At 39.9% G+C, this 57,671-nt stretch carries 48 protein-coding genes (2 of these 48 cut by a window edge); 30 read left to right on the forward strand and 18 right to left on the reverse strand.

What is annotated here, in order from left to right; all coding sequences use genetic code 11:
• The 5 genes from NXS00_RS21370 to NXS00_RS21390 all read left to right on the forward strand — a co-directional run.
• A protein-coding gene (locus tag NXS00_RS21370) for a tetratricopeptide repeat-containing sensor histidine kinase (protein WP_258101313.1) crosses the window boundary here: on the forward strand, nt 1-987 show its 3' portion. Its footprint begins 906 nt before the window's first position; only the last 987 of its 1,893 coding nucleotides appear in the window; its start codon lies beyond the left edge, outside the window; it ends in the stop codon at nt 985-987.
• On the forward strand, nt 980-1,621 hold the full coding sequence (locus tag NXS00_RS21375; RefSeq protein WP_258101314.1) for a response regulator transcription factor: 642 nt from the start codon (nt 980-982) through the stop codon (nt 1,619-1,621). Before NXS00_RS21370 ends, NXS00_RS21375 begins: the two co-directional genes overlap by 8 nt.
• Before the next feature lie 135 nt (nt 1,622-1,756).
• Nucleotides 1,757-9,727 carry an MBG domain-containing protein gene (locus tag NXS00_RS21380; protein WP_258101315.1) on the forward strand — a complete coding sequence of 2,657 codons (7,971 nt, stop codon included), beginning with the start codon at nt 1,757-1,759 and terminating at the stop codon, nt 9,725-9,727.
• A 128-nt stretch (nt 9,728-9,855) separates the two neighbouring features.
• Nucleotides 9,856-11,190, forward strand: a complete 1,335-nt coding sequence (locus NXS00_RS21385; RefSeq protein WP_258101316.1) for a YeiH family protein — start codon at nt 9,856-9,858, stop codon at nt 11,188-11,190.
• A complete protein-coding gene (locus tag NXS00_RS21390; protein ID WP_258101317.1) occupies nt 11,187-11,408 on the forward strand; it encodes a hypothetical protein in 222 nt (73 codons plus the stop codon). Before NXS00_RS21385 ends, NXS00_RS21390 begins: the two co-directional genes overlap by 4 nt.
• Here the strand turns inward: NXS00_RS21390 and NXS00_RS21395 are convergent.
• Both NXS00_RS21395 and NXS00_RS21400 read right to left on the reverse strand, forming a co-directional pair.
• Nucleotides 11,383-13,335, reverse strand: a complete 1,953-nt coding sequence (locus NXS00_RS21395; protein WP_258101318.1) for a glycoside hydrolase family 9 protein — start codon at nt 13,333-13,335, stop codon at nt 11,383-11,385. The genes NXS00_RS21390 and NXS00_RS21395 overlap by 26 nt on opposite strands.
• A gap of 152 nt (nt 13,336-13,487) precedes the next feature.
• Nucleotides 13,488-14,132, reverse strand: a complete 645-nt coding sequence (locus NXS00_RS21400) for a LuxR C-terminal-related transcriptional regulator (RefSeq protein WP_258101319.1) — start codon at nt 14,130-14,132, stop codon at nt 13,488-13,490.
• A 244-nt stretch (nt 14,133-14,376) separates the two neighbouring features.
• Here NXS00_RS21400 and NXS00_RS21405 point away from each other — a divergent pair, with 244 nt between their 5' ends.
• Genes NXS00_RS21405 through NXS00_RS21440 form a run of 8 tightly spaced genes read left to right on the forward strand, consistent with a single transcriptional unit; the run spans nt 14,377 to nt 22,732 of the window.
• Nucleotides 14,377-16,800, forward strand: coding sequence for a methyl-accepting chemotaxis protein (locus tag NXS00_RS21405; RefSeq protein WP_258101320.1), 2,424 nt, complete (start codon nt 14,377-14,379; stop codon nt 16,798-16,800).
• Nucleotides 16,801-16,808: 8 nt separating this feature from the next.
• On the forward strand, nt 16,809-17,339 hold the full coding sequence (locus NXS00_RS21410; protein ID WP_258101321.1) for a chemotaxis protein CheW: 531 nt from the start codon (nt 16,809-16,811) through the stop codon (nt 17,337-17,339).
• A 2-nt stretch (nt 17,340-17,341) separates the two neighbouring features.
• Entirely contained in the window at nt 17,342-18,379 is a 1,038-nt protein-coding gene (gene cheB, locus NXS00_RS21415) for a chemotaxis-specific protein-glutamate methyltransferase CheB (protein WP_258101322.1), read from the forward strand.
• Nucleotides 18,379-20,514 carry a chemotaxis protein CheA gene (locus NXS00_RS21420; RefSeq protein ID WP_258101323.1) on the forward strand — a complete coding sequence of 712 codons (2,136 nt, stop codon included), beginning with the start codon at nt 18,379-18,381 and terminating at the stop codon, nt 20,512-20,514. Before cheB ends, NXS00_RS21420 begins: the two co-directional genes overlap by 1 nt.
• Nucleotides 20,515-20,517: 3 nt before the next feature.
• A complete protein-coding gene (locus NXS00_RS21425) occupies nt 20,518-21,111 on the forward strand; it encodes a hypothetical protein (RefSeq protein ID WP_258101324.1) in 594 nt (197 codons plus the stop codon).
• Nucleotides 21,111-21,953 carry a CheR family methyltransferase gene (locus tag NXS00_RS21430; protein ID WP_258101325.1) on the forward strand — a complete coding sequence of 281 codons (843 nt, stop codon included), beginning with the start codon at nt 21,111-21,113 and terminating at the stop codon, nt 21,951-21,953. Before NXS00_RS21425 ends, NXS00_RS21430 begins: the two co-directional genes overlap by 1 nt.
• Nucleotides 21,950-22,339 carry a response regulator gene (locus NXS00_RS21435; RefSeq protein ID WP_258101326.1) on the forward strand — a complete coding sequence of 130 codons (390 nt, stop codon included), beginning with the start codon at nt 21,950-21,952 and terminating at the stop codon, nt 22,337-22,339. The genes NXS00_RS21430 and NXS00_RS21435 overlap by 4 nt, the downstream gene beginning before the upstream one ends.
• 15 nt (nt 22,340-22,354) lie before the next feature.
• Nucleotides 22,355-22,732, forward strand: a complete 378-nt coding sequence (locus NXS00_RS21440) for a response regulator (RefSeq protein WP_258101327.1) — start codon at nt 22,355-22,357, stop codon at nt 22,730-22,732.
• A 95-nt stretch (nt 22,733-22,827) separates the two neighbouring features.
• Here NXS00_RS21440 and NXS00_RS21445 read toward each other — a convergent pair whose 3' ends face one another.
• From NXS00_RS21445 to ruvB, 3 genes are all read right to left on the reverse strand, one after another.
• Complete coding sequence (locus NXS00_RS21445) at nt 22,828-23,895, reverse strand: T9SS type A sorting domain-containing protein (protein ID WP_258101328.1); 1,068 nt, start codon at nt 23,893-23,895, stop codon at nt 22,828-22,830.
• Between the two features lie 213 nt (nt 23,896-24,108).
• Entirely contained in the window at nt 24,109-25,203 is a 1,095-nt protein-coding gene (locus tag NXS00_RS21450) for a T9SS type A sorting domain-containing protein (protein WP_258101329.1), read from the reverse strand.
• A 132-nt stretch (nt 25,204-25,335) separates the two neighbouring features.
• A complete protein-coding gene (gene ruvB / locus NXS00_RS21455) occupies nt 25,336-26,361 on the reverse strand; it encodes a Holliday junction branch migration DNA helicase RuvB (RefSeq protein ID WP_258101330.1) in 1,026 nt (341 codons plus the stop codon).
• 84 nt (nt 26,362-26,445) lie between these two features.
• Between ruvB and NXS00_RS21460 the strand changes: the two genes are divergently transcribed.
• The 14 genes from NXS00_RS21460 (at nt 26,446) to NXS00_RS21525 (ending at nt 41,394) form a co-directional block, all read left to right on the forward strand.
• Nucleotides 26,446-27,477, forward strand: coding sequence for an FAD:protein FMN transferase (locus NXS00_RS21460; protein ID WP_258101331.1), 1,032 nt, complete (start codon nt 26,446-26,448; stop codon nt 27,475-27,477).
• An 83-nt stretch (nt 27,478-27,560) separates the two neighbouring features.
• Nucleotides 27,561-28,283, forward strand: coding sequence for a ZIP family metal transporter (locus NXS00_RS21465; RefSeq protein ID WP_258101332.1), 723 nt, complete (start codon nt 27,561-27,563; stop codon nt 28,281-28,283).
• A 125-nt stretch (nt 28,284-28,408) separates the two neighbouring features.
• Nucleotides 28,409-28,828, forward strand: a complete 420-nt coding sequence (locus NXS00_RS21470) for an IS1/IS1595 family N-terminal zinc-binding domain-containing protein (RefSeq protein WP_258101333.1) — start codon at nt 28,409-28,411, stop codon at nt 28,826-28,828.
• A 117-nt stretch (nt 28,829-28,945) separates the two neighbouring features.
• Nucleotides 28,946-30,229 (forward strand): hypothetical protein, encoded by a 1,284-nt coding sequence (locus tag NXS00_RS21475; RefSeq protein WP_258101334.1) that lies wholly within the window; start codon nt 28,946-28,948, stop codon nt 30,227-30,229.
• A gap of 18 nt (nt 30,230-30,247) precedes the next feature.
• Nucleotides 30,248-30,505, forward strand: coding sequence for a DUF4212 domain-containing protein (locus NXS00_RS21480; protein WP_258101335.1), 258 nt, complete (start codon nt 30,248-30,250; stop codon nt 30,503-30,505).
• A gap of 22 nt (nt 30,506-30,527) precedes the next feature.
• Nucleotides 30,528-32,216: a sodium:solute symporter family protein gene (locus NXS00_RS21485; RefSeq protein WP_258101336.1), complete on the forward strand. Its 1,689-nt coding sequence runs from the start codon at nt 30,528-30,530 to the stop codon at nt 32,214-32,216.
• A 58-nt stretch (nt 32,217-32,274) separates the two neighbouring features.
• A complete protein-coding gene (locus tag NXS00_RS21490; RefSeq protein ID WP_258101337.1) occupies nt 32,275-32,466 on the forward strand; it encodes a hypothetical protein in 192 nt (63 codons plus the stop codon).
• Nucleotides 32,463-35,144 carry a sensor histidine kinase gene (locus NXS00_RS21495; RefSeq protein ID WP_258101338.1) on the forward strand — a complete coding sequence of 894 codons (2,682 nt, stop codon included), beginning with the start codon at nt 32,463-32,465 and terminating at the stop codon, nt 35,142-35,144. Before NXS00_RS21490 ends, NXS00_RS21495 begins: the two co-directional genes overlap by 4 nt.
• Before the next feature lie 6 nt (nt 35,145-35,150).
• Nucleotides 35,151-35,519 (forward strand): response regulator, encoded by a 369-nt coding sequence (locus tag NXS00_RS21500; protein ID WP_258101339.1) that lies wholly within the window; start codon nt 35,151-35,153, stop codon nt 35,517-35,519.
• A gap of 97 nt (nt 35,520-35,616) precedes the next feature.
• A complete protein-coding gene (gene acs, locus NXS00_RS21505; RefSeq protein WP_258101340.1) occupies nt 35,617-37,515 on the forward strand; it encodes an acetate--CoA ligase in 1,899 nt (632 codons plus the stop codon).
• A 39-nt stretch (nt 37,516-37,554) separates the two neighbouring features.
• Complete coding sequence (locus NXS00_RS21510; RefSeq protein WP_258101341.1) at nt 37,555-39,429, forward strand: DUF294 nucleotidyltransferase-like domain-containing protein; 1,875 nt, start codon at nt 37,555-37,557, stop codon at nt 39,427-39,429.
• Complete coding sequence (locus NXS00_RS21515; RefSeq protein WP_258101342.1) at nt 39,426-40,073, forward strand: 3'-5' exonuclease; 648 nt, start codon at nt 39,426-39,428, stop codon at nt 40,071-40,073. The genes NXS00_RS21510 and NXS00_RS21515 overlap by 4 nt, the downstream gene beginning before the upstream one ends.
• 40 nt (nt 40,074-40,113) lie before the next feature.
• Nucleotides 40,114-40,605 carry a hypothetical protein gene (locus tag NXS00_RS21520; protein WP_258101343.1) on the forward strand — a complete coding sequence of 164 codons (492 nt, stop codon included), beginning with the start codon at nt 40,114-40,116 and terminating at the stop codon, nt 40,603-40,605.
• Nucleotides 40,606-40,722: 117 nt separating this feature from the next.
• Nucleotides 40,723-41,394, forward strand: a complete 672-nt coding sequence (locus NXS00_RS21525) for a hypothetical protein (protein ID WP_258101344.1) — start codon at nt 40,723-40,725, stop codon at nt 41,392-41,394.
• Between the two features lie 35 nt (nt 41,395-41,429).
• Here the strand turns inward: NXS00_RS21525 and NXS00_RS21530 are convergent, their stop codons facing one another.
• The 3 genes from NXS00_RS21530 to aceB all read right to left on the reverse strand — a co-directional run bounded on the left by NXS00_RS21530 (nt 41,430) and on the right by aceB (nt 45,205).
• Nucleotides 41,430-42,122, reverse strand: a complete 693-nt coding sequence (locus NXS00_RS21530; protein ID WP_258101345.1) for a TapB family protein — start codon at nt 42,120-42,122, stop codon at nt 41,430-41,432.
• A 184-nt stretch (nt 42,123-42,306) separates the two neighbouring features.
• Nucleotides 42,307-43,578 (reverse strand): isocitrate lyase, encoded by a 1,272-nt coding sequence (gene aceA, locus NXS00_RS21535; protein ID WP_258101346.1) that lies wholly within the window; start codon nt 43,576-43,578, stop codon nt 42,307-42,309.
• Between the two features lie 7 nt (nt 43,579-43,585).
• Nucleotides 43,586-45,205 carry a malate synthase A gene (gene aceB / locus NXS00_RS21540; protein ID WP_258101347.1) on the reverse strand — a complete coding sequence of 540 codons (1,620 nt, stop codon included), beginning with the start codon at nt 45,203-45,205 and terminating at the stop codon, nt 43,586-43,588.
• A gap of 106 nt (nt 45,206-45,311) precedes the next feature.
• On the opposite strand from aceB, the gene NXS00_RS21545 reads away from it, so the two are divergent.
• On the forward strand, nt 45,312-46,802 hold the full coding sequence (locus NXS00_RS21545) for an XRE family transcriptional regulator (protein WP_258101348.1): 1,491 nt from the start codon (nt 45,312-45,314) through the stop codon (nt 46,800-46,802).
• A 62-nt stretch (nt 46,803-46,864) separates the two neighbouring features.
• On the opposite strand, the gene NXS00_RS21550 is transcribed toward NXS00_RS21545, so the two are convergent.
• From NXS00_RS21550 to NXS00_RS21560, 3 genes are all read right to left on the reverse strand, one after another.
• Nucleotides 46,865-47,491: a hypothetical protein gene (locus tag NXS00_RS21550; RefSeq protein WP_258101349.1), complete on the reverse strand. Its 627-nt coding sequence runs from the start codon at nt 47,489-47,491 to the stop codon at nt 46,865-46,867.
• Between the two features lie 270 nt (nt 47,492-47,761).
• Entirely contained in the window at nt 47,762-50,158 is a 2,397-nt protein-coding gene (locus tag NXS00_RS21555) for a ribonucleoside-diphosphate reductase subunit alpha (protein WP_258101350.1), read from the reverse strand.
• A 49-nt stretch (nt 50,159-50,207) separates the two neighbouring features.
• Entirely contained in the window at nt 50,208-51,188 is a 981-nt protein-coding gene (locus tag NXS00_RS21560) for a ribonucleoside-diphosphate reductase small subunit (RefSeq protein ID WP_258101351.1), read from the reverse strand.
• A 484-nt stretch (nt 51,189-51,672) separates the two neighbouring features.
• On the opposite strand from NXS00_RS21560, the gene rplU reads away from it, so the two are divergent.
• Both rplU and rpmA read left to right on the forward strand, forming a co-directional pair.
• Nucleotides 51,673-51,984, forward strand: a complete 312-nt coding sequence (rplU, locus tag NXS00_RS21565; protein WP_258101352.1) for a 50S ribosomal protein L21 — start codon at nt 51,673-51,675, stop codon at nt 51,982-51,984.
• A gap of 4 nt (nt 51,985-51,988) precedes the next feature.
• Nucleotides 51,989-52,249, forward strand: a complete 261-nt coding sequence (gene rpmA, locus NXS00_RS21570) for a 50S ribosomal protein L27 (RefSeq protein ID WP_258101353.1) — start codon at nt 51,989-51,991, stop codon at nt 52,247-52,249.
• Nucleotides 52,250-52,313: 64 nt separating this feature from the next.
• Here rpmA and NXS00_RS21575 read toward each other — a convergent pair whose 3' ends face one another.
• The 7 genes from NXS00_RS21575 to NXS00_RS21605 form a co-directional block, all read right to left on the reverse strand.
• Complete coding sequence (locus tag NXS00_RS21575; protein ID WP_258101354.1) at nt 52,314-52,820, reverse strand: NUMOD4 domain-containing protein; 507 nt, start codon at nt 52,818-52,820, stop codon at nt 52,314-52,316.
• 193 nt (nt 52,821-53,013) lie between these two features.
• Nucleotides 53,014-53,481 carry a sterol desaturase family protein gene (locus NXS00_RS21580; protein ID WP_258101355.1) on the reverse strand — a complete coding sequence of 156 codons (468 nt, stop codon included), beginning with the start codon at nt 53,479-53,481 and terminating at the stop codon, nt 53,014-53,016.
• 1 nt (nt 53,482) lies between these two features.
• Nucleotides 53,483-54,328 carry a 4-hydroxy-3-methylbut-2-enyl diphosphate reductase gene (locus tag NXS00_RS21585; protein WP_258101356.1) on the reverse strand — a complete coding sequence of 282 codons (846 nt, stop codon included), beginning with the start codon at nt 54,326-54,328 and terminating at the stop codon, nt 53,483-53,485.
• A gap of 43 nt (nt 54,329-54,371) precedes the next feature.
• Nucleotides 54,372-55,064 carry a lycopene cyclase domain-containing protein gene (locus NXS00_RS21590; RefSeq protein ID WP_258101357.1) on the reverse strand — a complete coding sequence of 231 codons (693 nt, stop codon included), beginning with the start codon at nt 55,062-55,064 and terminating at the stop codon, nt 54,372-54,374.
• A complete protein-coding gene (locus tag NXS00_RS21595; RefSeq protein WP_258101358.1) occupies nt 55,061-55,897 on the reverse strand; it encodes a phytoene/squalene synthase family protein in 837 nt (278 codons plus the stop codon). Before NXS00_RS21595 ends, NXS00_RS21590 begins: the two co-directional genes overlap by 4 nt.
• An 8-nt stretch (nt 55,898-55,905) precedes the next feature.
• The gene (gene crtID / locus NXS00_RS21600) at nt 55,906-57,375 is read right to left on the reverse strand and encodes a bifunctional phytoene desaturase/3,4-desaturase (protein WP_258101359.1); all 1,470 of its coding nucleotides are present in this window, start codon (nt 57,373-57,375) and stop codon (nt 55,906-55,908) included.
• Nucleotides 57,375-57,671, reverse strand: the 3' portion of a protein-coding gene (locus NXS00_RS21605) for an RNA polymerase sigma factor (RefSeq protein WP_258101360.1). It continues 216 nt past the right edge of the window; only the last 297 of its 513 coding nucleotides appear in the window; the start codon falls outside the window, past its right edge; the stop codon is at nt 57,375-57,377. The genes crtID and NXS00_RS21605 overlap by 1 nt, the downstream gene beginning before the upstream one ends.

Genomic DNA, 57,671 nt, shown 5'->3' on the forward strand with positions numbered 1-57,671 from the left:
ATCTCCTATGTTGCAAAAGGTAGAGGTGATTATGAAGATGCGTATAATTACTTGTACAGACATCTGGAGATGAGAGATAGCCTTGATCAGCTGGAGGAAGATGAGAATTTTAAAGACCTATTGGTCAAATATGAAGCTGCGGAGCGAGAACAGCAGATTATTAAATTGAAGAATGAGAAGCTGATTCAACAGGTTATTGTAATTATCGCCGTGGTGGTTCTGATTGCATTGCTAATACTTCTAATTGTTTATAGGCAAAAAATGAAAGCCACTAAATTAGTTGTGGAGCAGAGTAAAGAATTGAATAAGGTAAAAACTCGCGAACTAAAGCAAGAGAATGAATTAAAGCAGATCAAAGCACGCATAGAAGGTCAGGAAAAAGAACGACTTAGAATTGCTAAAGAATTGCATGATAGTATTGCTGGCAATCTGGCAGGTATCAAGCTTGGCTTATCTCGAATATCAGAAAACTATTCTGATGATCAGGCAATTGCTCAAATTAAGAGCAATATTGATCAGACGTATAACGAAGTAAGGTCAATATCAACTAATTTATCTCCACTTAAAACGTCAGATTTTACCTTTCTAGAAATGGTGAAAAGGTATGTAGAAGGTATGAGTCATCTTCATGGGTTTGAGTTAGTATTTGATGATAATACCACTTCAGATTTACTGAGCTTGACAGATGAACTAAAACTGGAGTTGTATCGTGTTTTTCAGGAGTTGATCAATAATATTGTTAAACACTCCAATGCGACGCTGGTTGAAATCTCCATAAATGAATTGGAAGATCAATTGAACGTCATCATTGAAGATGATGGTTGTGGGTTTGATGAATCTCAAATCACTGAAGGAATGGGTTTGAAAAATATAGCTTCAAGAGTAGCTATTTTAAAGGGTGAGTTTCATATAGATTCTAAACCAGGCAGGGGAACCATTACGAATATTGATATTCCATTCTTGGAAAACAACATGCGGTATGCTTAAAGAAAAGATAAGAATCGTGCTGGTGGATGATCATCCAATGTTTCTCAATGGGCTTAGTGCCTTATTGAAATCAGATCCGCTCATCGAAGTGGTGGCTACAGCAGGTGGTGGTGAAGAGGCTTTGAATATATTGGCCACTCATACGGTGGATGTACTAGTTACTGATATTAGCATGCCTGAGATGGATGGAATAAAGTTGAACTCTGTTGTGAAAGCCAAATACCCTAATGTTAAAACTCTCGTTCTGAGTACCCACAATGACCCTGAGCGTATCTCTAAACTTATTCAAAAAGATGTAGATGGGTATTTGCTGAAAAACGCCGAAAAGGAAGAGTTTGTGGTTGCACTGGCTGAGCTGCAAAATGGCAAAAAATACTTCTCACCAGAAGTCAAAGAAAAGTATGTAAACAGCCTTTTTGAGTCCAAACCAGAACCTCAAGTTAAGCTTAGCAGACGAGAAAAAGAAATACTGAAATACCTGGTGAAAGAACTAACTGCCAAAGAGATTGGTGAAGCCTTATTTATTTCTGCTCATACAGTGAATACGCACAAAAAAAACCTTATGGCCAAGTTAAATGCCAAGAATTCTGCAGGTTTAATCACCTATGCCATGAAGCATGGGTTGGTTGATTAACTGCTTGTTATTTAGCTGATTAAGCTAAAAACTCATTATAATTAGTGATATAAATAAACCCTCATTTTTTGTGATTTTTTTTAGATGGCAGGAGTCTAGCTTTGTGTAAAAATAAAGCCTAAACACCAGCTTACTATGAAAAACTTGCTTCTCGTTTTTGCCGTTTTGGTAATTGCCAGCACTGCTACGGCTAATGATTATTATTGGGTCGGAGGTTCTGGAGATTGGTCCGACTATGAAAATCACTGGGCTACATCTAGTGGTGGCTCTTCATTTCACTCTTCAGTTCCTACCTCATCAGATAATGTGTATTTCGATGAGCAATCATTCACTACAGAATCAAATATCCTTACCATAGATGTGGATGCGACCTGTTTTCATCTAGATTGGTCTGATGTTAATACTCTTGCTCTAGTGAGGGGGAATATGGACATTGATGTATACGCTGATTTAACACTCAATAAATCAACCGATTATTCTGGCTTTTATGGGAATTTTAGGTTAAGAAGTAACGTGACTACCAACATTGATACAGATGCAAATGCTACATTGCTATCAACCTCATCATCATATGGGGGTTTAAGCTTTTTCGGGTCTGGAGTATTCATCCTGTCTGATAGTGTCAACTCTGGAAATATTAATGTTTACAACAATGCGGAATTAGATATTAATGGTCAATACCTGGATATACATCGATTTTATTCATCGAGTTCTTTTGTTGGGCACGTTGATTTTACTGATTCTAAAGTAAATGTTAACTTTTTAGACTTATATTCTGAGGGCGAAACGGCATTTAATTTTGATAATTCCACTCTTAATATTGCCTCTAGGCTCATTCTAGGTAATGGTACTTATGAGTTTGCTGGGGTAACATTATCGGGAGCTCAAATGACGATGAATGCAGGAACCAGTGCATTGATTGATTTTGCGCATTTGACTCTGAATCAAAATTTACAACTATCCATTACACCTGGATCAATCTTGAAGATTACTGAAGTGACTGCCAATGGTACGCCTATTGAGCCAATCATCTTAAGAACTACCAGCCCTGGTCAAGTTGCTAGTTTGTCTTCCGAAACTGGAGTTCATGAGTTTGACTATGTCATTCTGGAGGATATCCAGGCAGTGGGTGGAGCAACCTTTAATGCTACAAACTCTGTGGCGAATGACTTGAGCACAGGTTGGAATGTTACTGCTCCTGAATCTTTGGATTATTACTGGGTAGGAGGTACCGGTAATTGGGATGAATATGAAACTCACTGGGCAACATCTAGTGGTGGATCTACCTTTTATTCTCGTCCTCCTTCACGCTATGATAACGTACACTTTGATGCAAATTCTACTAGTTCCATTGGCACTGCTTATGTGTATTTGACATATGATAATAAGACATGTCAAAATTTTGATGCATCGGAGATCACAGAGAATTTAAGTTTGAGTTATTCTCGATTTATGGAGCCTTTAAGTGTTTATGGGGATGTTAGCCTCTCCAGTCAGATGAATACGAGTAACCTTATGGGCTTTTTTAACATGATGTCAAATGAAAATACTACTATCACCACAGATAATTTGCATTGGAATGGGGTAAATGGAGGATTTAAATTCTATGGAGACGGACCATTTGATATAGTTGATTCATTGATTGTACCGAATGTTCTCTTTTATAATCAAAGTGAAGTCGACCTAAGCGATAAGTATATTAGCGGTAATTCGTTTGCTTTATACAGTGGGTATAATGGGACTTTGGATCTCTCCAACAGTACGATAGATGTTGCAATATTTGAAGACAGAATAGCTAGCTCAGTTGGGGTGTTTTATGACATGTCACTTGACGGAACATCCATTGCGGTGAGTCAAGTGTTTCTATCATACAATGCATTTCAGAATTATGGCAAAGTCACAATCAATCCAGGAGGAGTCTCTGAAATGCGGTTTAGCAATTATACTAATGATGAAATCTTATTTGATACTTTGATAATTCAGCCTGGTGCGATAGTTAGGGTGCCAGACGGGCTTAATTTGAAAACCAGTAGTCTTAAAGCAGAAGGGAATCGCAAAGATTTTATTACAATCAGCTCTGATGAAGAAGGAAAGCAGTTTAGCTTCGAAATTTCCGAAGGTACAATAGACGGAAAGTATCTTGATTTAAGAGATTGTGAAGGAAAAGGTGGGGCTACTTTCAATGCGAATTATTCGATTGATAATGGTAATAACACTAATTGGACTTTCTCAGATATTCCACCGTTGGATTATTATTGGGTTGGCAATTCGGGTAATTGGTCAGATGTAAATCATTGGGCTACCACTAGTGGGGGTGATGTTATTCATGCGACACCTCCTAGCAGAATTGATAGAGTGTACTTTGACCAGAATTCCTTTACTGAAGCAGAACAGCTAGTCACTCTGGACAGTGATGTTGAATTTGGTGGTTTGAGTTTAGATGAGGTTGCAAATTCTCCGGGTTTTCAAGCAGAAGCAGGTATTGAAGTAAATGTTCATGGACATTTCGTTCTGAACTCATCCGTTGACTTCAGCAATTTCAAAGCATCCATTTATACCAAGAGTGATCTGGACTCCACCAGTATTGATTTTGATGGCAATAGCTCATTTTACAATACAAATCTATACTTTGAAGGTTCTGGAAACTACTATCTCAATGGAGATATTAATTTTTACTCAGTTACTGTAAATGATGATGTGAATATTGATTTCAATGGGTATCAGGTTGATTTAGGCTTTTTTGCCATTCATGGATCGGCTAAAGGATCTGTAGATTTTTCCACTTCTGAAATATATACAAATTACTTCTCTAATGGAATCGATTTTTTTGACCAAAGCGAATTTGAATTGGATGCTGATAGTTCCTCTATTTACGTTCGCTCTTCATTTTCATGGTATTCTGATCAGTATAATTATGGAGATCTGACCTTAACAAACGATAACCCTCAGGTTTTTCTCAACAACTATTACTACACCGATTTGAATCTGGCAAAACTTAATATAGAGCCTGGGGCTACTGTAAGTCTTCCTGATGGTCATAAAATCATATGTGAGGAATTAACAGCTATAGGGAACAAAAATCAAATCATTAATATTCACTCAGAAGATGAAAGGTTTCAAGCGATCATAGTTACGGATTCTGCACTTCTCAAAGCAGAATACTTAAACCTAAAAAATATTAAGTCTGAGAGTGAAAAAATCCTATTGGCGAGGTATTCAGAAGATCTTGGAAATAATACAGGTTGGCAGTTTACTAAGCCTCTAGATGCAACTTATTACTGGGTAGGTGGTAGTGGTGACTGGAGTGATGTGAATCATTGGGCGACCTCAAGTGGTGGTTCTTCTCTTCACCGATATTTACCATCAAAATATGATCAGGTCATTTTTGATGAGAACTCCTTCAGTGAAGTAGATCCGCAAATCAATCTGGATACCACAGGAAACATGAAAAACCTGGATATGAGTGGGATTTCTATGCCTGTGGAGCTGATAATGGAAAGCCAAAAGAATTTGAATGTATATGGAGATTTAAGGTTATCATCAGATTTGACAATAAACGGTGTCTACAATCAAGTGAATCTAACAAGCTCAGATTCTGCATTTATAGAAATGAATGGGTTTGAAAATGGAAATTACCTTTCGTTCAATATTGATGGAGAAGGAGCATACACGCTTCAGAGTGACTTTGTAGGTTATTCTCTGAATTTTAGACGAGGGAGGTTTTATATGAATGGCCATGATATAAATCTCAATTATCTAAATCTATATAGGGATTTTGAAGGCGTGATTGACTTTTCCGGATCTAACTTGACGATTTCCTATCTCAATTTGGAAGAGATTAAAAGCTCTGAAATCAATATCATTGAGGATGAACTAACTGTATTTAATATCATTCGCTCTTTTTCCTTCCGAAGTGGTTATTCATTCAATCATCTAGTCCTTGGGGGCGAAGCTTCATTCAGATTCGGAGGGTCTTACGCCTCCAGCATTACTGTTAATAAGCTTGGACTAAAGGCAGGGACGAGTTATACTTTTCGACGTAGTACGACTAATATTGACGAAATCTGGCTTCAAGGAACTTCTGAATCAATTACCAATATTACGTCCTATTACGATGATCAACCATTTACTTTTATTAAGACTAATGGTGAGGTGTCTCTAGGTCAGGTATACCTGAAGGATTGTCATGCTTCTGGTGGAGCTACATTCAGCGCAGTTAATAGTACTGATGGAGGGAATAATACAGGTTGGAATTTTATTTCAGACGATACTGGGCCTTCTTTCATCAGTGGTTACCCTCAAATAACTGACTTAACTGGGAATTCCCTTATTGCTTCTGTTGCGTTAAACGAAATAGGCAAGGTAGGTTACGTTGTACAGGAAACAGGCATGAGTGCACCCACGGTTGAGCAAATTCTTGCAGGTAGAAATGGAAGTAATAACCTTGCCAATATTTCAGGGGAAATAGCCGTTCCTTCTTCTAATACTTCTACCCAATCCGTCATTGGTTCACTAATGCCGGTAACCAGTTACACGATCTATTTTGCTGCGGAAGATGTGGGAGGTACAGCTCAGACATCAGCTTCCAGCATAGCTTTCACAACTAGCAAGGCTAATCAGGTGCTTAGCTTGAATCCTTTTGGTACCAAACGATATGGAAGTTCAGAGTTTGAGATTACTGCAGTTTCTAATTCAGGACTAACAGTTAATGTGTCAAGTAATAATCCTGAAATATTGAGTATTTCTGGCAACACTGCATCAGTACATGGCGCAGGAGAAGTAGTCTTAACACTGAGTCAGGCGGGAAATGCAGCATATGAAGACGCAACCAAACAAGTGACAATAAATATACAGAAAGCCACCTTAAGTATCAGTGTTGCTGATGCAAATAAGGTGTATGGGCAGGAAAACCCTTCATTTACTTTCGACTACCAAGGTTTTATAGGTACAGATGACGAGAGCATTCTCGATGAAACTCCAGAAGCAACTACTTCAGCCAATGAATTGAGTGTTGCAGGAACATATAATATAAACATACAAGAACTGATGGATGAGAATTATGAAATTGTACCATTACCAGGTATTCTAACAATTGCCAAAAAATCACTGACAGTTAGTACAGGGAATTATCAACGAGCATATGGTGGTGAAAATCCATCTTTCATTCTTGAGTATAGTGGGTTTATAAATGGTGATAATGCAGAAGGTTTGGAGTCAGTTCCTGTCGTAATCCCGAATGCAACTCGAAGTAGTAGTGTTGGAGTATATGCAATCACTATTTCTGGAGGCGAGGATAGTAGATATGACTTTGAAGCTTCTCCTGGCCAATTAACCGTAACGAAAGCAGAATTAACACCAACACTCAGCTCACTGACCAAGGTATATGGTGAAGATAACCCTGTGCTGGAGTTCGGTTTTAGCGGATTTGTAAACGGAGAATCTAGAGATGTGTTGGATGTTTTACCAACTGCCACTATCAGTACGACCTCAGCAAGTAATGCCGGTTCTTATCCAGTAACAGTTACCTCTGGGGCTGATAACAATTACGAGTGGACACTGGATGATTATAGCTTCGAGATCACCAAAGCTTCATTATCATTGGTTATGGATGATTACACCAAAGTGTATGGTGCAGCAAACCCAGGATTCTCTTTTTCATATGATGGTTTTGTCAATGGAGATGATGAATCTGACTTAGATGAATTGCCTTCTGTAACATCAGAAGCATCTTCCAGTAGTGATGTTGGAACCTATGCTTTATTGGTGTCAGGAGGTAGTGATAACAATTACAATTATTCCATTTCAGCGGATGCAGACCTTACCATTACTAAAGCACCATTAAGTGTGAGTGTTGGTGACTACACTAAGGTTTATGGAGAATCAAATCCGGTTTTTGAAATAGAGTTTGATGGCTTTGTCAATGAAGACGATGAGAGTGATCTCAGCGATGAATTTGGAGTATCTACAACCGCGGGTCAGTTCTCATCAGTGGGCACATATGATTTGACTTTTACAGGATTGACTCAAACCAATTATGAAGTTGAATCGACGGACGGAAGTCTGGAAATCGTCAAAGCAACATTGAACTTAGAAGTTATAGATAGTCAAAGTGCTTATGGTGAGGATATTGTGATTGATTTCACCTATTCTGGATTTGTCGGAAATGATAATGCTGCAAATCTAGATGAAGAACCTGTACTCGGAGTGGAGAATGCCGCTGATCCAGGCACTTATGAGGTCGTTTTCACTGAAGAAGGTGAGGATAACAATTATACATTTTCATTACCAGATGATGTTAGCCATGAGATCACAAAGGCTACTTTGGTAGCGACTGTGTCAAATTCCTCCAAAACGTATGGAGAATCAAATCCAGAGTTCGAAATTTCATTCTCAGGGTTTGTATTGGATGAATCTGTTGAAGATTTATTAGAAATCCCAACAATAGAGACGCTTGCTGATGAGACCAGCCCTGTTGGAGTATATCCGTTGACATTGTCAGAGGTTTCAGATCCACATTATATCGTTGAATTAATAGATGGAGAGTTTACAATCACCAAAGCATTGCTGAGTGTCATAGTGAACGATACATGGAAATACGCTGGAGAAGTAAGCCCAGAGTTGACATACGAAATTTCTGGTTTTGTGAATAACGAAAATGTAGATGTCATAACGCAATTGCCACTGATAACTACCGAGGTAACGATAGAATCAGCTCCTGGTGAATATGTGATTTCTGCTTCTAATGCTATGGCAACAAACTATGATTTTGACTATATCTCTGGAGTGTTTTATGTACTTAGCGAAGCTCAGCAAGTTATTTTGTTTCCATTAGTTGCCGATAAAAGGTATGGTGATGAAGCGTTCGAATTAAATGCCACAGCTAGTTCTGGTTTGGCTGTAGTTATGGAAAGCTCTGATGAATCCATTCTTTCTGTTAGTGAAGGTATCGCCACGATTCATGGCGTTGGTGAAGTGACAATCACTGTAAGTCAGTCTGGAGATGATGAGTTTGATCCATCAGCGTCAGTTTCCAGATCATTCGTCATTAACAAGGCTGAATTGAATGTGATAGCCGATGATCAGCAAATTACATACGGTGATGAGTTGCCAGAATTGACACTTACTTATCAGGGGTTTGTTTACTCTGAAAATGTTGAAAGTTTTATAGTTGCTCCAGTTGGAATGTTGTCCTCAGATACCATCTCTGAAGCAGGTGAATATGAAATTCTAATTAGCGAAGCATCTTCAGATAACTATGACATTAGCTATGAGTTGGGAACATTGAGCATTCTCAAGGCGTCACAAGTTATTTCTGTAGACTCCATAGAGAATAAGTTGATTACTGATGAGCCTTTTGAAATCACTGCAAGTGTTTCGTCAGACTTGTTATTGAGTTATCAGATATCAGGACCAGCCACAATTCAGGATGAGTTAATTACGCTCAATGGAGAGGAAGGACTAGTTGAAATCACTATTTCACAGTCGGGAAACAAGAATTTTGAGGCTGCTGAAAATGTTACTGTACAGTTCTTTGTGGATGATCCTACTTCCAATTTCGCTCCTGAGCTGGAAACTATAAATCCACTGTTAGTGACCGTTGGGGAGATTGTTTCATTCAATGTGATCGGTTCTGATGAGGATATTCATGATCAATTGCATTACACTCTGGATCAAATTTCTGTGGACAAGGGCATGGAAATTGGCGAATTGTCTGGTGCGTTCTTATGGAGGCCTGAATTGCAAGATGTCGGATCGCATACTTTGGTGGTCTCTGTGTCAGATACCAAAGAAACGGTGTCCATCACATTGGAGATAGAAGTTGTGAGTAATACGCTTAGCGCTGATGCGGACGGTATGTCAGTGGTGCTTTACCCTACAGAAATTGAAAATGATCTGACACTTTCGATTACGGATTCTCAAACGGGACAGGTTTCAGTTCAAATTCTCAACTTATTTGGACAGGTAATTCAGCAAGAGATTTATCAAAAAGATTTGTTGTCCAAGGAGGTTCTTATTGAGGTCAATCCTGACTTGACTTCCGGTGTGTATATCGCTTTGGTTCGCTTTGGAAATCGCACTCATACTCAAAGAATTATCAAGAAATAAAGACTCATATCTGGGGTTGACAGGAGTTATGGGTTGGTAACTCCTGTTCAAAGGCATCAAGCGATTGATGCCTTTTTTCATTATTTGATAGCCTAATTAATCAGTATCTTTTCGGGAAACTTACATCAATGCATTGGACAGAAGACAAACTGGCTATCCTTTCCGGGTTCATCATCTTATTAATTGGGTCTATTCCATTTTTGATCCTTCCCTTGGCGGATGTGTACATTCTGGAATTAATTGATCCTCTAAAGGCCATGTCTGTAAAACTTGACAAATGGCAGTACAATCCTTTGGATTCGTTTCATTTAAAGTGGTTCGGACTTTTTCTGTTGTTTACATTTTTATCCATTCTGCTTTCGTATGGAATAAAGAAGCAGGGAGGTCAATTTGGCTCATTTATCAAAGGTTTTGCCGTAGTGTTTTTAATAGCGGTTCTGGCCAATCTTTTAGGAAGTCAAACAGAGTTTAAAACGGCTGGATTGGGTTATACACTATGGGCTATTGTCCTTGGAATGGTCGTAAGCAATGTTTGGGGTATCCCAGAATGGTTGAAAGCGGGATTAAAACATGAATTTTTTATCAAAACCGGTCTTGTGCTATTGGGAGCTGAGGTGTTGTTTGGAAAAGTATTAGCCATTGGTTTGCCTGGGTTGTTTGTTGCCTGGGTTGTTACCCCAATTGTTTTAATAACCACTTTTTGGTTTGGGCAACGCATCTTGAAGATTGGATCAAAAAGTCTCAACATTACCATAAGTGCAGATATGTCGGTTTGTGGAGTTTCCGCAGCTATTGCCACAGCTGCCGCTTCCAAAGCTAAAAAGGAAGAGCTTACCACAGCTATTGGATTATCCATGGTATTTACATCAGTTATGATGGTTGCATTGCCGGCTTTGATCAAGGCGTTGGAAATGCCAGAAGTGTTGGGAGGCGCTTGGATCGGGGGAACGGTGGACGCGACTGGAGCTGTGGTTGCTGCCGGAGCATTTCTGGGAGATACTGCCCTTAATGTAGCAGCAACTATTAAGATGATTCAGAACATTTTAATAGGAGTGATAGCCTTTGGAGTGGCTGTTTATTGGGCTACGAAAGTTGAAAAGAAGGAAGGTCAAAAAGTGTCCAAATTGGAAATATGGAACAGGTTTCCAAAGTTCATTCTTGGTTTTATTGGAGCTTCCATTTTATTTTCTATTCTTCAGCAGGTACTTTCATCAGAAGACTCTGTGAGCATGATTGAAAAGGGAGTGTTTAGTTTCTCCAAATCAATGCGCGGATGGTTATTCGCTCTATCCTTTGTGAGTATTGGGCTTTCTACCAATTTCAAAGAACTAAAGTCACATTTCCATGGAGGTAAGCCTTTGATACTTTATGTCTGCGGACAATTATTGAATCTTGGTTTGACGTTATTGATGGCATGGATCATGTTTTATCAAGTATTTCCTGAAATCACCGAATCCTTATGAAGAAACTTTTCAAAGTGATAGGTTTTGTTGGAATGGTTATGCTTTTACAAGTGATGATTAATCAGTTGAATAAAAGTGCGTTTAAATCACAGAAACAAATCATTGAAAGTAAGGATATTGATCCCGCGGTGTTTTTTTATACAGAAAGTGAACAGGCACTAAAAGCTGAAAAAGTGATCAGAAAGCGTATTACTACTCGATCTGAATTTTTTGAGTAGTGACTTTTCCTCCTTGGTCAATTTTCAAGAGATAGGTTCCTCGTTTTATGTGAGAGATATCAACACTAGATGATTCAAACTCTTTTATGGATTGTCCAGCCAAATTCATAATCGTACCTGTAAAAGAGCTTTTGATGCCGGAAATGTGGAGTAGGTTAGATGTTGGGTTCGGGAAAATAATAATCTTCTGATCGTTTGTGCTCAATACCACTTCTTCCCCTTCGGTCCAAAAGTGCTTTTGATACAAATGGTCTAGTCCTGCTGAAAGATATACCAGCGGAGCATTCCAGTTGATGGTTATTTCATTTGTGGAATAGCTGCACCAGTCGTCCAGATAGCATTTGGCAGGAATCGAAGAAGGGTAGGCACTGGATCCACAGTCATCATTCGTGTTGTGTGGATTAGGGCCTCCAGCTAAAAAACCTGGAACAGGATCTGCAATCGCGTCAGCTTCTGATTGTCGATGGTGAATATTCATTGGAGTTTTATCACCAAATCCGGTTACATAACTATATCCAGTTGCGTTTCTTCCGATTAAATAATCAAGCGCTGAATTGGCGGCATCAAAATAGTCTCTGTCTAGCGTCAATGTGAAGGCTTTTAATAGAAGCATGCCCTGATTGGCAGGAACGGCATTACTGCCCCAGTAAAAATCACTGTTTGGAATGAGGTATGGTGATGTTGTACGCCCATTAAGAATACCGGATGAAAGATTGATGAGTTTGTTTTTTAGAGCTGTAGTGTCAAGTTGTTCAGCTACTTCTTTGCGGTTAGTCACAAGCGAGAGTAATCCTAAAGTTTCAACGTTAGGCCATCCTGGCCATCCGAAACTTATGCTGAGGTCTATAGCTGAAAAATAGGTGGATTCACCAGTAGAAATGGCTAGTTCACATGCAGCCCAAAAAAACTCATCCTGAAAATTATTATCTCCATATCCTCCAGTATTAACTGCTGGATATCCGCTTTCAGCAGCGGGATTTGTATAGGCTATATTTGGATGTTCCATGGCCCAAGTCCAGGCTAGTTGTGATTGTTCCAACCATTGTGTTGACTTCTCTGGAAGTATGTCTTTGTAGGTTCTGGATGCCATGGCCATTACAGCGGCAAAATCCAATGTAGCCGCGGTGCCTTTAGCTACTACATAGCGAGTAGCAGTGGCTTGATTAGGCATTACCGCCCCTTGAAAATTCGCATGAGTAGTTTTGTTGTATACTCCTCCATCTTCATCTTGCATGGTCGCCATCCAGTCCAGATTCCAGAGAATTTCATCCAATATATCAGGGATCTCATTATTTGATTCGGGAATGTTCAGGTTCAAAGAGTTGTAGAATTCTGGATAATCTTCATAGGCTGCCAAGAGTGTATAGGTGCTGATACCTGAGTTTACGATGTACTTGTTATAATCTCCAGCGTCATACCATCCTTTGGGTGTAGATATCACCGTTCCTGCTGGTCTTGTGGCTGTAGCGGCAGAAGGCAGCACGATCACCTGATCGTCTGCATGGCCTGCAGCTCTTTGGAATTCTCCTGCATAAGTTTCTTCCAGGGCAGTAGAGGCTCTATTGAAATAATAGGCCTTGATGGAGCCAGAAGCCAATGATCTGATGGACTCATCTGAAATTCTGAATGTATGAGATGTTTCTCCAGTTGGGAGTCTTAGTTGATAGCTTCCACGAATTTGCAATGCTGAAAAGTCTGCGATTTTCACATTTTCTTGTGATTGATTCCAATACTTAGCATCTAATAAGGTGCCTTCGTATACTACAGAACTATTCTGAATGATTTCGAAGGAAGCGGCATCAGAGTCTATAACAGCCGCTAATTTTTCGCCATTTGGGAAAAAACCTAATTGGTTAATTCGTATGCTTTCTTGAGCAGTTGCAAAGAATGATAAAAGGATGGCTGTAATACTGATCAGGGTTTTCATCACATTTAGAGTTAAGCTTAATTTAAATCTAAGGTGAATCACAGAGTTTTGAACCATCAGGTAGGTATGCAAAGACATAATATACCTCAAGCATTGACATTGAATGGCGGGTTCAATTGCTGGCTGTTCCCAGTTTTAGCCTAATAATAACTTTAAATTAAATTTTTTTCAATGCTCACGCGAATGAGCTGGGCAGTATTGCTTACAGATAGCTTCTCCATGATGTTTCTTCGATGTGCATCTACTGTTCGAGTACTCAAATTCAGATCGTAAGCAATTTCCTTGTTTGTAACGCCTTCAGCTAAAAGTTTCAAAATTTGTAGTTCTCTTCGAGTTAACTGGTAAGCTGTTGTGATAGATTGTGAGCTTTTTTTCTGATGTTGATTGCCCAGTATATTCATGACAAGTTGCGAGTAAAATGTTTCGTGCTGAGCTACTTTTCGGACTGCAGAAATGATAAGTGCTTCATTAGATCCTTTGAAAATATATCCCAAAGCGCCATTTTGATAAGCACTTATAACATTGTCCTCGTCATAGGAAGCAGAAATAATTAATACCGAGGTTGGTAGGCCTTCATTGATGATGTTTTGAGCTATCTCGATTCCACTCAGTTCTGGCATGAACAGGTCGGCAATGAGTACTTTGGGCTTCCATTTCCGCACCAGGGCGAGAGCGTCAGAACCATTTCCAGCTTCATCAATTACACGGAAATCCTCTACTTCGCTGAGTAGTTTAATCAGCCCATAACGGATCAGTCCATGATCATCTGCAATAACTATATCTATTTTTTCTTGCATTTACGTTGTTTGTAAATGATTGATAATCAGTTATTTAAATTTATGAAAAAACTTACATCAAACAAGGTGTTAATAATGTCGCCTATACCTAATAATACAATAACCTAATTTCTCGATTTAGGCAAATGACCTATCAAAATAGGCTCTTTTTGCTATTGTAGCGGCATAGTGAGAATTCTAATTTTGATTTAGTGTTCGTACCATAAGGTAAAACACTAATCATCAAAAATCAACTACGCTTTAAATGAGTACAGAAACCACTATCAAGCCATCTAAGAATGGCAAGGCAGAACACGCGCCTTCAATTCAAGAATTGAACGACAGGATCCGTTTGCTGCAACTGAAAAATGAGGAGTTGGAAAAGGAGCAACGAACGCATCAGCAAACACTGGAACAGGCGGTAGATAGCATCATCATTATCGATTCTGATAAGAAGATCACTTTTTATAATGAAGCAGCTGAGCAAATGTTTGGGTATACCCGATCTGAGGTTGTTGGACGAGAGGTGCATACCATTATTCCTTCAATGCATGGATTTTTTCAAGATTCATTCTCTGAAAATGGTAACGGTATAGTCGCTAATAAACCAATAAGAGTTGTCCATGAATTAGAAATGACCAGAAAGAGTGGTTCCAGGTTTTGGGGTCATTTGTCCTTGAGCAAAGTAGTTGATGATCGTGGTGAGGTGCAATATACTGCCTTCATTAAAGATATCACTCGCGAGCGTGCTTCTAGGGCTGAAGCTGAGGGTCTACTGACGGCAATGAATGCTAACTCCGCTTTGGTAGAGTATGATTTGGATGGTAATGTCAAAGCAGCAAACAAGACTTTTCTTGAGTCTATGGGGTATTCCCTGGATGAAATTATAGGTAAGAATGATCGTATCTTCATTAGACCGCAAGAGAGTACGCAACATGCGAATCTTTGGAGTGTTCTACGGAGCGGAGATGCTACAATGGATGAATTTAGGCGATTGACCAAAGATGGAGATGATGTATGGTTTATAGGTACTTATACTCCTGTGAAGGATACTTCAGGAGAGATTATCAAAGTAATCTGTTTGTTCAACGACATCACTGAGCAAAAGATGAAACTGAACGATTACATTGGTCAAATAGAGGCAATTAATAAGTCCAGTGCGGTCATAGAGTTCAATATGGACGGCACGATTATCAAAGCGAATGACAATTTTCTTGGCACTGTTGGGTATCGTTCCGATGAAGTGGAGGGAATGCATCATAGAATATTCTGTGATCCTATTTATGCCAAGTCAACAGAATATAAGAAGTTTTGGGAGCAATTGAATGAAGCGCAGTATGTCACAGGTGAGTTTGAAAGAACGACTAAATCAGGTGATAAAATTTGGCTTCAGGCTGCATACAATCCTATTTTGGATATTGACGGTAAACCTTATAAAGTGGTCAAATTCGCCACAGATGTGACTGCTCAAAAACGAGCCATGAAAGAGCTGAATAGAGTGGTGAACATTGTAATGGAAGATGGTGATCTCAATGTTAGAGCCAACTTTCAGGATGCTACAGGTATTGAGCTGGAACTACTTCAATCAATCAATAATCTTCTTGAAGGCATAGCTATTCCTGTTTTAGAAGTAAGCAAGGTGATTTCAAATCTTGCAGATGGGGATTTGACCACAGAAGTATCAGTAGAATGTCAGGGTGACATTAAGAAAATGGCTGATAGTCTTTCTGTTGCAATGAGTAATTTGAACGAGTTAATGAGTGATATCGAGAATAACAGCAATCTGATTGCAGCCAATTCTGACCAAATGCTCATTAAAAGTGATCAGATGCAGGGAACTACATCACAAGTAGCTACCGCTATTGGGCAAATGGCCGAAGGGGTTCATGATCAGGCATCACAAATTGATGAATCTTATAGACTTATTGAGCTCGTAAGAAATTCAGCAGAAAATGTCGGCACTCAAGCTGAGAGTATTAATAATGCCGCGTCCAAAGGTCAGGAGAACGCCAAGAAAGGTCTGGATACAGTTAGAAAGGTAGTTGAGAGTATGACCCAGATTCAAGGTTCTGCTGGGGTTACCTCGGAATCAATCGCCGTGTTGACCAAACGCTCTGAGGAGATCGCCAAAACATTGAATGTAATTACGGACATTGCCTGGCAGACCAACTTGTTGGCACTGAATGCTGCTATTGAAGCCGCGAGAGCTGGAGATGCAGGTAGAGGCTTTGCCGTGGTAGCAGAGGAAATCAGAAAGTTGGCAGAAGATTCCAGAACATCTGCGGGAGATATTGAAAGTGTGATCAAAGCAGTGGCTCAAGATATTTCTCAAGCGGGTAAAGCTATCAGTGAGATGAGTGATAGTGTGAAGACTGGAAATCAGGCAACAAAAGAAGCGGAATCAGTCTTCGTAGAAATTGACAATTCTGTGGTAGAAACTCTGGATTTCTCAAAAGAGGTACTCAAAGCCACCGAAATACAAAAGTCAAGCATTGACGAGACAGTGAGTAACATTGAAAAGATCGTTGTGGTAGCAGAACAAACATCTTCCGGAACAGAAGAGATAGCTACATCAGCTAAGGATTTGAGTAATGGCATGATGGAATTCAATTCATCTAGTAAAGGTCTAGCTGATATCGCAAATGATCTACGAGCAGGGGTTTCCAAGTTTAGATTGAAAACTAAATAATTCAGTTCATGGAAGCGAAAATGCAGGAAATGCTCGAAGAGAAAGAGCGTGTTGTAGAAGATACGGGTGAGAAGATCCAATTGATTGTGTTTAATCTCGCAGCGGAAGAATATGCAGTCCCTATTGAGCAGGTTAAGGAAATTGTTCCTACGCCAAAGATTTCTCCCGTGCCTCAAACTCCAGAGTACGTGGTGGGCATTGCCAATATTCGAGGGCAGGTTTTGTCGGTAATTAACCTCGAAAAGAAATTTGGTTTTCATCAAGAAACTCACGTTTTAACATCAGATAAACGAAACTCTAGTTTTGTTCTGGTTATAGAGCATGAGGATACAAGTATCGGTGTTGTGGTCAATCAAGTACCCACAACCTTCGCTGTGCCAGTTTCCAAGATTGATAGTTCGGATCAGATGATGCAGCATTCATCAATGGATGCAAGTGTGATAAAGGGAGTAGCTAATACTCAAGGTAGGTTGATCATTTTGATTGATATTCTTAGAATGTTAGAGCTTGGGGAGATTAAGACAAATCGAGATAGTTGAAAATGGCTGGTAAGTTAAAAGTGTTAATTGCTGAAGACTCTGGATTAATGCAGTTGCTTATTCAAAAAATATTGCGTTCTGATGAGGGCATCGAGGTGGTTGGCAAAGTAGCCAATGGCAAGGATGCTTATGAGTTTACTCTCAAAAACCAGCCTGATGTGGTTATCATGGATATTCAAATGCCCGAATACGATGGTCTCTATGGAGTGCGTGAAATTATGGCGCATTGTCCCACGCCAATTGTGGTGTTGAGTGCACTAGGGTACACCAACATCAATCCGATCATGGAGTCACTCAAGTTAGGAGCTTTCGATTATCTGAATAAACCTATTGGTGATATCAAGTTAAAAGTTATTGATTCTGAAATCATCCGTAAGGTGAAGCTTGCTGCGAAGGTAGGAGTACGGAAGAGCTTCGATATTCCAGAAAGACCGAGAGTCAAAACGTTCTTTGGTAAAAGTAACTATGAACTACTGATTATTGGTTCTTCTACGGGAGGGCCAACTGCAGTTGAGAAGTTGCTTTCGCGGTTACCAATGAATTTGCCATTAGCTGTATTGGTTGTTCAGCATATGCCGCCCAATTTCATCTATTCGTTTACACAAAGACTAGATTCCATGTTGCCTCATTCGGTGAAGGTAGGTTATGCAGGCACCGTGATTAAGCCAGGAGAAATCTATGTGGCTATGGGAGATCGGAATACTACATTGGTGAAGAATGAAGAAGGAGAAATAGTGATTGAAGAATCAGCGAAAAATTTTCCGGAGTACAATAATCCATCAATAAACTCTATGATGTATGCTGCAGCTGAGTTGTATGAGGGAAAAGCCATCGGGGTTATTTTAACAGGTATGGGCAGAGATGGAGCTAAAGGTCTGAAGGAGATTCGCAATCATGGTGGGTACGCAATTGCTCAGGATAAAGAAACCTCCGTTGTTTTTGGTATGCCTAAAGTAGCTATCGATAATGGAAGTGTCCATGAAGTGATTCCCATAGATACAATGGGTGAATATATTGTTGGCTTATTATCCAGGATTTGATGGAACTGAAACTGACACCTCAGGAAGAACAAGAAATTCTAGAAACGTTCATTGCGGAATCTTCTGACAAACATGAGCAGTTGGATACTTTTTTAACTGCTTTGGAAGCTGAGCCATCGAGCAAGTCAATTTTACATGACTTGAATCGTGTATTGCACACGCTAAAAGGTAATGCGATGAGCATGGGCTTTTCAGCCATCGGTGAGTTGTGTCATCTTATGGAGGAGATTTTCTCTTACTATAAAAAGGGAGTATTAGAACTTAATAAAGATGTTTTTGATGCTTTATTTAAATCCAGCGATAAGCTAGGCGAGTTAATTAGAGGCATCAATGAAGATAAAAGGATAACCCACAAAGGCATTAAGACACGGTTAGAGGTCTTAATTCGTGATGCTAAAGGTGAGGAGTTGGTAGTTGAGCATACTGAGCCTACCGATATTCAAATTACTCCGGAAGTAATCGCTCAAGACTGTGAGTATGTTCCTACTGATGAAGAGTTAGTAAGTCAGGAAAATGAAGAAAGTCAAGAGCCTCAAGAGCAAATAGTACAACCGCTTCCAGAGGAACCAAAAAAGGAAAAGGCTTCGTTTTTTGTTGATCTTGTAAGACGACTTTCGAGATATATTAAAGGATTATTTGGGCTGAAAAAAGATCACAACATAGAGGAGGAGCGCGGACACTCCTTTTTATCTAAGAAAGAAGAACGTCCAAGCCTTACTGTGGATAATGAGGCTTCATTTTATGCCTTATTTGAGGAGAATTCTGATGAAAATGCACCTCCGGAACAATCTGTAGAAGAAGCCATTTCTGACCCTGAAAATGTACTTATTGAGGAAGAGATTGTTGTTGAAAATGATATTGAGTCTACTGATCTTTTGGATAAGTTGTATGACAAGGTAGAGGTTTCAGATACTGTGCAGGTTCCTATTCGCAAGCTAGATGCCCTGATGAACCAAATGGGGCAATTGATTATCGAACGTGATCGTTTGGCATCAAAAGAAGATAGTCGAGCACACAAGGCGGAATTGGCTAGTTTGCATAGAATCACTTCTGATCTTCAGTACAGTGTTATGAATGTTCGCCTGGTACAGGTAGGAACTTTATTCAATAAATTTCATCGGGTCGTAAGAGACGTAGCAGAGGTAGAGAAGAAGATGGTTACGCTACAGATCAAAGGTTCGGATGTAGAAATCGATCGCACCGTATTAAAAACGATCAGTGATTCGTTAATTCACCTGGTTAGAAATGCCATCGGACATGGACTAGAAACCGCTGATGTTCGTAAAGAATTAAACAAACCTGTAACAGGAGTGGTCACTTTAAATGCTTACAGTGATAAAGATCATGTGATCATTGAAGTTACTGATGATGGAGCCGGGGTGGATCCTGAAGCAATACGAGAAAAACTGATCAGTAAAGGCATTGTGTCATCCCAGCAAGCCAAGTCAATGAGTGATGATGAGTTAATCATGCATATTTTTCATACTGGATTCTCTAGTGCCAATCAGGTAAGTGAAATTTCTGGTAGAGGTGTAGGCATGGATGTGGTGAAAAAGTCAGTGGAGACAATAGGCGGCCAGGTCAATGTTCAAACCAAAGTAGGGTTTGGCACTACTATCCGATTGAAATTACCAGCGTCATTAGTTGTAAAAGGAGTGCTGATGTTTACTATGCAAAGTCAGGAATATGCAGTGCCTTTGGCGTATACAGCGTCAGTAATTTCATTGACTAAAAAGGACATTCGCAAAGCTGGGTTAGGTCTGATGGCCACATTCCTGAATAAGCCTATTTCTATTGTGTTTTTAAGTGACTTGTTGCGCATGGACGATTTTTCTGAAATATATGACCATGGCAATCTCCACCGTTCATTTGATGAGAAGTCAAATTCCGAAAAGTTTGAAGTTGTGGTAGTGTCCAATTCGGGAAGAGAGTTTGGAGTGGTTGTGGATAAGTTGCTTCAGCAAAAAGAAGTGATTGAAAAACCGCTACCCTATCCACTTGAAGGTAATGTCTTATTGAGCGGAACAACAATTCTCGGTACAGGAAATATCTGCATGATATTAGATGCTGTGGCAATTACAGAAATGTTGTACTCCACCAAGTTTAAAGTGTATGAATCTCAAAAAGCATCCTAGTTTATGATGAGTGAAGAGTTAATCAATGCGAGAGCCATTTTAGAAGGGAGCATCATACGGTCAGCGCAGTGTTTTTCAGAGATGATCAATAGTCGCGTGCATATAGAAGATTTATCCATTGTTTTTGACTCAACTATGCTGAACCTCTCTAGTCAGAATCAAGGCGAAGGTTCTGTGTTATTGAAAACAGAAATAGTAGGTGCTATTGGGGGCATCAATTATGCCATTTATGGAAAAGAGGAGGTCAAATTACTTTGTGGGCAAGTGCTGGATGGTAATTTGGAAAAGACTCAATACTATGAGTTCATGATTGGTTTTCTAAAAGAGGTGGAGAATGTTCTGGCTGCTGCTATGGTTACCGAGATTGCCAACCATTTGGACGAGCCAATATTCGGAGATGTGCCAAAAATTGAGGCAGTCAGTGCAGATGGAGTCATGGAAATCATTGAAAGAGAGACAGGAACATTGAATCCAAATACGGTGATTTCTTGTGGGTTTAGTATTCCTTCTGTCAATATCTCTCCTAAAATTTTGTGGTTTTTCAATGATTCGCTGGTTGATGCAATAGTCAAAAAGAAAACTAAAAAAGTGGCCTGATGGGAAGTTTAGCCATTAGCGAGGAGGAAGTGAAGTCATTGATGACCGCAATGAAAAAGCGGTATGATCTGGATTTTACAAACTATGAGACAAGTTCGCTCTGTAGAGGAGTAACACGACTGATGGCGAAGCATAAGATTTCTGCACCATTAGACTTGTGGTCGAGAGTATTGAATGATGATGATTTCTTTCTCAATAGCATTGATGACCTTATGATCAACCTGACAGAATTGTTTCGGAATCCTGAAGCTTGGGTGGGTGTTCGTAAAAGTATACTCGAAAACCTAAAGTATAAGCAAAACTTGAAAGTGTGGCATGCAGGATGCTCTACAGGAGAAGAGGTTTATACCATGGCGATGATATTGGATGATTGTGGACTACTCGATAGGAGTGATATTTTGGCTACAGACCTAAGTAAGAAAGCTCTAGCACAAGCACAGAGTGGAGAGTATTCAATTCAATTAATGAATAAGTATGCAAAGTCCTTCAAGAAGTTCTTTCCGAAGAGGATTTTAGAGGATTTTTTTGATTTAGACACTGATATAGCGACCATCAAACCTAGATATAAGAGGAATGTCACATATCAGCAGCACAACCTGGTGAGTTGTGACATGACAGACAAATTCGACATTATTTTTTGCCGGAATGTACTGATCTATTTTGACGGGGTGTTAAAACAACGAATTATCAATTTTTTGGAAAGTTGTTTGACTGAAGACGGGTATTTAGTTCTTGGCTTTTACGATACCATCCCTCAGCGAGTTTTAGAGGTGTTTGATGTGAAGGATCAAAGCTCTAGAATCTATAAAAAGAAGGTTAAAGAAATAATTAAAGCAATATGAAAAAGTCTGCGCTTATCATCGATGACTCGGCCTACGCGCGTAAGGTCATTGGTATGGCTCTAAATAAAGCAGGATATGAGGATATCGTTTTCGCGGAAACAGGCGAAGAGGCGATTGATGCAGCTATTCGATTAAACCCTGATTTTATCACCTTGGATAATGTATTGCCCGACATGCTTGGTCTGGATATTTTGAAAGTAATCAAAGAAGAGGAGTTAAAGGCAGATGTTCTGATTATCAGCGCTATAGGCCAGCAGAGTGCTGTAGAAGATGGCTTGAAATTAGGGGCATTTAAATACATCGTTAAACCATTTACCCTGGATGATGTGATGGCGGCTCTTACTGAGCTGGCAACCAAAAAAGTACAACTATCTATTCAATCATAACTAAATATTAAGCAAATGGAAGTATTAATCGTAGAAGACTCGGTATACATGAGAGCAGTCATACGCACTGTAGTTACCAAATATGGTATGACCGTAGTGGGAGAAGCTAAAAACGGTGTTGAAGCTATTGATATGGCGTTGGAGCTTAATCCAGATTTAATAACCGTGGACAATGTGCTGCCAGATATGTTGGGGCTGGACATCTTGAAATCATTACAAGAAGAAAATCTTAAGGCAAAAAAGATAATGATAAGTGCTGTTGGAGATAAAATTACTCAATCAAAAGCTGCTAAGCTTGGAGCACTAGCCTATATCGTTAAGCCTTTTGAACCCAAGCAATTAACCATGATATTGGACGAGATATTCAGTCACTCTTTGCGCAAATATGCCTAAACTGAAAAGTTAGAAAAGCTATTCTTGAAGATCTAGTAACGCTGTTCTATGCGGATAGCATATTGAAAAAATGGTGTGCTTTTCAGTAATGGTTTTTACTGTTTCAGGATTCTTTTGACGATTTGAGAATTGTTGCCATTAAAGGTGAGCACAAATGTGCCGTGCTTGTCTTGCAGGCTGGAATTAATTATTTCTTCTGCTTCTTTGCCAATTCTATTGGTTTCTCTGCGGATTACTTTTCCTTCAATGTCACTCAGAGTAAAGCTTCTATAACCACTACCTAAAATTTTTATGGGACCAGTTGTTGGGTTTGGATATACTTCTAGATTGGATTGGGTTGAATTCTTGGTTAAAACGATTGGCCCAAAGACTTCAGAGTTGCCATCAAAATCTACCTGTGTTATTTGATAATAACTATCCTCCTGAAAAGAGAAATCTGTAATGGAATAGGAAGTGGTTTCATCTGTCGTGCCTTTTCCTGCAACGATACCAATTGTTTCCCAGGTGTCACCAGTCGTCATTTTTTGCACATCGAAAAAGTTATTGTCCCATTCTTTGGAGGTGGTCCAGGACAAGCAAGCATTTTGATTGTCTTCCTTCGCATTAAATTCAAGCATGACCACAGGTAATGGAGTACAGCCGTCACCACAACAACCTGTTTCACAGTCTGCTGCGGTTCCATCTGCGATGGTCACGGTTCCTCCGTTGTAGTTAAAAGTTCCTGATTCTAATGTGCCTGTATCTGATACATTGGTTGTGCCTGTATTATTGTTATTATATTCACCAGCAACCTGCAAATGGCCATCCACATCAGTATCACCCGGTCCAAGAGGTAAGAAAAGGAAGCCATCACCTCCGTTGTTATAATTTCCACCCACAATGAAAGAGCCATTCGGGCCAACATATACATGAGCAGTTGCAAGTAAAGAGCCAACATTGACATCATTCGTGACCATCACAACGCCAAAAATGTCCACATCATCATAGATATTAAAATCACCATCTATATAGAGAGTGTCGCCCTCGGGGATAATTAAGGTAGATACACCAATACTTAGGTCGCCTTGATTGATGTCTACTGAGTAGTTGCATCGGCCATCGATAGTACGAGATGAATTTCTGAATTGAGTTGTGCTAGGACACGTCTGTCCAAAAAGTGGCATAGCGCTAACAATTGTTAACACTATAAAAAGACCAAAGGCATTCATTGCGATGATTGTATAGTTTCAAAAAAACTGCTAAAGTGATAGTATAAAAATAGCGATCACACAATCATTATGCTTGAGTAGAAAACCTAATAACAGCTTATAGGTGAGTTGCTTATCGTGTTAGGTGTTTGACCAAGACGGTATGAATAAAAAATCACTTTTATCTTATTAATTTTTTATTAGACGTTCTGTTAATCTTCCCTTGGAACCATAGAATGTAATGATGAAAAGTCCTTTTTTGTTGTCCAATACTTCGTTGATAATTTTCTGAGCATCTTTTCCCATTCTATTGGACTCTTCGCAGATTATACTCCCTTTGGAATCATGAATGGAAAAGCCGGTATAGCCTTTTCCGTTCACCTGTACCTTTCCGTAAGTTGGGTTTGGATAAATAGTAATCACCGGAATGCCAGTATCCGCTGCGGTAATAGATAATGGGCCGAAAATTTCTGTGGTGCCGTCAAAGTCAACCTGTATAATCCGGTAATAGGAGTCTTCTGTAAACGAATGATCATAGAAAGTATATGAATTTTGTAGTTCTGTTGTCCCATTTCCTGTTACCCATCCGATCGCTTTGAATTCAGAGTCAGAAAAAGACATTTTTTGTACTTCAAAGTAGTCATTGTCTAGTTCTTCGGTAGTTGTCCAGCTAAGCAATGCACCAAATTCATCGGATGAAACTTTAAATTCTAACAAAGTAACAGGCAACGTAGTGCAGTCACCACAACAACCATTTGTGGCACAATCTGTGTCTCCTGATGCTACATTTACATCACCTCCTACATTTGTAAAACTTCCTGTTTGAAGTGATCCAGATTCTCCTACATTCACGGTGCCATTTGCCAAGTTTGTGAAATCTCCATCTACTATCATGGTGCCGTCTACAGAGGAGGTACCAGAAAAAACCAGTCCTCCATTATAGTAATCACCCTGAACGTGTACATAACCTCCATCTGCTATATAAACACTGGCGCCCAGGTTTACAAGCATGGTTCCGGTTACGATCATGGTCCCGTAAACATTGATTATATCGGCCACTTCAAAGTTGTCATTTATGTTCAGGGTGGCTCCTGCTTCAATTGTTAATGTTTGAATTCCAAGGTTAAATCCTTGAGTGACTAATCCTCCATTAGAATAACTACATGACCCTGTAGCTGAAGTGATCGTGGCATTACTGTCTAGATCCCCAGGACATTGGGCATAGGAGGATGAAACAAGAAGACATAATGAGAGTGCTGTAAAAATTACTTTAATAGAAGGCATACTGGCGATGATTGATTATTCAAAACCATCTACAGTTGGGCGGGACTATAAAACTAGGTAAATACTGATGTTTAGAAAATAAGTAAATTACCTATTTGACTCATTGTCATTGATTTATTGTAGGGTGAAAGACTAGAATAGTCTTCCCATTTGCTCTGGAGGGATCTTACCAAGATGCTGATAAGCTCTTTCGGTTGCCTGTCTTCCTCTGGTGGTACGTTTGATGTAGCCTTCCATAATAAGGAAAGGTTCATAGACTTCCTCAATCGTTTCTGCTTCTTCCCCACAAGCTGTTGCAATAGTCGACAAACCTACAGGCCCACCTTTAAACTTTTCAATAATCGTTGCCAGGATTCTGTTATCCATTTCATCTAAGCCATGATCATCCACATCAAGTGCATTCAATGCCATTTTAGCAATATCTAAAGTAATGGCTCCATCGCCTTTGATTTGGGCAAAGTCCCTTGTACGTCTTAATAAATTGTTACAGATACGTGGGGTCCCACGACTTCTTCTGGCAATCTCATAAGCAGCTTCCTGATCTATTGGCGTTCCTAAAATATCAGAAGACCTTCCCACGATAGACGTAAGAAGTTTTGCATCATAGTACTCTAATCTCGAATTAATTCCGAATCGTGCTCGAAGTGGAGATGTCAATAACCCAGATCGCGTCGTTGCCCCAATTAAAGTAAACGGCTCCAAACCAATTTGAACAGATCGAGCGTTCGGCCCACTATCCAGCATGATGTCAATTCGGTAATCCTCCATTGCGGAGTATAAGTACTCTTCCACCACAGGATTGAGACGATGGATCTCATCGATGAATAAGACATCATGTGGTTCAAGGTTAGTAAGCAAGCCTGCAAGTTCACTGGCCTTATCTAGCACTGGTCCGGAAGTTACTTTGATTCCTGTGCCAAGCTCGTTGGCTATGATGTGAGAGAGAGTTGTTTTACCAAGTCCGGGAGGTCCATGGAGTAATACGTGATCAAGAGGCTCTTCTCGAAGCTTAGCAGCCTCTACAAAAACCTTCAAGTTTTCTACTACTTTGTCCTGACCAGCAAAGTCTCCAAAAGAGAGCGGTCTTAGAGCTTTTTCAAACTCTTTTTCTGAAGAATTCATGTCTTCGGAATCGCCTCTTAGGTAGTCTTCTCTCATAGATTGTTTTTGAATAGCGACAAAGATAATAGTAATGGAGCTTAGTAGTAAGCTATGGATTAATATTGCATAAATTATCTGGAGATGAACAGGAAAATGATTTTTCGAGGGATCGTCCTCATTGTGGTGATTGGAGCAGCATATCGATTGTTTACAAGTCAACCAGAGTACACGCTGACACATGTGACTGGCTTGACAATGGGAACCATCCAGTACAATGTGAAATATCTTGGTGAGGATGTGCCCAATTACAAGGCAGAGTTTGATTCCATTCTGGTTGCATTCAACCAATCACTTTCCACCTACATTCCTTCTTCAGAAATTTCTACATTGAATCAAACGGGGATATTATCAAGCCCTTCCAAGATGTTCATGGATGTGCTGGACAAAAGCAAGGTCATCTATGAAACTACTGACGGTGCTTTTGACCCGACGGTCGGCCCATTAGTTTCCGCCTGGGGGTTCGGTGCTGACAAAAAGCCAACCATTCCTGATAGTGCTTCAGTGGATTCCCTAATGTTGAATATTGGGTTTTCTAAAATCAGGTTGGATCAACCTATTCGTATGGATTCTGCGATGTATTTGGACTTCAGTGCCATTGCCAAAGGCTATGCGGTTGATTTACTTGCAGAGTATTTGGAAGGCAAAGGATTTACCAATTATATGGTAGAAATAGGAGGAGAAGTTCGTGCCCAGGGTTCTAATGAGCAAGGTGAGGTTTGGAAAATAGGAATTGAAGATCCTATGGTGGCAATAGACGAACGAAAACTATTAGCCATTGTTCAGTTGAAAGATTTGAGTATGGCTACTTCTGGTAACTATAGAAGTTATTATAAATTGGGTGATCGAACTATTGCACATACTATTGATCCGAGAACAGGATATAATACCAATCATAGATTGCTAAGTGCTTCTGTTTTCGCAAAGGACTGTATGACTGCAGATGCATATGCAACGGCCTTTATGGTGCTTGGTGTGGAAGGGGCTAAACAAGTAATGGAAAGTTCAAGCCTGGAAGGGTTTCTGATTTACCAGACGGAAAATGGCGATTTGCAAAGTTTTGTTTCAGCGGGAATTAGACCGTTGATGGAAATGAATAAATTGGAAGGAAATTGAATTATTTGCCACTAAATTGCATTTACTCTCAGAAGCACTAGTAATAGTGTTGTGACCTAAACCTATTTTTTCGAGATCATTTCATGCTTTTAATCATATTGGTACTATTTGGGTCTGCTATAATTGGTGGATTGGCAGAGCGTTTTATTGCTTTCAAATCTGGAGGGATTAAGCATTCTCTCATTTTCGCGGGCTCATTTTTATTTTCCATCACCATAATTCATATTCTTCCTGAGATCTTCAGTTTGGGTGACAACCCAATGAAGTTGGGTTTATTCATATTGCTGGGTTTCTTTTTCCAGCAGCTATTGGAGTACTTCACTTCTGGTGTGGAGCATGGACATGCACATGTGCATGATCATATTTCTGGTGTTAGCCGGTTTGGGCTGGTAATTGCTTTGATGATTCATTCCTTTTTAGAGGGAGCATTATTAACGCATGATTCCCCTTTTCATGAGCAGCACGAGTCATATTCTTTGCTTATCGGGATCGTTTTGCATAAAGTACCAGCTGCATTTGCATTGACAACTACCCTCAAAGGAGGAGGAAAGTTCACGACCCAAGTTTGGGTAATACTATTGCTTTTTGCGGTTTCTTCTCCAATTGGATTGTTGCTAAGTCAACATTTAATCGTGTTGTCATCAGATCATATGCTCACATTGTTTGCATTTGTTTCAGGTGGGTTTCTTCATATTTCAACTACCATTTTCGTGGAGTCCAGTCCAAACCATCGTTTCGCCATTAGGAAATTTTTGGTCAGCCTTTTAGGTGCAGCTATTGCTATTGCCACCGAGCTCTTCATTTAAGAATGTTCTGTCAATTACGTTAGTTATAATAACATGTTGGGGATGTATTTTGGTTGACAAACTTATCTTTTGTGTATATTTTGCTAATTTGATATATTTATGCTAATTAAGTATATCTTCAGAAGATGCAAGACCCAAAGTGCCCCAAATGCGAGTCAGAAAATTATTCCAAAGCCGGTGTAATTAAGAATAGGCAACGATTTAAGTGTAAAAACTGTGGCTATTTTTTTACTGTTTCAAAGTTAGGTAAGGAGATCGACAGCTATTATGTTATCAAAGCATTGCAGCTGCATATAGAAGGAGTAAGTTATCGGGAGATCGAGCGCATTCTTGGAGTTAGTCATGTTTCCGTAATGAATTGGGTAAAAAAATATGGTGTTAAGGCTCCCAGGAATTATCAATACAGACCTACCTATAAAGTTGTTACACACAGCGAATTGCTGGATTATTTGTCAGATCCCAAGCGTATGAAAGAGTCAGGTATGATGCTCACCGAACTTGGTGATAAATACATGATGATCAAGTGGGAGCGATTTAAGGATTAGTATACTCTTAGCAGAAGAATACATCGTTTTACGAATTGTATTGTAAAATTTTCAAATTGGAGTACTTCGAAGTGCTAAAAATTGATAAAAACACAATGCAGTACCCAAAATTCTAAAATGATGAAAAAACTCGTTCTTTGGGTTGCCTTTGCGCTGTTGGTAATTACAGTTAAGGCACAAAAAGACCCTGATTCAACCTACCCCGTGTCCAAGTATGAGCCTTTAACGCTCAAAATATCTGATGATGGTTCAAAGTACATCAGATTCATCTTGTGGCATCAGCAGTGGTTACAGACGAACAATCTGGCCAATGAGAACACAAATCTTCAGCTAAATTCAATGGTTAGAAGATCCAGATTACTGGCATTTGCACAAGTATCTCCACGTTTTTTAGTACTCACCCATTTTGGGCTTAATAATCTTACAGCTGATAATCTTTCATCGCTTGGAAACAATGGTGATGGTGCGCAGATATTCCTTCATGGTGCATGGACTGAGTTTAAGCTCTCAAATAACAATACTATTTTCTTGGGCGGAGGATTGCATTATTGGAAAGGGCTAACTCGACTATCTAATCAAAGCACTCTGAATTTTATGACCATGGATAACCCAAGGCCATTTGTGCATTGGCATTCTTTGGGTATCACGGATCAGTTTGCAAGGCATATTGGATTTTATGTAAAAGGTCAGGTTGGTAAGTTTGACTATCGTTTAGCATTCAATAATCCTCTAAACCCCGCAAATGCACTAGGAGCGGGCGTGGATTTCGGAGGTCAAAGTGATTTAACCTATACTGGCTCAGCGACTTCAGATGCTAACGGCGATGAAGTGGGCAATGCGGTGATTGAAGGATACTTCAGGTATCAGGTTTTTGACACGGAGTCCACCAAGCTTCCTTATCAGGTTGGTACTTATATGGGAGCTAAAAAGGTGTTAGGGATTGGGCTTGGTTTCTTTGCTCATCCTAATGGGATGTATAATGCTACTACAGCTGAGCATACTGGAATCTTCCATGCAGCAGCAGATGTTTTTCTAGACATGCCTGTAGGTGATGGAAATGGCATCAACGCCTATGCTTCATTCATCAATTTCAATTATGGTGATAACTACATGTCTCGATGGGCAGGTACGGGAACCAACTTGTATAGCCACTTTGGCTACTACTTGGGGTCAGCTAAAATCATGCCTTATGTTGCTTATCAGACAGGATCATATGATGCGTTTGATGATAGCTTAAATGCCTTTGATTTGGGAGTGAACTACTATGTGTTAGGTCATAATGCTAAAGTAACTCTCGAATATCATGCAGTAATGAACAATCCTCTGGAAGGAGGAGTGGATGCTAATGGCGACCCAATTGGCGTGCAACAATTAAGATTACAACTTCACATTTTCTTATAGAAATAAATAATCTGAACTATGGATAAAAGTCAACGAAAACTGTATTGGCAGCGAAACCTCAAGTATCTCATGATACTTCTAGTAATCTGGTTTGCGGTGTCTTATGGAGCAGGAATCATGTTTGCAGATGCGCTTAACAGCATTAGGCTTGGTGGTTTCAAACTAGGTTTCTGGTTTGCACAGCAAGGTTCCATTTATGCATTCGTGATACTCATCTTCGTGTATGTGCGACTGATGAATAAGCTCGATAAAGAATTTGATGTAGACGAAAAATAGCAACTCAAAAAAGAATTTAATCATGGATGTACAAACCTGGACATTTATACTAGTAGGGGGAACATTTGCACTCTACATTGGAATTGCGATCTGGTCGAGGGCTGGATCAACAAAAGAATTTTATGTGGCAGGTGGTGGAGTGCCACCGCTGGCTAATGGAATGGCAACAGCTGCCGACTGGATGTCTGCTGCCTCGTTTATTTCCATGGCAGGTCTCATTTCATTTATGGGTTATGATGGGGCTGTCTATCTCATGGGGTGGACGGGAGGATACGTGCTCTTGGCACTGTTGCTTGCTCCATACCTGAGAAAATTTGGAAAGTTCACTGTTCCTGATTTTATAGGTGATAGATATTACTCCAATACTGCGAGAACCGTTGCGGTTCTTTGCGCGATCATCGTTTCATTCACTTATGTGGCAGGTCAGATGAGGGGTGTAGGTGTGGTATTTAGTAGATTCCTTGAAGTAGACATTAATGTTGGTGTTTATATTGGGATGGCGCTGGTGTTCTTCTATGCTGTATTAGGTGGTATGAAAGGTATTACCTATACCCAAGTAGCACAATACTGTGTGTTGATTTTCGCTTTCATGGTTCCTGCTTTCTTTATCTCCTTCCAATTAACAGGGAATTTCATTCCTCAGTTGGGTTTTGGAAGTGAAATGAGTGATGGTACATATCTTTTGGATAAGTTAGATCAACTGCACAAAGAACTTGGCTTTGCTGAGTATACTAGCGGATCTAAGTCTAAATTGGATGTATTTGCAATCACACTTGCTTTGATGGTGGGTACTGCAGGGCTTCCTCACGTAATCGTAAGATTCTTCACGGTTCCTAAAGTAAAAGATGCTAGAATCTCTGCCGGATATGCGTTGATCTTGATCGCTATTCTTTATACGACTGCTCCAGCAATTGGTGCATTTGCCAGAACTAACCTGATCACTACAGTTTCTGATAAGGAATACTCTGCCATGCCAGAGTGGTTCAGTAATTGGGAGAAAACAGGTCTGATCACTTATGAGGATAAGAATAAGGACGGAATCATTCAGTATGTTGGTGATAAAGAAGCTAATGAATTGACTATCGATAGAGATATCATGGTGTTGGCCAATCCAGAAATCGCTCAGTTGCCGAATTGGGTAATTGCTTTGGTTGCAGCTGGTGGTCTTGCAGCGGCATTGTCAACAGCAGCAGGGTTGCTTTTGGTGATCTCTACCAGTGTTGCTCATGATTTGATTAAGAAACAAATCAAGCCAGACATTTCAGAGAAGCAAGAGTTGCTTTGGGCACGAATCGGAGCAGCAGTGGCTGTTGTAGTTGCAGGATATTTTGGTATCAATCCTCCGGGATTTGTAGCAGCCGTGGTTGCCTTAGCCTTTGGGCTTGCAGCTGCATCTTTCTTCCCGGCCATTATCCTTGGAATATTCGATAAGCGAATGAACAAGCAAGGAGCTATTAGTGGCATGGTTGTGGGCATCACATTGATGTTGTTTTACATGATCAAGTACAAGCTTGGTGGCTTTGGCGGAGGTACTGCTGAAGACTGGTGGTTTGGAATTTCCCCAGAGGGCTTCGGTACCATTGCGATGTTGGTAAATGTAGTGGTGAGTGTAGTGGTCTCCAGGATGACTCCTGAAACACCTGAGGATGTACAGGAAATGGTGGAAAGTATTCGTTACCCACGCGGTGCAGGTGAAGCGCACTCTCACTAGTTAAAAATCCATGAAGGGATTCCTTGAATCTGCTAACCTAAAGGGCTAACTTATGAGGATGAAATCAAAGTTAGGGATGGGTTTAATTGCTGTCTTCGGTTTGTTAGTAATGTTGTTAAACCAACCTTTTCTCAGCATACCTCAGGGGCAGGTTTCTGGAATTCCTTCTATACTTATTTATCTGCTGACCATATGGTTGATGGTCATCGGAACTATGGTTTGGTTATCAAAACGTGCAGGTGATCAATGAACTACTGGTTGATCATATCGATTTCAATTGTTTATTTAGGGCTACTTTCACTGGTAGCCTATTTTGCCGATAAACGGGCAAAGACTGGGAAAGCCATTCAGGGGAACCCATATGTCTACGCACTATCTCTTGCTGTTTACTGTACGGCCTGGACCTATTATGGTAGTGTGGGAAAAGCTGCTTCTGATGGGTTGTCTTTCTTAGCCACCTATATTGGACCTGTGCTTGGTATGCCGCTATGGCTATTTCTGATTATCAGAATTGTAAAAATTTCTAATGCGCTAAGAATTAATACGCTGGCTGATTTTATCGCTACCCGATTTGGTAAAAGCACCACTTTAAGTATTCTAGTGACTATCATGTGTATATTAGGGGTTGTACCCTATGTCTCTATTCAGCTAAAAGCCATTGATAGTTCAATTAAAGTGCTTTCACCAGATGCTGACCAATTACTGCTTTTTGATTCCGCTTTACTGGTTGTTATTTTATTAATAGCGTTTATTCTGGTATTCACTTTTAGAACTGTCGATAGTACTAAAAAACATCATGGATTAGTATCGGCTATCGCTTTGGAGTCAGTGGTCAAGCTTGTTGCTTTTCTTTTGGTTGGTGGGTTTATTACATACGGTATGTTTGATGGTTTTGGAGATATTTTCAATAGAATCTCTTCTGAAAACCTGACTAAATATAGTACTCTGGAAGATTCCAGTTTCCCGGTATTGTTGTTTTTATCTTTTTCGGCGGTCTTTTTTTTGCCTCGACAGTTTCATGTAACCATTGCCGAAAATACCTCACCTGAAAATATAAAAACTGCCATCTGGCTGTTCCCTTCTTATTTATTGGCTATCAATTTATTTGTCATCCCAGTGGCAATTGGAGGAGAGTATTTGCTTTCAGGAAATGTTGATCCGGATATGTATTTGATAGAGCTACCATTGCTGGCAGGCAATCAGGTTCTGGCAATGATAACCTACATTGGAGGGTTTTCTGCTGCCACCGGCATGATTATCGTTTCAACCATAGCCATTAGCATGATGGCGAGTAATAATCTCGTGATTCCACTGATCATCAAAGGCTACAATCCCAGTAAAATCAATGAGCGGAAAGCTCTTTTAATTCGAAGGATTTCAGTGGTGGTAGTATTGCTTGGATCGTATTTGTATTTTGAGTTTGTCTCCAATGAGTTTCCAATTGTTGCTATTGGATTAATTTCATTTGCGGCAGTAGCTCAGTTTACGCCAGTCGTATTGGCGTCATTGTTTTGGAAAGAAGTCACACGGCAAGGAGCAATTTTCTCTTTACTGGCTGGTTTCGCTATATGGTTTTATACGTTGGTGGTTCCCGGAATGGTAAAAGTAGGTCTTTTGCCATTGGAATTGGTTAGTTCTGGACCGTTTGGAGTAGAATGGTTAAACCCTACCTCACTTTTTGGAATTCAACTTTCAGATCCGATAGTACATGGAACGTTTTGGTCCTTATTTTTCAATATCGGGTTCTTGATTTTGGGAACATTATTTTACGATCAATCGGGTAAAGAGCGAAACTTTGCTGACTTCTATACGGAGTATTACAAGTACCACGATCAGAGCAATCGCCTGGTGTGGAAAGGAACCATGATTCAGCGAGACTTGAAACGAGTGATGGAAAATATACTTGGTAAAGGCATCGCCACACTAGAAATCAATTCTTTCAAGAAAGCAACAGGAATATCATTAGATGAAAATGATGAGGTTAATCCGCAGTTTGTAACTCATGCCGAAAAATTATTGACAGGTGCAATTGGGGCGTCTTCAGCCCGAATGTTGATCGCTTCTATTTCTAAGGAAGAAGATATCGAGCTATCTGATGTAGTAGCGCTGTTGCGCGAGAAAAAGGAAATAAGTAAGCTCAATGAACTGCTCAGCAGTAAGTCCAGTGAATTGAAGAAGAAAGCAGATGAATTGGCAACAGCAAATTCGAGGTTGCAAAATCTCGATGTAGAAAAGGATGATTTCATCTCTACAGTGACACATGAGATGAGAACCCCTCTTACTTCCATTCGTGCGATGACAGAAATCATTCATGACAATCCTGATCTAACTGATGAGGAGAGGAAGCGTTTTCTGGCAACTGTAGTAGATGAAACGGATCGCATGACTCGTCTAATTAATCAAGTATTGGACTTGGAGAAGTTAGAGTCCGGTCAACTTGATCTCAACCTGGAGAAGTTGGATCTCTGTGAATTAGCCAGGGAAGTGATTGACTCATTTGAAGGACAGCTAAAGTCGAGAGATCTAAATATTGAGTTGAAATGCGGAGCCACTTATTTTATCAACGGAGATTATGATCGGTTGACTCAGGTTCTTAATAACTTGATCTCAAACGCTATTAAATATTCTTCAGATAATTCTACTATTGAGGTGCTCATTGAAGGAGAGCAGGAGGTCATGATTTCTGTTAAGGATCATGGTAAGGGAATAGAGTCAGAGAATATTGATCGTATTTTTGATAAATTTTTTCAGGCAAGGGATCAAACACGCAAAAAACCAAAAGGTACAGGTCTAGGATTGTCCATAACCAAGCGAATTGTGAACATGCATGAAGGTGAAATCTCGGTGAGGAGTGTAGTGGATAGTGGTTCCACTTTCATTTTTACTTTGCCAAGATTTAAGGAAGAATTGGAAATAATAAATGAATAGAGATTAATGTCAAGCAAGGTGTTGATAGTAGATGATGAGCCGAATATTTTGATGTCATTAGAGTTTTTGCTCAAAAAGAGTGGCTATCAGGTATTTATCGCCAGAGATGGAAGAGAAGCTCTTGGTATAATAGATGAAGAGGTGCCAGACATTATACTTCTGGATGTCATGATGCCGGAGGTAGATGGGTATGAAGTTTGTCAAAAAGTTAAGAACAATGCTCAGACATCTCATGTCAAGATTATTTTCTTAAGTGCTAAAACAAAGAAAGAAGATATCGATAAAGGTTATGAAATGGGGGCTGATCTATATATCACTAAGCCATTTAGTACAAGATATTTGATTTCTCAAGTTGATACGTTTAGAAACAAATAGGAGTAAAAAGAACAATAAACTCGATAATGCTGAGAGAAGTTTAGAAGTGTAATTGAATTAAGATTTAATAGATTTTTATTGTAAATAACCCATAATTATGAGTCATAAAATACAAACCTTAAGCGGTTATATTCATGAGTACCAAAAGAGTGTTTTGCAGCCAGAAGTTTTCTGGAGCCAAATAGCGGATTCATTCCACTGGAAGAAGCGTTGGGACAAGGTTCTGGATTGGAATTTTGATGGTCCGGATGTGAAATGGTTTGTAAATGGTAAAATGAATATTACCGAAAATATTCTCGATCGCCACCTATTCATTATGGGAGATAGGCCGGCGATTATTTGGGAGCCTAATGAGCCGGGAGATGATACTGTCACGCTTACTTATCGAGAGCTTTATGAAAAAGTATGTGAGTTTTCCAATGCCATGAAAGCTCAAGGTATTAAGAAAGGTGATCGTGTGATTATCTATATGCCGATGGTGCCGGAAGCAGCAGTTGCTATGCTAGCATGTGCTCGAATTGGAGCGGTACACTCCATCGTATTTGCAGGTTTTTCCTCTAGTTCTTTGGCTGATAGAATCAATGATTGTGATGCTAAAATGGTCTTGACTTCTGATGGTAATTTCCGTGGTGCAAAGAGTATAGATGTAAAAGGAGTTGTAGATGAGGCCCTGGAAAGTTGCAGTACAGTGGAAAAAGTAATAGTGGTAGAGCGTACCAAAACGGATGTGACCATGGTGGAAGGTAGAGATATCTGGTGGCATGACGCCATACAAGGCCAGTCCAGAGAATGTCCTGCTGAAGAAATGGATTCAGAAGATATGCTGTTCATTCTCTATACTTCTGGTTCTACTGGTAAACCAAAAGGAGTGGTACATACCTGTGGTGGATACATGATCTATACTTACTACTCTTTCTTAAATGTGTTTCAATACAATTCAGGAGATGTGTACTGGTGTACCGCCGATGTGGGTTGGATTACTGGTCATTCTTATATTGTATATGGCCCGCTTTTAGCCGGAGCCACAACGGTCATGTTTGAGGGTGTCCCTACCTACCCACATGCTGGGAGGTTCTGGGAAATTGTAGATAAATATAAAGTCAATCAATTCTATACGGCACCAACAGCCATTAGGGCCTTGCAGGCTTATGGTTTAGAGCCGATTGAGCCTTATGACCTTACATCACTGAAGGTGATCGGCTCGGTAGGTGAGCCTATCAACGAAGAAGCTTGGCACTGGTATCATGATCACATCGGGAAAGGAAACTGTCCTTTAGTGGATACCTGGTGGCAAACAGAGACCGGAGGAATAATGATTTCTTCTCTTGCAGGAGTAGTTCCTAATAAGCCAGCTCACGCCGGTATGCCATTGCCAGGGGTACAGCCAGTGATTGTGGATGCAGATGGTAATGAACTGAAGGGTAATAATGTGCAGGGTAATCTTTGCATTAAGTTCCCTTGGCCATCAATGCTGAGAACAACTTATGGGGATCATGAGCGATGCAAACAAACATATTTCTCTACCTACAAGGGAATGTATTTCACTGGTGATGGAGCGAAGCGTGATCATGACGGCTACCTCCGAATTTTAGGAAGAGTAGATGATGTAATCAACGTTTCTGGCCATAGAATGGGAACTGCAGAGGTTGAAAACGCTATCAACGAACACCCAAAAGTTGTAGAGTCTGCAGTAGTTGGATATCCACATGAAGTGAAAGGTCAAGGTATCTACGCGTATGTCATTTGTGATATGGAAGGTAGAACGGAAGAGAACTTAAAAAATGAGATTCGTGAGACGGTTAGTAAAATCATCGGCCCAATTGCGAAACCAGATAAAGTGCAGATAGTGCCAGGCTTACCAAAAACGCGTTCTGGTAAAATCATGCGTCGTATCTTGAGAAAAGTAGCTTCCGGTGAAGCAGATCAACTTGGAGATACTTCTACGTTGCTTAACCCTGAAGTGGTTGAGGCAATTATAGCTGGAGCTGAAGTTTAAACTATAATTCAAATGCGGGGCAGGCCCCGCATTTTTTATATGTCCAATCTAATAACCGATCGAGTTGCCTATTTTTTGAAGGATCACGCTCCTTTTAGCTTCATTCCTAATGAGGAACTGCAGAAAGTGGTGAGTTCTTTTAAGGTGAAATATTATCAAAAAGGTCAGCTGCTGTTTGAGCAAGGTCAGTTAAACTCAGGTTTTGCTTTTGTATTGCGAAAGGGCAATGTGCTTTTGTTGCAGCGCTCAGAAACTGAATCGACATTAGTAGATCAGTGTGAGCCTGGTGATGTTTTTGGTGTTCGTTCTATTCTGTCTGGAAACAACTATGTGATGAGTGCTGAAGCGGCGGAGGATAGCCTGGTTTATTTGATTCCCAAGGAGCAATTCGATGAGCTGTTGAATACCTATCAACGATTTGCTTTGTTTTTTGCTTCTGGTTATGCGGCAGGCCAAGCCTTGGCCAGGACAAAATCCTCGAATTCTAGTCTGTCTCTGACGATTCCTGAAGAGAATAAACTGTCATTTTCAAAAGAAGTACTGACTTGTAAGCCAGAAACGACCATTCAGGAAGCTGCTAAATTAATGGCAGCTAAAAATGTTGGGTCAGTAGTAGTTGTTGATAAAAAAGACGGGCTGCTCGGGATTATTACGGATCGAGATCTTCGAGTAAAGGTGATTGCTCAGGGCTTGGATTTTAGTTTATCGGTAGATCAAATCATGTCTTCACCTGTGATTTCATTACCTGATACATCAACGGTAACGGAAGTGCAGATGAAAATGATTGATGCTTCTGTGCATCATGTCATATTAACCAAAGGTACAACTACTCAGCTTGCGGGAATCGTATCTGATCACGATGTGTTAATCTCACAGCTAAACCACCCATCGGCTATTATCAAAGCTTTAAAGCATTCAGATAGTCCTGAAGAGTGGAAGGAGTTGCGTCAAAAAGCAGAAGAAATGCTTCGATTGTTTATTGAGCAGGATGTATCTATGGAGTTACTGGCTCGTCTTATTTCCAAAATAAATGACGTAATCATTCAAAAAGCAATCGATTTACATGTAGAAGAATTGGGGCTGGAAGGTGTTGAGTTTGCATGGATTAGTCTGGGTAGTGAGGGAAGAGAAGAGCAAATGCTCAGGACGGATCAAGATAATGCCATTGTATATGCTGATTCCAATATAAATGAAGCGAAGAAGGCGAAACTTCATGAGTTGGCAGAGCGGGTCAACAGCACGCTCGAGATGTGTGGATTTGAAAAGTGTCCTGCTGAGATCATGGCTCGGAATCCAAAATGGTGTCAGTCATTGGATCAGTGGAAATCCTATTTTGATGATTGGGTGATAAATCCTGATCCAAAGTTCGTCATGCATTGCACCATATTTTTCGACTTTAGATTGGTCGGTGGATCTAAAAGGCTAGTTGAAGATCTTCAACAATATTTGTTTGGCTTGTTGAAATCGAACGGAAATTTTATTGGTCATCTGGCTAAAAACGCCACTCAGAACCCACCACCTTTGAGTTTCTTCAAGAATCTGATAGTGGAGCGATCTGGAGAGCATGAGGACCGATTTGATATCAAGCGCCGAGCGATGATGCCACTAGTAGATGCTGCAAGGGTTTTGGCTTTGGAGCATCGATTGACAGATAAAAACACCATCGAACGATACAAGCAGTTAATTGTGTTGGAACCAAATCATCAAGAGCTGATGGAGGAGGCCCATCAGGCGTATGGATTGTTAATGAAATACCGAACACGTGAAGGATTGGCCAAAAATAATTCTGGTAGATATGTAGAAATTAGCAAGCTGAATAAGCTTGAAAAGCAGATTCTGAAAAATGCATTTCAGCCGATTAAGGAGCTTCAGGAATTATTGGAAGTGAGGTTTAAACTAGTGTATTTCAATTGAGTTGGTTTCGAAGAGCAGTTTCCCCTTCTTTTATAAAGGAGTACAATCACCTTGATTTCAATGTCTGGAATAAGCAATCATTGCAAGCTAGTGAGTTTGTGATTATTGACGCTGAAACAACTGGCCTAGGCAAGAAAGATCAGATTATCACCATTGGTGCAATGGTGATGAAAGGTTATGAAATTGATCTACGCATTTTGTTAGATCAAACCTATTCACATGAAAAGGGTACTGATGCTGCAGAGATTCATGGTGAACTGCCTCAAGTCAGTAAGAAAGAAAAAAAAGTATTAATTGAGGAGCTGCTGGATTTTGTAGGAAATCGAGTCATTGTTGGGCATCACATATCTTTTGATGTCTCTAAGGTCAATCAGCTGATTTCGAGTGTTTATAAAGGGTTTAAATTGAAAAACCAGGTAATCGATACCGCTCAATTATTGTATCGATTCAACAGAGATCGCTATGACAATCAGGTAGGAGGTAAGAGTAATCTGCAATTGGATATAGCCTGTCAGGATTATGGGATTCCTATAGAAAATCGTCATACTGCGCTTGGGGATGCGTATATGACTGCTCAACTGTTAATGCACCTCTTGTCCTTAGCCACAGAGAAAAGAATTTCTACACTTTCAGAATTGTTTTAGGGATAACCAACGATCTTGCTGTCCAATGGGTCTATTAGGTATGAAAAAACTAGTCTTTGTCTTTTTTGTTGGTTTGGTCATCTCTTCCTGTGATTTGGGAGAAGATTGTAGTGTGGTTTGTGTGCCGGGAGCTCCCGAGTTTGTACTTCAGATTACCCCAGGCGAAGAGCTAGATAGTTCTTTTTTACAGTATGAAGATTGGGCGATTTTCGATCCGAGTGAAGAAGTGAAAGTTCGATTAAATGAAGATCCTGGTTTTCAGGCTAATGGCGCTCTATTCATGGATGTGCTGTTAAATGATAGTTCTATACTGGTGTATGGAGGAGGAGTTACGTGGAATCATCGGTCAAATGAAGAAACTTATATGGTCATTGATTACGGCAATGAAGTGAAGGATACTTTTGATATATCTCTAGAGATTATCAGCAGCGAATGCTGTTCTGCTTATAATGTGTCGGGGCTTGCAATTGATGGTGAGAGTTTAGAAAGGGATAGTGTTAGATCCTTTTACCAGTATGTGTTAAAGGAGTAATCTAAAATTCGCTGACTTTAGAAATTGGGCCGTTCCCTAGAGTGAAATAGTTATCTGCTAAAAAGTAATTGTGTTCCTTTTGAGAAGAGGATAGTTTCATCTCCCAAAAACACAATTATGAAACAAAACAACACATTTTCTATTGCCATCATATTGATATGTTCAGTATGGTTGGCTTACTCATGTTCACAGGATGGTTCTGAGAGTATCACGGAGCCTATGATAGCTCTGGAGTCTAACGATGATCTTCAAAATGACCCGTTAAACTTAATGATTGCCGAATATTTGGGGCACGACCCAGAGCAAAGTGTTACACTTCTAGAGGAAGTAGAGCCATGGCTCAATGAAAGCATTACATTGGAGGACTCTACTGCTGCAGCTGTACTGCCGACAATTTTAGGAGCTAAGGCGGTTGGTTTTTACACTTATGAGGAGTTAACCGATGGTTGGAAACAATATTTATTAGTTGCTAATCACGCAGGTTATTTGTCTGTTTTAGAAGGAAATCTTTTAGAGTTAGACGGAGTGGAGTATGAAATCGATCTGCAGAAGGGAAAGAAGAAGCCTAAAAAGCCTAAGCATCCGAAGCCTGAAAAAGAAGATTTTGGTTCTAGGAAGGGGTGTAATGTCTTTGAGTGTACTAAAAATAATAACTTTTGTATAAGTGTCGCTCATATTCCTTGTGGAGGAGCAAAGTCGAATTGTACTACTGATTCGGATTGTCGAGGGCAAACGCAAGGTGCCGATGCCGATGATGTGAGAGGTGGAATTATAGATAAAGGATATTAATAATGGGGCTCACGCCAAGAGGCGTGAGCTTTTACTTACTTCTCAAATTTGGTAAGTAAGGTATATCCACTAAGCTTCCCTTTCTTGTCGTAATTTTCAGTTTTCACGTTCCCAATACCTTCAGCAATCCAGCTCGTAGAGGAGAATGTCATTTCGCGTTTCATACCCATAATTTCCATTTCAGAGATACTTGTTTGACTTATTTTAAAGGTGTCAAAACTGCCTGCTGGTGTAGTTAACGACTCTTGACCCTCTACTTTTCGATTGGTAAATGTCAAATTCATTATCATGTTGATGGCTCCTTCGCCCATTTTAATGGTTATTTTGCCATTCCCGTCAGGTAGATTTTGACCTACACTCAATTCGTTAGGAAATTCTAAAAAGTCGCCTTCTACGATTACTTCCATATTTTCGTAGTTATTAAGCATTTCATCTGGAATGAATTGCTCAATGTCCATCTTGATGGTGCCATTCTCGCAGATTACCTCATAATCACCTTCGGTGATTAAATCTCCTTTTTTATCGTAGATTTTATTCGAAACAAGAGCTTTGCTGTCAGATGTGGAGGTGACCACACTGCTTGTTTTGCCTTCTTCTTTTCCTTTGGCGTTGTAGGATGTCTGTTCGAAAGATACTCCATCGGATAATGGGAAATAGGCATTATCACATTGGGCATTGATGGTAAATGCGGCAAATAATACAGCTGTTGCGGTGAGTAATTTTTTCATAGTTTATATTGTTTGAGTATCACCAAAGTAGTAAATAATCATGAATAAACTGTATTATCCCAATGTATGTAGTAAAAGAAAACCCTGACGATTCGCATGTCGCGAATGACAGGGTTATCGAATATAGAAACTCAGAACATGACGTGTTTCAGTCAAGATTTTTATGTTCTGTTTAACATTGGTTTTAAAATTGAGCAGTTTCCGTGCTGCCTTCCATCGCTACAGTTGACGCTTTGCCTTGCTGTACGGTGTTTTGAATCGCATCAAAATACCCTGTTCCAACAAATGCCTGGTGCTTCACTGCTTTGAATCCTTGATCCAGCAATGCAAACTCGCGCTCCTGTAGCTCGGAGTATCCAGCCATGCCGCGCTCTTTGTAAGCTTTAGATAGCTCAAACATAGAGGTGTTCAGCGCATGGAATCCTGCCAGCGTAATGAACTGGAACTTGTAGCCCATATCCGCTAGATTCTCTCTGAAGGTTAACATTTCAGACCTGGTCAAATGTGCTGCCCAGTTAAATGATGGCGAACAATTGTAAGCCAACATCTGATCAGGGAATTCTGCCTTGATTCCTTGCGCAAACTCTCTTGCCAATCCCAGGTCTGGATTAGATGTTTCCATCCACAACAGATCGGAGTATGGCGCATAAGACAGTCCCCTGGCAATACCAGCTTCAACACCATTACTTACTTCATAGAATCCTTCAGAGGTTCTTTTGCCTGTAATAAATCGGTGATCTCTTTCATCAATATCGGAAGTGATTAATGTAGCCGCATCAGCATCGGTTCTTGCAATCAATAGCGTTGGAGTGTCCAATACATCAGCTGCAAGTCTGGCTGCTACTAGTTTGTTAATCGCTTCCTGAGTAGGTACCAATACCTTGCCGCCAAGATGGCCACATTTTTTAGCAGAACTTAACTGATCTTCGAAGTGAACGCCGGCGGCTCCTGCCTCAATCATCGCTTTCATTAATTCGAAGGCATTCAGGTTTCCACCGAATCCAGCTTCTGCATCAGCAATAATTGGAGCTAACCAGTCTGCTGAAGTTTCACCGCCCAGAGATTCTATTTGATCTCTTCTGAGCAATGCATTATTGATCCTTTTAACAACATTGGGGACCGAATCTGCAGGGTACAATGATTGATCGGGGTACATTGCGCCTGCGAGGTTTGCATCCGCAGCTACTTGCCAGCCACTTAGATAGATGGCTTCAAGTCCGGCAGCCACTTCTTGTACGGCCTGGTTGCCAGTAAGTGCGCCTAGTCCTGCGACGAAAGACTTGTTGTTCAGTTTATCCCACAGTTTTTGAGAGGTCAATTTGGCAATAGTGTGCTCAATAGTGACCGAACCTTGTAGGTTGACAACTTCTTCCGCGGTGTATGGTCTTGTTACGTTTTTCCACCGTGGATTTTCTTTCCAGTCTTTCTCGATTTTTGCGATTCGTTCGGTTTTCATGTTTGTTTTAATTTAAGTAATCATAAGCATTAATTGTAAGGAAATCCTCGAGTTGTTCGCTCTTCACTAGTCGATCAAAGATTTGTACAGCTTCTTTGAAACGCCCGTTTTCAAATCGTTCCTTGCCGACTAGGTCCTGAATCTTCTCGAGTTCTTCCAATTTCAGTTGTTCGTATAGTTCTATATTAATATTCGTTCCGTTTACAGTGTAGCAATTATGATGAATCCACTGCCACAGTTGTGACCTGGAGATTTCTGCAGTAGCAGCATCCTCCATTAAGTTATAAATAGCCGCAGCTCCGTTTCCACGTAACCAGCTTTCAGTATATAAGAGGCCAACGTTGATATTGGTGCGAATTCCATCAATCGTAATGGTGCCAGTAGGAGTTTGAATCAGATCTTTTGCAGATACATGCACATCCAATCGCTTGTTATCGATTTGATTTGGTGTAGACATGTGCTCATCAAAAACCTCCATGGCTACTGCAACCAGTGCTGGATGAGCCACCCAGGTGCCGTCATGACCATTGTGTACCTCACGCAATTTGTCCTGACGCACCTTTTCGAGGGCAGCTTTGTTCGCGGCTTCATCATTTTTAATCGGAATCTGAGCAGCCATTCCACCCATGGCATGTGCGCCACGCTTATGGCAAGTTTGGATAACCAGATCCGAATAACTCTTCATGAAATGAGAAGTCATATTCACCTGATCTCTATTTGGAACCGTCTTATGCTTGTTGGCTCTAAACTTCTTGATGTACGAGAAGATGTAGTCCCAGCGTCCACAGTTAAGTCCGCAAGAGTGATTTCTCAATTCATATAATATTTCATTCAGCTGGAAAGAAGCGGGCAATGTCTCGATGAGTACGGTTGCTTTGATGGTTCCTTGTGGAATGCCGAGATAACTCTGAGCAAACACAAATACTTCATTCCAAAGTTTTGCTTCAAGGTAGCTTTCGATTTTTGGTAAGTAGAAATAAGGAGCAGTTCCTCTTTTCAACAATTCATGTGCATTGTGGAAGAAATAAAGGCCAAAGTCCATGAGTGAGCCACTCGTTGGTTCGTCATGAATAAGCAAATGCTTCTCTTCCAGATGCCATCCTCTTGGTCTTACGAAAAGGGTAGCTGTATCGTCTTTTAGCGTATATAATTTTCCATTCGCAGGATTTTCAAAATCAATTTGTCTACGAATAGCGTCTCTTAGATTAATGTGACCTTCAATGTTGTTAGACCAACTAGGAGTATTGCTGTCCTCAAAATCAGCCATGAATACCTTGGCTCCTGAGTTAAGCGCATTGATCACCATCTTTCTGTCTACTGGACCAGTGATTTCTACTCTTCTATCCATGATATCCTCAGGTATAGGAGCAATCTGCCAGTCGCTGTTTCTGATTTCTTCAGTTTCCTCAAGGAAATTCGGCATGACACCAGCGTCATAAGCTTCCTGTGCGACCAAGCGATCTTGAAGTAATCTCTTTCTTCTTTGGTTAAAGCGCTCATGTAGCGCCATAAGGAAGTCCAACGCTTCCGGCGTGAGTATCTCGCTATACTTAGCCGGACTCTTACCACTTAGACGTAAGCCTAATGGGGTTTGGATTTCAGTGGTGTTTGCCTCTGCAGTAATCATCTTATTGTATGGTTAAATTCTTAAACTTGATCAAATATAGCGAAATATATTAAGCAGCGAAATTTCGCTAGTATATTTTTTTCGCTTTTTTAAATTATTTTTGGGTATGCCCAAAGAGATATTCGAGCTGAAGCTCATTTTCGGTCTTAAACTGAAGGAAATAAGGAATGATAAAGGAGTGTCCTATCAGGAGCTTCGAGAAAAAACAGGATTGTCCCTTTCTTATTTAAGTGAGATTGAAAACGGGAAGAAGTATCCCAAGGGAGATAAGATCATGGCGATAGCCAAAGCTCTGGATGTTTCTTATGATGAGTTGGTCTCCCTCAAAGTGCCTAAAAAGCTTGAGCCTGTTGTTCATCTGATCCAATCGGATTTTTTCAAAGCCTTTCCCTTGGAGCAGTTTGGACTTAATCCACAGAAGCTAGTTGAAATCATCTCTTACGATCCAGAAAAGATCAATGCTTTTATCAATACAGTACTGCAGATCGCTCGAAACTTTGAATTGAAACAAGAGAGCTTTTATTACACCGCGCTCAGGTCATACCAGGAGATTCACAACAATTACTTTGAAGAAATAGAGGAGGCAGTTGAGGAACTTCACATGGAGTTTCCAGAGTTGAAGGAGATCCCATTTCATGAAAAAGTTCTCAAGGAGATTTTATTGAAAATAGGAGTGCGTACTTCTGATGAAGAGCTTGGTAAAATAGAAGCCTTGCAAAATCTGCGATCGCTTTATGATTCTAAACTGCGATTGCTGCATTTAAATACCGGATTGAACTCTGGTCAACTCAATTTCTTATTGGGAAGAGAGATTGCCTTCCAGTGGGCCAAGGAAAAACAACGTCCGTTATCTACACCGCCACAAGGAGAGCATGCGTTTGAGCAAATACTCAATAACTATAGAGCTTCCTATTTTTCCGCAGCGCTTATGATGCCTCGAAAGGAAGTGGTTGCTGACATAAGAGAGTTTGGAAAAAATGCCAAATGGAACCCTGAAGCATTTCTTGCATTTATGGATAAGTATGATGTGACTCCAGAGATGATCATGCAGCGCTTAACCAACATTCTGCCTTCTATTTTCGGTTATGAGAATTTGTTCTTCCTACGCTTTGTAGGAAAGGGGAGTGACTATTTTACCCTATCAAAGGAGCTTCATCTCACCAAACTTCACAATCCTCACGGAAATGAATTGAATGAGCACTACTGCAGACGCTGGATATCTTTAACTATTGTGCAGGATCTAGTACAGCAACGCAAAAAGGATCCTTCAATCAAATACCTGGCAGGAATCCAAAGATCCCGTTATCTCGACTCGCCTAATGAATACTTGTGTTTGTCCATTGCTTTCCCAAATGTGAGTAACCACGAAGAGTCAGTGAGTGTGACTATTGGCTTTTTGATTGACGATTCACTCACAAAACGCATCAAATTCCTCAGCGACCCTGATATCCCAACACGATTGGTGCATACAACATGCGAACGATGCTCTATTAAAGACTGTAAGGAAAGAGTAGAGGAAGCTTATGTCTATGAAAACAGTAGCGAGTCGGATAAGGTGTTAAAGGAAATTGATGGTTTATTGTCTAGAGGAGAGTAAGGACTTAGAATTAACTCTGCAACAATAAAAAGCCTCAAACTTTTCAGCTTGAGGCGAGTAGATTAAGCAGCGGATGAATTACTTAACTGTTTCCATAAGTCAATAAAAGTATTGGCTTCTAATCTTAAAAGTGCCATCATATTAATATGTGAAAATCTAGGATTATATTTAATCAGTCTGCCTTTTCGTACATCAAGGATTGCTACCTCATAATCCTTTGGGTAAACCTCTCTCATGAGCGTTAAACTAAGCTCAGAGCTATTTTTCTCCAGATTTTGACATTTTAAATGTAGTTTGATCACAGTTATTTTACCATCAATCTCAACTCCAACTTCCGGATTAACTGAAATGATTAAATCATCGTAACCCCATAGCTTTTTGGTTGGAATGAAAAGTCTGGTACATTTAGAGGTTTTCAAAAAACGATTGTAGCCAACCAAAAGAGATTCGAAGTGTTTTTTCTTCTTTGGATTTACTCCTCTGATCAATTCTTTAATTTCATCACGTCCTAAATCTAAATCTCCATTGCGAGTTTGTCTAGTGATGAAGTTTCGAGCGATTAGATAGAAGTCTTTTTCTGGTTTGTATGGACCTCTATTGATAATTTGATTCGTATGCACAATTTTATTGGCACCTACACTCAAGACTGATTGAATAAAATCAGTCAATGTGATTTTGAAATTAACCATTGTTTTGTTGGTTTGAAATAAAACAAATGGAGAACTCATTACCTCAAAAAAACAATAGTAGTTTTTGTCTTGGGTTTTCTGAATAGAAGTGGTACTTTTAAATTATCTAAGAAAAAGTAATGGTCATCCCGCCAAGGATGTCTATTCAGAAATAGCCGATAGAGTTCTCCGACTTTTTCGGCTTTTTTTATCCTCTTTTAATTCTATTCATGGTTACAAATAAAAAACCCCTCCAAGTTTTCAACTTAAAGGGGTTCGATTATTAACAAATTAACTTCCGCACATCTCGCATCCTTCCGGATCATCTAGCGAGCATTGCATTGCTGCAGCGTTTTGTGCTTTGACATCCTCTTGTGCTGCTTGAGCTTGCTGAGGATTAGCACTTGGCTGTGCTTGTTGTTCTTTTTCAAGAGTAAACTTGATCGCGTCAGTTGCTGCTTTCGTTCTCAAGTAATACATACCTGTTTTCAAGCCTTTCTTCCATGCGTAGAAGTGCATTGAGGTCATCTTACCGAAGTTTGGATCCATCAAGTGGATGTTCAAACTCTGGCTCTGACAGATGTAAGCACCTCTATCTGCAGACATATCAATGATAGATTTTTGAGAAATTTCCCAAACAGTTCTGTATCTGTCTTTGATATCTTCTGGAATCTCTGGAATGTCCTGGATTGATCCATTGGCAGCCATGATTCTGTTCTTCATTCTTTCATCCCACAAGTTCAATTTGATCAAGTCAGTCATCAAGTGCTTGTTCACTACGATAAACTCGCCTGATAATGTTCTTCTTGTGTAGATATTAGATGTATATGGCTCGAAACATTCGTTGTTTCCAAGAATCTGTGAAGTAGAAGCTGTAGGCATTGGAGCAAGCAAGAGAGAGTTTCTTACACCATGCTTTCTAACCTTCTGCTTCAAGTCGTACCAGTCCCATCTGTTGCTATCTGGAGTTACACCCCACATATCAAACTGGAAGATACCTTTAGAAACTGGAGAACCCTTGAAGGTTTCGTATGCACCTTCTTCCTGAGCGATTTCCATTGATGTTTCCATCGCTCCGAAGTAGATTGTTTCGAAGATTTCTTTGTTCAGCTGACGAGCAGTTTCTGAATCAAAAGACATTTTCATGAGCATGAATACGTCTGCTAAACCTTGAACACCAATACCGATAGGTCTGTGTCTCATGTTAGAAGTACGTGCTTCTTTCACTGGATAGTAGTTAATGTCTATAACCTTATTCAGGTTACGCGTAGCTACCTTCGTGATCTCATAAAGTTTCTGATGGTTGAAAGTTCCATCTTCGTTTACAAACTTCGGCAAAGCGATAGACGCCAGGTTACACACCGCTACTTCATCTTTAGAGGTGTATTCCATTATCTCAGTACACAAGTTACTAGACCTGATTGTACCGAGGTTCTTTTGGTTTGACTTCTTATTTGCGTGATCCTTATAAAGGATGTACGGAGTTCCTGTTTCGATTTGAGACTCAAGGATCTCAAACCAAAGCTCTTGAGCTTTTACGGTTCTACGAGCTTTTCCTTCTTTCTCGTATTTGTCGTAAAGTTTCTCAAAATCGTCTCCATATGCTTCATATAAACCAGGAGCTTCGTCTGGGCTAAACAGTGCCCATTCACCGTTCTCCTCTACTCGTTTCATGAATAGATCCGGAATCCATAGAGCGTAGAACAAGTCTCTTGCTCTCAATTCCTCTTTACCATGATTTTTTCTTAGTTGTAAGAACTCGAAGATATCAGCGTGCCAAGGCTCAAGGTAGATCGCGAAACTACCTTTTCTTTTCCCACCACCTTGATCTACGTATCTAGCAGTCATATCAAAGTTTCTCAGCATAGGGACGATACCATTAGAAGTACCGTTGGTTCCTTTGATATAAGCACCTGTAGCTCTTACGTTGTGAATGCTAAGACCAATTCCTCCAGCTGACTGAGAGATTTTAGCGCATTGCTTCAATGTATCATAAATGCCATCAATGCTGTCATCTTGCATGCTAAGAAGGAAACAAGAAGAAAGCTGAGGCTTAGGTGTACCTGCATTGAATAATGTAGGAGTAGCGTGTGTGAACCACTTCTCAGACATTAAGTTGTAAGTTTCAATCGCCGCGTCGATATCATTCATGTGGATACCAACAGAAACTCTCATCAACATATGCTGAGGACGCTCTACAATCTTTCCATCCAACTTCATTAGGTAAGAGCGCTCCAAAGTCTTGTATCCGAAGAAATCGTAATTATAATCTCTTGTATAATCGATTGCTTCGTCTAATTTCTTTGCGTGATTTCTGATAATACCATACACTTCAGTAGAAAGAAGTGCTGCGTTCTCATCAGTTTTAGGATTTACATAAGTGTAAAGTCTCTTCATTGTAGTAGAGAAAGACTCTTCTGTTACCTTATGCAAGTTTGATATTGAGATTCTTGCCGCGAGCTTGGCAAAATCTGGGTGACGAGTAGTCATCGTAGCTGCGATCTCAGATGCAAGATTGTCTAACTCTACAGTGGTTACTCCATCATAAAGACCATCGATTACCTTTTTGGCAATTTCTACAGGTTTTACAAAGTCTGAGTTAAGACCGTCGCAAAGCTTCTCGATGCGAGCTGTGATTTTGTCGAATTTTACGGATTCCCTTCGTCCGTCTCTTTTAATTACAAGCATTTTTTTAAAAAGGCGATTTTATTGGATGGAAAATAATTGGATTATGTTTTTAGAAATCTTCGTCAAGGCTGAATTTCGGTTTATCTTCTCCTTTACTGCTGTCCATAACTCCTGCTTTTTGGTACTCACCAACTCTCTTTTCGAAGAAGTTAGTTTTACCTTGAAGCGAAATCATTTCCATGAAGTCAAAAGGATTGGTCGCATTATAAACCTTAGCACAGCCAAGTTCTACCAGAAGTCTGTCGGCAACAAACTCAATGTACTGACACATGAGGTCAGCGTTCATTCCGATAAGTTTTACCGGAAGAGCGTCGGTCACAAATTCTTTCTCGATCATCACAGCATCTTCTATAATAGAAGAAACTACCTGCTTGTCGAGTTTATTGTTAATATGGTTGTTATATAGAAGACAAGCGAAATCACAGTGAAGTCCCTCATCTCTTGAAATCAATTCGTTCGAGAAAGTAAGACCTGGCATTAGGCCTCTTTTCTTTAACCAGAAGATAGAACAGAAGCTACCTGAGAAGAAGATTCCCTCTACTGCAGCAAATGCGATCAATCTTTCCTGGAAGTTTCCTTCGTCGATCCATCTAAGTGCCCAATCGGCTTTCTTTTTCACACAGTCCATCGTTTCGATAGCGTGGAAAAGTCCGTCTTTCTCCTTATTATCTTTTACATAAGTATCTATAAGGAGTGAATAAGTCTCAGAGTGGATATTTTCGATTGCAATTTGGAAGCCGTAGAAAAATTTAGCTTCAGTGTATTGAACCTCAGACACCATGTTTTCAGCAAGGTTTTCATTCACGATGCCATCACTAGCAGCGAAGAATGCTAATACATGTTTAATAAAGTGTCTTTCACCATCATTTAATGATGCCCAGTCCTTTAGGTCTTGACTTAGATCGATTTCTTCTGCAGTCCAAAAGCTAGCCTCAGCCTTCTTATAAAACTGCCAGATATCATCGTGTTCGATCGGAAACAGTACAAATCGATCTGGGTTATCCTTTAATAACGGTTCATCTTGGCTCATAGGTCTCTTAATTTATTCAATCTTTATCCACTAGACAAATTAGATACCAACAATGTTATCCACATTGTTAATTAGTTATCCACAAACCAAATACAAATCACCCACGTTTTGTGAAAAACGCGGTTTTTCAGAGTTTGGCTAAGGTTTGGGATACAGCCTGAAGCGAAAAGTGGTTTATTTTTCTCTAGCTGCGTTTACAAATGTGTAAAAAGTCCGTGGGAAAATCAAGCTCGAAACGTAGGTGAAATACTGAGTAAAAAAAAGTTGAAAAAAAGTTATAACCTTCTGTATTGAAGGAGATTACATTAGATTTGCCTAACGATCACTTCATTAAAAAACGGCGTAGATACGGTTTTTGTAGAGTGAAAAAAAAGTGAAAAAAAGACGAATTTTTTTTTACGAAGGATTTATGCTAAGGGTTTGTTTGAAAATTAAATAACAACCTCTATCTTTGCATTCCTTTTTGAAAAAGCAAACTGAAATCATGTACGCAATAGTAGACATAGCCGGTAAACAATTCAAAGTTGAGAAAGACAACTTTGTGTACGCACCATTATTAGAAGGAGAAGCAGGATCAGCTGTAAGTTTTGATCAGGTGCTGTTGGTAGACAATGACGGTAAAATTAAAGTAGGAGCTCCTACAGTAAAAGGTGCATCAGTATCCGGAAAGATATTAGAGCATGTGAAAGGTGATAAAGTAATCGTCTTCAAGAAAAAAAGAAGAAAAGGTTACAAGAAGAAAAACGGTCACCGTCAGAATTTCTCAAAAGTATTAATCGAAGACATTAAAGGATAATATCATGGCACATAAGAAAGGTGTAGGTAGTTCTAAAAACGGTAGAGAATCAGAAAGTAAACGTCTAGGCGTAAAAATTTATGGTGGTCAGAAAGCAATCGCTGGAAACATCATCGTGCGTCAAAGAGGAACTAAGCATCATCCTGGTGATAATGTGGGTATTGGTAAAGACCATACGTTGTTTGCTTTAATAGATGGTACTGTAAGATTCAGAAAAGGAAGACAAGATCGTTCTTACGTTTACGTTGATCCAATCACTGAGTAAGAATTAAATCTTGCATAAGGCATTAAAAAAGCCCTGGCAATTGTTGTCAGGGCTTTTGTTGTTTTTAAGATGCTACTAGCTCGGCTTCCTCTTTTTTCTTTTTTGGTCTGCCAGGTAATACGGTCTCGGGCTTGAATCCGTTTTTGTAGCGTTTCTTTCTAGTTTTCCATACTTTGAAGTTGTTTTTGTTTCCAACTTCAAATTGCCATTTCATGTGCTCGGATGAACTTACCCACTTAAGGTTTTCTGCCTTGTTGTTTCTTGGGTTGTTATCCAAGTGAATGATCATGTTCAATTCCTCTGGATTTTCATTTTCTACAAACACTTTTGCCACCTCTTTGTGAGGGTATACAGTCCTTCTGCGTTTGTCGTCATCAATCAAATCCAGGAAGTAACACTTGCAGGTTTTATTCCAACGCTGCTTCATCATTTTTCCTTTGATGGTCATGTTGGTCTTACTTCCTTTGTGCCAAGTCTTACGTGTTTTACTTCTGATCTTTCCTCGAGTGGAAATCTCATAGTTGCTGAAACCATCAATTGGTTCCCATACTTCTTCTGTTTGCTGTGCCATGTTCGCTTGCTTTACATTTAACTAAAACAAGCTGGTTCTTAATGAGAAAATCGCTGCGATGAATGATTAAAGATAACTCATTTACCTTTAGTCTCAATCTATATACGGTTTAAATTGAGTCTGATATTGGGTTCCTTAGACGAACGGTTTGATTGTGTGGATAAGTGGATAAAATGCTTCCATTAAAAAATGGCTACTTGGGTTTAGGGTGCGCTCCTTTTTCATATTTCTTAGGCGCATAGAGAAATCCAAATGCTTCGGCTCCTTCCTTGGAGTGAACGGTGTGATGAACGTAATGAGCGTTCATTATACGCTTCATGTATGGAGATTTTGCTTTAAATGGAATCTTAATTCTTCGGTGTACAATCACGTCATGAAAGACAAAATAGAAAATTCCATAACCAAGTATTCCAAAGCCAACAAACTTCAGCCAGCTTAATGATTCAATCTCATAACCTGCTACGATGAGTGCTATTGAAGGAATACTAAATACCAGAGCAAAGAGGTCATTGCGCTCTAATGTGTGAGGGTGCTTCACGTGATGAGACTTGTGCCAGGTCCATAAGATGCCATGCATGATGTACTTATGGGTGAACCAGGCTACTCCCTCCATGAAGAAAAATGTGCCAACAACTAAAGCTGTGTTAATAAGGTGCTGCATTCTAATAGGAATGTAATTCGTCTCTCACTTCTTCCATTAACCACATAGGGGTGGAGGTTGCTCCACATATGCCAATGGATTCATCTGAACTAAACCAGTTTTTGTCTATTTCTGATTTGTTGGATACAAAGTAAGTGTTTGCGTTATTTTCCTTGCAAATATTATAGAGAACTTTTCCATTAGAGGATTTGGTGCCGGAAACAAATATGATCTTATCAAAGCGCTTAGCAAATTCTCTTAGCTCTTTGTCTCGATTGCTAACCTGTCTGCAGATGGTATCATTGGCGTTAACTTCTATTCCTGAGCTGGTCAATGTGTCCTTAATATTGTAGAAATTGTCTGTACTCTTCGTGGTTTGGCTGTACAAAGTAATGTTGGAAGGCAGTGCAGTCATGTCTAGTTCGTTGATGTCCTGAAAGACTACTGCTTCATTATTTGTTTGCCCTAGGAGGCCAACTACTTCAGCATGGCCGTGTTTGCCATAGATGTAGATGTTTTCTCCTTTGTCGAAAGAGTTTTTAATTCTGTTTTGGAGTTTAAGAACCACTGGGCAGCTTGCGTCAACCAATGTCAGATTGTTTTCAATCGCTAATTTGTAAGTGCTTGGAGGTTCCCCGTGTGCTCTAATAAGCACAGCTGCATCTTTAATGTCCTTTAGCTGATCGTGACAAATGATTTCAAGTCCTTTGGCTTGTAGGCGTTTAACCTCTTCGTCATTGTGAACTATGTCGCCCAGGCAGTAGAGGTGGCCTTGTTGTTCAAGAATATCTTCTGCCATCTCGATGGCATAAACCACACCGAAGCAAAATCCTGAATTTTCGTCTATGGTAACATTAAGTTTCAACATGAGCTATAGGTCAGTTTGTTAGTGAGTTAGCTTAAAAATTTGTCTAAGGATTTTGTTTGGTGGTTTGCTTAAATTTTTCGTAAAACGTTACGTTCATTAAAAGTAGTAGTAACGCGTACATAGTATCTTCTATTGGTATGGTGATTAATCTAATGCCTAAGTTCTCTTCATTGTTGTACCAGACTATCGGTTCTTCCAGGCCGTATCCTGTTAAAACGCCATTGACTAAGACGAACGGGACTAAGTGAATCAGGTATGCTGTCCAGAATTTGCCAAGCCAGTCAGGATTGTTAATTCCAGTGTATATCAGGAAGATTCCTGCAAAGAGGAAGTTCCAAAAGGTGTATAGGCGATCGAAGTTTAAAACGGCAAAAATTAACAGTAAAAAACCTATGAGGCCTGTGTTGATTTTAATGAATTTGTTTGTTTGGATGCGAGGTAGAAAATAGATCACGCATTCGTAAATAAAGACACTTGCAAAAGGTACCGTGATGAAAAACAGGATTTCTTCAATTGGTAAATTGAAAATGTAAACACCCATTAGGTAGCGAGAATTGAACCCCCAGACACCAATGCGAGTGAATAGAATGTCCCATGCTATAAAGAATGCACCAGTAATGGCAATGCCAATAAACAGTGCGTTCCACTTTTTGGCGTATTTAATTCTTGGTTCAAAAGACCGGAGCAGAGGAAAGGAAACAGTGAATAGGTGCAGTATGAAATACAGGTATTTCATACAAGTGCGTTTAGTCTGTTTAATAACAAGGTCTTGCTTAATAGTAGCATCTTCTTCATGTCAGGCACTCTTACTCGTTCGGAAAGGATTTTAGAAGAAGGTAGGTTTTTGATTTTTTTGAAAAGCTGTAAGTAATAGATGTATGCTAAATATACGCCAGCTTTTGCGCCTTTGGGTAGTCTTTTGATTCCTTCCAATGCAGCATCAAAGTCCGCAGCTATATCAGCTTCGATGGTCGTTTTGTCTTCCTCAGTAAAGTTTTCAAAGTTTACTCCAGGGAAATATACACGACCCCTTTCCTTGAAGTCGCTTTTTAGATCGCGTAGGAAGTTTACTTTTTGGAAGGCTGCACCTAGACGCTTGGCTGAAGGTTCTAGTTTGCTGTATTCTATTTCATCTCCTTCGCAAAACACTTTTAGGCACATGAGTCCAACTACCTCAGCGGAGCCATAGATGTACTCTTCATAGCCTGCTTGATTGTAGTTTTCATTGTTTAGGTCCATTTTCATGCTATGAAGGAATGCATCGATCATATGATGAGGGATTTTGAACTTATTGACCACCATCTGAAAGCTGTGTAATACCGGGTTTAGGCTTATTTTTTCTTTGATGGCTAAATAGGTGTCAGTTTCAAATCGCTCGAGTAATTCTTTTTTGTTGTGATCGTGAAAGGTGTCAACTATTTCATCTGCATATCTCACATATCCATAAATAGCATATATGGGCAAGTGAAAGCGCTTATCCAGGGTTTTAATGCCAAGTGTAAACGAAGTGCTGTAGTGCTGAGTGATCAACTTGCTGCACTTGAGGGTGGTTTCACTAAATAGGTCCATATTTAAATCTACTTAAAATCTTTTTGTATTTCTCTAGCTACGACCTCACCTGAGATGATGGATGGTGGTACGCCAGGTCCTGGAACGGTTAATTGACCAGTGAAATAAAGATTTTTCAGTTTTTTATTTTTTAATGAAGGTTTAAGGATAGCTGTCTGCATTAGTGTATTGGCTAAGCCGTAAGCATTTCCTTTAAAGGAGTTGTAGTCATTAATGAAGTCTTTGTGGGCGAAGCTTTTTTTGCAAACCACATGATCTCTGATATTGGTGCCTGTGAAAGACTCCAGCCTATCCATGACGATCTGGTAATAATGCTCTCTTGTTTCTTCAGTGTCTTGAAGGTCTGGAGCAACAGGAATTAGGACAACCAGATTTTCGTGACCTTCAGGTGCTACAGATTTATCGGTTTTGGAAGTTGCTGAAGTATATAATAGTGGCTTGGTTGGCCATTTTGGATCTTGGTAAATTTCTTTGGCGTGTTGTTTAAAGTCTTCATCAAAAAACAGCACATGGTGTAGCATGTTGGGTAGTTCTTTGTTTACTCCTATATAAAAGAGTAGAGAGGATGGGGCCATTACTCGTTTGTCCCAATAGCTTTCTGAATAATTTCGATATTCCGTTGGGAGTAGTTGTGATTCTATGTGATGGTAATCTGCGCCGCCAACTACTACATCGAAATCATATGCTCCTTTGGTAGTGATGACTTTTTCAATGGATTTATTTTTATAGCTGAAACCTGTTACTGCTTCATCCATTAATAGTTCTACGCCGAGTTCTTGCGCCAGTGATACCATGGCTTCTACAACTTTGAACATTCCTCCTTGCGGGTACCAGGTCCCAAGTGAAATGTCTGCATAGTTCATTAGACTATATAATGCAGGTGTATTTTCGGGTGTGCTGCCCAGGAAAAGAACTGGGAATTCCAATAATTCGATCAGTTTACCATTCTTGAAAAACTTTCGAATATGTTTACTCATGGAGGTGAAAACATCCATTTTAAGTAAGCCAGTTAGTAATCTCGGGTCCGCAAACTCTGTAATTGACCTACTTGGTTTGTAAACCAAGTCATTAATGCCAACTTGATATTTATATTCTGCTTGTTTAAGAAATTGGCGTAAGCCTTTTGAGGATCCTGGCTCCAATCTTTCGAATAATGCTTCCATTTCCAGCATCGAGGCTGGTAAGTCGACATGTTCATCTTTAAACTTTACTCTGTAGCTAGGATCTAATCTGTCAAGCTGATAGTAATCAGATGGCTTTTTATTGAATTGAGAAAAAAAGTGTTCAAACACATCCGGCATCCAGTACCAGCTCGGTCCCATATCAAAAGTAAAGCCAGACAATTGGAGTTGTCTGGCTCGTCCTCCCGGAGTTGTATTCTTTTCTATTACAGTAACGTTGTAGCCTTTCTTGGCTAAATGGCATGCGGCCGAGAGACCAGCGAATCCGCTACCAATAACTGCGATTTTTTTTTCCATTAGTTTTTCTTGCCGTAAACTTTAAGCTTCGTTTTTAGCTCTTTTCTGGCAATATGTATTCTATTTTTTACTGTACCTATCGGAATTTCTAATTTATCTGCAATCTCGTGGTATTTGAACCCTCTGAAGTGCATCATGAAAGGTACTTTATACGCATCTTGAAGTTTATCGATAGCGAAATTGATGTCTTTCATGGCGAAATTGGTGTATGCGCCATTCTGTATCGTGCTATCTGTAGAGTTGATATAATGTAAATTCTCGGTAGTATCAATGAATGTGTTTCTTCTCATCATTCG

Origin of the sequence: Marinoscillum pacificum (genome assembly GCF_024714495.1) — a bacterium.
In the GTDB taxonomy this organism is placed as follows: Bacteria; Bacteroidota; Bacteroidia; order Cytophagales; family Cyclobacteriaceae; genus Marinoscillum; species Marinoscillum pacificum.

Coding starts and splice junctions, on each gene's coding strand:
- NXS00_RS21510 (WP_258101341.1), top strand. CDS start 37,555: ATGTCCAATCTAATAACCGATCGAGTTGCCTATTTTTTGAAGGATCAC.
- NXS00_RS21490 (WP_258101337.1), top strand. CDS start 32,275: ATGAAATCAAAGTTAGGGATGGGTTTAATTGCTGTCTTCGGTTTGTTA.
- NXS00_RS21475 (WP_258101334.1), top strand. CDS start 28,946: ATGATGAAAAAACTCGTTCTTTGGGTTGCCTTTGCGCTGTTGGTAATT.
- NXS00_RS21420 (WP_258101323.1), top strand. CDS start 18,379: ATGGAACTGAAACTGACACCTCAGGAAGAACAAGAAATTCTAGAAACG.
- NXS00_RS21520 (WP_258101343.1), top strand. CDS start 40,114: ATGAAAAAACTAGTCTTTGTCTTTTTTGTTGGTTTGGTCATCTCTTCC.
- NXS00_RS21445 (WP_258101328.1), bottom strand. CDS start 23,895: ATGCCACTTTTTGGACAGACGTGTCCTAGCACAACTCAATTCAGAAAT.
- aceA (WP_258101346.1), bottom strand. CDS start 43,578: ATGAAAACCGAACGAATCGCAAAAATCGAGAAAGACTGGAAAGAAAAT.
- NXS00_RS21480 (WP_258101335.1), top strand. CDS start 30,248: ATGGATAAAAGTCAACGAAAACTGTATTGGCAGCGAAACCTCAAGTAT.
- NXS00_RS21400 (WP_258101319.1), bottom strand. CDS start 14,132: ATGCAAGAAAAAATAGATATAGTTATTGCAGATGATCATGGACTGATC.
- NXS00_RS21580 (WP_258101355.1), bottom strand. CDS start 53,481: ATGCAGCACCTTATTAACACAGCTTTAGTTGTTGGCACATTTTTCTTC.
- NXS00_RS21410 (WP_258101321.1), top strand. CDS start 16,809: ATGGAAGCGAAAATGCAGGAAATGCTCGAAGAGAAAGAGCGTGTTGTA.
- NXS00_RS21550 (WP_258101349.1), bottom strand. CDS start 47,491: ATGGTTAATTTCAAAATCACATTGACTGATTTTATTCAATCAGTCTTG.
- NXS00_RS21555 (WP_258101350.1), bottom strand. CDS start 50,158: ATGCTTGTAATTAAAAGAGACGGACGAAGGGAATCCGTAAAATTCGAC.
- NXS00_RS21575 (WP_258101354.1), bottom strand. CDS start 52,820: ATGGCACAGCAAACAGAAGAAGTATGGGAACCAATTGATGGTTTCAGC.
- NXS00_RS21375 (WP_258101314.1), top strand. CDS start 980: ATGCTTAAAGAAAAGATAAGAATCGTGCTGGTGGATGATCATCCAATG.
- NXS00_RS21460 (WP_258101331.1), top strand. CDS start 26,446: ATGAACAGGAAAATGATTTTTCGAGGGATCGTCCTCATTGTGGTGATT.
- NXS00_RS21485 (WP_258101336.1), top strand. CDS start 30,528: ATGGATGTACAAACCTGGACATTTATACTAGTAGGGGGAACATTTGCA.
- crtID (WP_258101359.1), bottom strand. CDS start 57,375: ATGGAAAAAAAAATCGCAGTTATTGGTAGCGGATTCGCTGGTCTCTCG.
- NXS00_RS21585 (WP_258101356.1), bottom strand. CDS start 54,328: ATGTTGAAACTTAATGTTACCATAGACGAAAATTCAGGATTTTGCTTC.
- NXS00_RS21440 (WP_258101327.1), top strand. CDS start 22,355: ATGGAAGTATTAATCGTAGAAGACTCGGTATACATGAGAGCAGTCATA.
- NXS00_RS21590 (WP_258101357.1), bottom strand. CDS start 55,064: ATGAAATACCTGTATTTCATACTGCACCTATTCACTGTTTCCTTTCCT.
- NXS00_RS21560 (WP_258101351.1), bottom strand. CDS start 51,188: ATGAGCCAAGATGAACCGTTATTAAAGGATAACCCAGATCGATTTGTA.
- NXS00_RS21425 (WP_258101324.1), top strand. CDS start 20,518: ATGATGAGTGAAGAGTTAATCAATGCGAGAGCCATTTTAGAAGGGAGC.
- aceB (WP_258101347.1), bottom strand. CDS start 45,205: ATGATTACTGCAGAGGCAAACACCACTGAAATCCAAACCCCATTAGGC.
- NXS00_RS21530 (WP_258101345.1), bottom strand. CDS start 42,122: ATGAAAAAATTACTCACCGCAACAGCTGTATTATTTGCCGCATTTACC.
- cheB (WP_258101322.1), top strand. CDS start 17,342: ATGGCTGGTAAGTTAAAAGTGTTAATTGCTGAAGACTCTGGATTAATG.
- NXS00_RS21430 (WP_258101325.1), top strand. CDS start 21,111: ATGGGAAGTTTAGCCATTAGCGAGGAGGAAGTGAAGTCATTGATGACC.
- NXS00_RS21495 (WP_258101338.1), top strand. CDS start 32,463: ATGAACTACTGGTTGATCATATCGATTTCAATTGTTTATTTAGGGCTA.
- acs (WP_258101340.1), top strand. CDS start 35,617: ATGAGTCATAAAATACAAACCTTAAGCGGTTATATTCATGAGTACCAA.
- NXS00_RS21450 (WP_258101329.1), bottom strand. CDS start 25,203: ATGCCTTCTATTAAAGTAATTTTTACAGCACTCTCATTATGTCTTCTT.
- NXS00_RS21465 (WP_258101332.1), top strand. CDS start 27,561: ATGCTTTTAATCATATTGGTACTATTTGGGTCTGCTATAATTGGTGGA.
- NXS00_RS21525 (WP_258101344.1), top strand. CDS start 40,723: ATGAAACAAAACAACACATTTTCTATTGCCATCATATTGATATGTTCA.
- NXS00_RS21385 (WP_258101316.1), top strand. CDS start 9,856: ATGCATTGGACAGAAGACAAACTGGCTATCCTTTCCGGGTTCATCATC.
- NXS00_RS21545 (WP_258101348.1), top strand. CDS start 45,312: ATGCCCAAAGAGATATTCGAGCTGAAGCTCATTTTCGGTCTTAAACTG.
- ruvB (WP_258101330.1), bottom strand. CDS start 26,361: ATGAGAGAAGACTACCTAAGAGGCGATTCCGAAGACATGAATTCTTCA.
- NXS00_RS21390 (WP_258101317.1), top strand. CDS start 11,187: ATGAAGAAACTTTTCAAAGTGATAGGTTTTGTTGGAATGGTTATGCTT.
- NXS00_RS21470 (WP_258101333.1), top strand. CDS start 28,409: ATGCAAGACCCAAAGTGCCCCAAATGCGAGTCAGAAAATTATTCCAAA.
- rplU (WP_258101352.1), top strand. CDS start 51,673: ATGTACGCAATAGTAGACATAGCCGGTAAACAATTCAAAGTTGAGAAA.
- NXS00_RS21595 (WP_258101358.1), bottom strand. CDS start 55,897: ATGGACCTATTTAGTGAAACCACCCTCAAGTGCAGCAAGTTGATCACT.
- rpmA (WP_258101353.1), top strand. CDS start 51,989: ATGGCACATAAGAAAGGTGTAGGTAGTTCTAAAAACGGTAGAGAATCA.
- NXS00_RS21435 (WP_258101326.1), top strand. CDS start 21,950: ATGAAAAAGTCTGCGCTTATCATCGATGACTCGGCCTACGCGCGTAAG.
- NXS00_RS21405 (WP_258101320.1), top strand. CDS start 14,377: ATGAGTACAGAAACCACTATCAAGCCATCTAAGAATGGCAAGGCAGAA.
- NXS00_RS21380 (WP_258101315.1), top strand. CDS start 1,757: ATGAAAAACTTGCTTCTCGTTTTTGCCGTTTTGGTAATTGCCAGCACT.
- NXS00_RS21500 (WP_258101339.1), top strand. CDS start 35,151: ATGTCAAGCAAGGTGTTGATAGTAGATGATGAGCCGAATATTTTGATG.
- NXS00_RS21395 (WP_258101318.1), bottom strand. CDS start 13,335: ATGAAAACCCTGATCAGTATTACAGCCATCCTTTTATCATTCTTTGCA.